Origin of the sequence: Tomitella cavernea (assembly GCF_016599145.1) — a bacterium.
Classification (GTDB): domain Bacteria; phylum Actinomycetota; class Actinomycetes; order Mycobacteriales; family Mycobacteriaceae; genus Tomitella; species Tomitella cavernae.
Genome location: NZ_JAENKO010000021.1, coordinates 1 through 57,671, shown reverse-complemented (window position 1 = coordinate 57,671; position 57,671 = coordinate 1). Strand labels below are relative to the sequence as shown.

General features: G+C 72.7%; 46 protein-coding genes and 3 riboswitches (1 of these 49 running past the window's edge). Of the genes, 19 read left to right on the top strand and 27 right to left on the bottom strand.

Annotated features, from left to right (window positions below; genetic code table 11):
- Positions 1-2,165, bottom strand: partial view of a phosphate acetyltransferase gene (pta, locus tag JJ683_RS09145; RefSeq protein ID WP_200173353.1) — the 5' portion only. 7 nt of this gene lie to the left of the window's left edge; the window shows 2,165 of its 2,172 coding nt (coding positions 1-2,165); it begins with the start codon at positions 2,163-2,165; its stop codon lies off the left edge, out of view.
- 80 nt (positions 2,166-2,245) lie between these two features.
- Positions 2,246-3,262: a glucose-6-phosphate dehydrogenase (coenzyme-F420) gene (gene fgd / locus JJ683_RS09140; protein WP_200173351.1), complete on the bottom strand. Its 1,017-nt coding sequence runs from the start codon at positions 3,260-3,262 to the stop codon at positions 2,246-2,248.
- Positions 3,263-3,431: 169 nt separating this feature from the next.
- Between fgd and JJ683_RS09135 the strand changes: the two genes are divergently transcribed.
- Positions 3,432-4,250, top strand: a complete 819-nt coding sequence (locus JJ683_RS09135) for an SDR family oxidoreductase (RefSeq protein ID WP_200173349.1) — start codon at positions 3,432-3,434, stop codon at positions 4,248-4,250.
- A gap of 103 nt (positions 4,251-4,353) precedes the next feature.
- On the opposite strand, the gene cobU is transcribed toward JJ683_RS09135, so the two are convergent.
- From cobU to JJ683_RS09105, 6 genes are all read right to left on the bottom strand, one after another.
- The gene (gene cobU, locus JJ683_RS09130; RefSeq protein ID WP_200173347.1) at positions 4,354-5,823 is read right to left on the bottom strand and encodes a bifunctional adenosylcobinamide kinase/adenosylcobinamide-phosphate guanylyltransferase; all 1,470 of its coding nucleotides are present in this window, start codon (positions 5,821-5,823) and stop codon (positions 4,354-4,356) included.
- Positions 5,820-6,689, bottom strand: a complete 870-nt coding sequence (locus tag JJ683_RS09125) for an ABC transporter ATP-binding protein (protein ID WP_372435278.1) — start codon at positions 6,687-6,689, stop codon at positions 5,820-5,822. The genes cobU and JJ683_RS09125 overlap by 4 nt, the downstream gene beginning before the upstream one ends.
- Positions 6,686-7,693, bottom strand: a complete 1,008-nt coding sequence (locus tag JJ683_RS09120; protein ID WP_200173373.1) for a FecCD family ABC transporter permease — start codon at positions 7,691-7,693, stop codon at positions 6,686-6,688. Before JJ683_RS09120 ends, JJ683_RS09125 begins: the two co-directional genes overlap by 4 nt.
- Positions 7,694-7,755: 62 nt before the next feature.
- A complete protein-coding gene (locus tag JJ683_RS09115; protein ID WP_200173345.1) occupies positions 7,756-8,709 on the bottom strand; it encodes an ABC transporter substrate-binding protein in 954 nt (317 codons plus the stop codon).
- Positions 8,710-8,731: 22 nt separating this feature from the next.
- Positions 8,732-8,870, bottom strand: a riboswitch (cobalamin riboswitch).
- A 230-nt stretch (positions 8,871-9,100) separates the two neighbouring features.
- Positions 9,101-10,324 carry an O-succinylhomoserine sulfhydrylase gene (locus JJ683_RS09110; protein WP_200173343.1) on the bottom strand — a complete coding sequence of 408 codons (1,224 nt, stop codon included), beginning with the start codon at positions 10,322-10,324 and terminating at the stop codon, positions 9,101-9,103.
- A gap of 123 nt (positions 10,325-10,447) precedes the next feature.
- Positions 10,448-10,924, bottom strand: a complete 477-nt coding sequence (locus JJ683_RS09105; RefSeq protein ID WP_200173340.1) for a rhodanese-like domain-containing protein — start codon at positions 10,922-10,924, stop codon at positions 10,448-10,450.
- Positions 10,925-11,193: 269 nt separating this feature from the next.
- Here JJ683_RS09105 and JJ683_RS09100 point away from each other — a divergent pair, with 269 nt between their 5' ends.
- Positions 11,194-12,564 carry an FAD-dependent oxidoreductase gene (locus JJ683_RS09100; RefSeq protein ID WP_200173337.1) on the top strand — a complete coding sequence of 457 codons (1,371 nt, stop codon included), beginning with the start codon at positions 11,194-11,196 and terminating at the stop codon, positions 12,562-12,564.
- Between the two features lie 149 nt (positions 12,565-12,713).
- Here JJ683_RS09100 and JJ683_RS09095 read toward each other — a convergent pair whose 3' ends face one another.
- A complete protein-coding gene (locus JJ683_RS09095; RefSeq protein ID WP_200173335.1) occupies positions 12,714-14,237 on the bottom strand; it encodes a SulP family inorganic anion transporter in 1,524 nt (507 codons plus the stop codon).
- Positions 14,238-14,499: 262 nt separating this feature from the next.
- Between JJ683_RS09095 and JJ683_RS09090 the strand changes: the two genes are divergently transcribed.
- The 5 genes from JJ683_RS09090 (at position 14,500) to JJ683_RS09070 (ending at position 19,434) form a co-directional block, all read left to right on the top strand.
- The gene (locus JJ683_RS09090) at positions 14,500-14,859 is read left to right on the top strand and encodes a MerR family transcriptional regulator (protein WP_200173332.1); all 360 of its coding nucleotides are present in this window, start codon (positions 14,500-14,502) and stop codon (positions 14,857-14,859) included.
- 191 nt (positions 14,860-15,050) lie between these two features.
- A complete protein-coding gene (locus JJ683_RS09085) occupies positions 15,051-16,403 on the top strand; it encodes a lipase family protein (protein WP_200173330.1) in 1,353 nt (450 codons plus the stop codon).
- 51 nt (positions 16,404-16,454) lie between these two features.
- Positions 16,455-17,663, top strand: a complete 1,209-nt coding sequence (locus JJ683_RS09080; RefSeq protein WP_200173328.1) for a CaiB/BaiF CoA transferase family protein — start codon at positions 16,455-16,457, stop codon at positions 17,661-17,663.
- Positions 17,663-18,640: a hydroxymethylglutaryl-CoA lyase gene (locus tag JJ683_RS09075; protein WP_200173325.1), complete on the top strand. Its 978-nt coding sequence runs from the start codon at positions 17,663-17,665 to the stop codon at positions 18,638-18,640. Before JJ683_RS09080 ends, JJ683_RS09075 begins: the two co-directional genes overlap by 1 nt.
- Positions 18,637-19,434 (top strand): sulfite exporter TauE/SafE family protein, encoded by a 798-nt coding sequence (locus JJ683_RS09070; RefSeq protein ID WP_200173371.1) that lies wholly within the window; start codon positions 18,637-18,639, stop codon positions 19,432-19,434. Before JJ683_RS09075 ends, JJ683_RS09070 begins: the two co-directional genes overlap by 4 nt.
- Before the next feature lie 96 nt (positions 19,435-19,530).
- On the opposite strand, the gene JJ683_RS09065 is transcribed toward JJ683_RS09070, so the two are convergent.
- The 8 genes from JJ683_RS09065 to JJ683_RS09030 form a co-directional block, all read right to left on the bottom strand.
- Positions 19,531-20,595 (bottom strand): YncE family protein, encoded by a 1,065-nt coding sequence (locus tag JJ683_RS09065; RefSeq protein WP_200173323.1) that lies wholly within the window; start codon positions 20,593-20,595, stop codon positions 19,531-19,533.
- Between the two features lie 85 nt (positions 20,596-20,680).
- Positions 20,681-21,328, bottom strand: coding sequence for an isochorismatase family protein (locus tag JJ683_RS09060; protein ID WP_200173321.1), 648 nt, complete (start codon positions 21,326-21,328; stop codon positions 20,681-20,683).
- Between the two features lie 65 nt (positions 21,329-21,393).
- Positions 21,394-22,647 (bottom strand): isochorismate synthase, encoded by a 1,254-nt coding sequence (locus tag JJ683_RS09055; protein WP_200173319.1) that lies wholly within the window; start codon positions 22,645-22,647, stop codon positions 21,394-21,396.
- A 104-nt stretch (positions 22,648-22,751) separates the two neighbouring features.
- Positions 22,752-23,507 carry a 2,3-dihydro-2,3-dihydroxybenzoate dehydrogenase gene (gene dhbA / locus JJ683_RS09050; protein WP_200173317.1) on the bottom strand — a complete coding sequence of 252 codons (756 nt, stop codon included), beginning with the start codon at positions 23,505-23,507 and terminating at the stop codon, positions 22,752-22,754.
- A gap of 81 nt (positions 23,508-23,588) precedes the next feature.
- Positions 23,589-24,875: an alpha/beta hydrolase-fold protein gene (locus tag JJ683_RS09045; RefSeq protein ID WP_200173315.1), complete on the bottom strand. Its 1,287-nt coding sequence runs from the start codon at positions 24,873-24,875 to the stop codon at positions 23,589-23,591.
- Positions 24,872-25,762, bottom strand: a complete 891-nt coding sequence (locus JJ683_RS09040; protein ID WP_200173313.1) for an ABC transporter ATP-binding protein — start codon at positions 25,760-25,762, stop codon at positions 24,872-24,874. The genes JJ683_RS09045 and JJ683_RS09040 overlap by 4 nt, the downstream gene beginning before the upstream one ends.
- Complete coding sequence (locus JJ683_RS09035) at positions 25,759-26,874, bottom strand: FecCD family ABC transporter permease (protein WP_200173311.1); 1,116 nt, start codon at positions 26,872-26,874, stop codon at positions 25,759-25,761. Before JJ683_RS09035 ends, JJ683_RS09040 begins: the two co-directional genes overlap by 4 nt.
- Complete coding sequence (locus JJ683_RS09030; RefSeq protein ID WP_200173309.1) at positions 26,871-27,884, bottom strand: FecCD family ABC transporter permease; 1,014 nt, start codon at positions 27,882-27,884, stop codon at positions 26,871-26,873. The genes JJ683_RS09035 and JJ683_RS09030 overlap by 4 nt, the downstream gene beginning before the upstream one ends.
- A 261-nt stretch (positions 27,885-28,145) precedes the next feature.
- Between JJ683_RS09030 and JJ683_RS09025 the strand changes: the two genes are divergently transcribed.
- The 4 genes from JJ683_RS09025 to JJ683_RS09010 are packed head-to-tail and all read left to right on the top strand — an operon-like array spanning position 28,146 to position 35,312.
- On the top strand, positions 28,146-29,180 hold the full coding sequence (locus JJ683_RS09025) for an ABC transporter substrate-binding protein (RefSeq protein ID WP_200173307.1): 1,035 nt from the start codon (positions 28,146-28,148) through the stop codon (positions 29,178-29,180).
- Complete coding sequence (locus tag JJ683_RS09020) at positions 29,180-30,949, top strand: (2,3-dihydroxybenzoyl)adenylate synthase (RefSeq protein WP_200173304.1); 1,770 nt, start codon at positions 29,180-29,182, stop codon at positions 30,947-30,949. The genes JJ683_RS09025 and JJ683_RS09020 overlap by 1 nt, the downstream gene beginning before the upstream one ends.
- A gap of 59 nt (positions 30,950-31,008) precedes the next feature.
- Positions 31,009-31,263, top strand: coding sequence for a phosphopantetheine-binding protein (locus tag JJ683_RS09015; protein WP_200173302.1), 255 nt, complete (start codon positions 31,009-31,011; stop codon positions 31,261-31,263).
- Entirely contained in the window at positions 31,260-35,312 is a 4,053-nt protein-coding gene (locus tag JJ683_RS09010; protein ID WP_200173300.1) for a non-ribosomal peptide synthetase, read from the top strand. The genes JJ683_RS09015 and JJ683_RS09010 overlap by 4 nt, the downstream gene beginning before the upstream one ends.
- Positions 35,313-35,342: 30 nt before the next feature.
- Here JJ683_RS09010 and JJ683_RS09005 read toward each other — a convergent pair whose 3' ends face one another.
- Positions 35,343-36,632 (bottom strand): adenylosuccinate synthase, encoded by a 1,290-nt coding sequence (locus JJ683_RS09005; RefSeq protein WP_200173298.1) that lies wholly within the window; start codon positions 36,630-36,632, stop codon positions 35,343-35,345.
- A 264-nt stretch (positions 36,633-36,896) separates the two neighbouring features.
- On the opposite strand from JJ683_RS09005, the gene JJ683_RS09000 reads away from it, so the two are divergent.
- The 3 genes from JJ683_RS09000 to JJ683_RS08990 are packed head-to-tail and all read left to right on the top strand — an operon-like array spanning position 36,897 to position 39,623.
- Complete coding sequence (locus JJ683_RS09000; RefSeq protein WP_425584502.1) at positions 36,897-37,547, top strand: hypothetical protein; 651 nt, start codon at positions 36,897-36,899, stop codon at positions 37,545-37,547.
- Entirely contained in the window at positions 37,548-38,345 is a 798-nt protein-coding gene (locus JJ683_RS08995) for a site-2 protease family protein (protein WP_307810792.1), read from the top strand.
- A gap of 45 nt (positions 38,346-38,390) precedes the next feature.
- Complete coding sequence (locus tag JJ683_RS08990) at positions 38,391-39,623, top strand: S1C family serine protease (RefSeq protein WP_200173296.1); 1,233 nt, start codon at positions 38,391-38,393, stop codon at positions 39,621-39,623.
- 78 nt (positions 39,624-39,701) lie between these two features.
- Here the strand turns inward: JJ683_RS08990 and JJ683_RS08985 are convergent, their stop codons facing one another.
- Positions 39,702-40,664 carry a cation diffusion facilitator family transporter gene (locus JJ683_RS08985; RefSeq protein ID WP_372435277.1) on the bottom strand — a complete coding sequence of 321 codons (963 nt, stop codon included), beginning with the start codon at positions 40,662-40,664 and terminating at the stop codon, positions 39,702-39,704.
- Positions 40,665-41,017: 353 nt separating this feature from the next.
- Here JJ683_RS08985 and JJ683_RS08980 point away from each other — a divergent pair, with 353 nt between their 5' ends.
- Positions 41,018-41,581, top strand: a complete 564-nt coding sequence (locus JJ683_RS08980) for a C40 family peptidase (protein ID WP_207280101.1) — start codon at positions 41,018-41,020, stop codon at positions 41,579-41,581.
- On the opposite strand, the gene JJ683_RS08975 is transcribed toward JJ683_RS08980, so the two are convergent.
- The 4 genes from JJ683_RS08975 to cobN all read right to left on the bottom strand — a co-directional run bounded on the left by JJ683_RS08975 (position 41,575) and on the right by cobN (position 48,361).
- Positions 41,575-42,204: a TetR/AcrR family transcriptional regulator gene (locus JJ683_RS08975; protein WP_307810790.1), complete on the bottom strand. Its 630-nt coding sequence runs from the start codon at positions 42,202-42,204 to the stop codon at positions 41,575-41,577. The genes JJ683_RS08980 and JJ683_RS08975 overlap by 7 nt on opposite strands.
- A 5-nt stretch (positions 42,205-42,209) precedes the next feature.
- Positions 42,210-43,664, bottom strand: coding sequence for a DHA2 family efflux MFS transporter permease subunit (locus JJ683_RS08970; protein ID WP_200173292.1), 1,455 nt, complete (start codon positions 43,662-43,664; stop codon positions 42,210-42,212).
- Positions 43,665-43,883: 219 nt separating this feature from the next.
- The gene (gene cobF / locus JJ683_RS08965; protein WP_200173290.1) at positions 43,884-44,678 is read right to left on the bottom strand and encodes a precorrin-6A synthase (deacetylating); all 795 of its coding nucleotides are present in this window, start codon (positions 44,676-44,678) and stop codon (positions 43,884-43,886) included.
- Positions 44,675-48,361, bottom strand: coding sequence for a cobaltochelatase subunit CobN (cobN, locus tag JJ683_RS08960; protein ID WP_200173288.1), 3,687 nt, complete (start codon positions 48,359-48,361; stop codon positions 44,675-44,677). The genes cobF and cobN overlap by 4 nt, the downstream gene beginning before the upstream one ends.
- Positions 48,362-48,400: 39 nt before the next feature.
- Positions 48,401-48,606, bottom strand: a riboswitch (cobalamin riboswitch).
- On the opposite strand from cobN, the gene JJ683_RS08955 reads away from it, so the two are divergent.
- From JJ683_RS08955 to JJ683_RS08945, 3 genes are all read left to right on the top strand, one after another.
- The gene (locus tag JJ683_RS08955; protein WP_372435276.1) at positions 48,589-49,767 is read left to right on the top strand and encodes a ferredoxin-like domain-containing protein; all 1,179 of its coding nucleotides are present in this window, start codon (positions 48,589-48,591) and stop codon (positions 49,765-49,767) included. Its footprint overlaps the riboswitch before it by 18 nt.
- Positions 49,764-50,426: a precorrin-8X methylmutase gene (locus JJ683_RS08950; RefSeq protein WP_307810789.1), complete on the top strand. Its 663-nt coding sequence runs from the start codon at positions 49,764-49,766 to the stop codon at positions 50,424-50,426. The genes JJ683_RS08955 and JJ683_RS08950 overlap by 4 nt, the downstream gene beginning before the upstream one ends.
- The gene (locus JJ683_RS08945) at positions 50,423-51,985 is read left to right on the top strand and encodes a precorrin-2 C(20)-methyltransferase (RefSeq protein WP_200173282.1); all 1,563 of its coding nucleotides are present in this window, start codon (positions 50,423-50,425) and stop codon (positions 51,983-51,985) included. Before JJ683_RS08950 ends, JJ683_RS08945 begins: the two co-directional genes overlap by 4 nt.
- 85 nt (positions 51,986-52,070) lie before the next feature.
- Here JJ683_RS08945 and JJ683_RS08940 read toward each other — a convergent pair whose 3' ends face one another.
- The 4 genes from JJ683_RS08940 to cbiE form a co-directional block, all read right to left on the bottom strand.
- On the bottom strand, positions 52,071-53,306 hold the full coding sequence (locus tag JJ683_RS08940) for a polysaccharide pyruvyl transferase family protein (RefSeq protein ID WP_200173279.1): 1,236 nt from the start codon (positions 53,304-53,306) through the stop codon (positions 52,071-52,073).
- A gap of 65 nt (positions 53,307-53,371) precedes the next feature.
- The gene (locus tag JJ683_RS08935; protein WP_200173277.1) at positions 53,372-53,977 is read right to left on the bottom strand and encodes a methyltransferase domain-containing protein; all 606 of its coding nucleotides are present in this window, start codon (positions 53,975-53,977) and stop codon (positions 53,372-53,374) included.
- 33 nt (positions 53,978-54,010) lie between these two features.
- Positions 54,011-54,766: a cobalt-precorrin-4/precorrin-4 C(11)-methyltransferase gene (locus tag JJ683_RS08930; RefSeq protein WP_200173275.1), complete on the bottom strand. Its 756-nt coding sequence runs from the start codon at positions 54,764-54,766 to the stop codon at positions 54,011-54,013.
- Positions 54,763-56,031 carry a precorrin-6y C5,15-methyltransferase (decarboxylating) subunit CbiE gene (gene cbiE / locus JJ683_RS08925; protein ID WP_200173273.1) on the bottom strand — a complete coding sequence of 423 codons (1,269 nt, stop codon included), beginning with the start codon at positions 56,029-56,031 and terminating at the stop codon, positions 54,763-54,765. The genes JJ683_RS08930 and cbiE overlap by 4 nt, the downstream gene beginning before the upstream one ends.
- Before the next feature lie 57 nt (positions 56,032-56,088).
- Positions 56,089-56,295: riboswitch (cobalamin riboswitch) on the top strand.
- A 61-nt stretch (positions 56,296-56,356) separates the two neighbouring features.
- Here cbiE and JJ683_RS08920 point away from each other — a divergent pair.
- Positions 56,357-57,671 (top strand): magnesium chelatase ATPase subunit I (locus JJ683_RS08920; protein ID WP_200173271.1); only part of this gene is annotated, 1,315 nt, incomplete at its 3' end.

Genomic DNA, 57,671 nt, shown 5'->3' with positions numbered 1-57,671 from the left:
CGCGCCCCTTCCGTCGAGTCGGAGGCGCGGCCCGACACCTGCGCCTGGATCGCGGTGATCGCCACGGTGTTGACGATGTCCTCCACCAGCGCCCCGCGCGAGAGATCGTTGACGGGCTTGCGCAGCCCCTGCAGCACCGGCCCGATGGCAACGGCGCCCGCCGTCCTCTGCACCGCCTTGTAGGTGTTGTTGCCCGTGTTGAGGTCCGGGAACACGAGCACCGTGGCCCGGCCGGCCACCGCCGAGTCCGGCATCTTGGCCGCCGCCACCGACGGTTCGACGGCCGCGTCGAACTGGATTGGCCCCTCCACGGGCAGCCCGGTGCCGCGGTCGCGCACCAACGTGGTGGCGGCACGCACTTTGTCGACGTCGGCGCCCGAGCCCGATTCGCCCGTCGAGTACGACAGCATCGCCACGCGCGGGTCGATTCCGAACTGCGCCGCGGTGCGCGCCGACGACACGGCGATGTCCGCGAGCTCCTCGGCGGTGGGGTCGGGCACCACTGCGCAGTCGCCGAATGCGAGCACCCTGTCCGCCAGGCACATCAGGAAGATCGACGAAACCGTGGACACGTCCGGCAGGGTCTTGATGATCTCGAAGGCGGGGCGGATCGTATGGGCGGTGGTGTGCGCGGCGCCGGAGACCATGCCGTCGGCCGCGCCCATGTGCACCATCATCGTGCCGAAGTACGACGGGTCGCGCATCACCTCCACGGCCACGTCCTCGGTGACGCCCCGGTGCGCGCGCAGACGCGCGTACTCCTCGATGAACCCGTGCCGCATCGTGGAGGACGTCGGGTCGATCACCTGCGCACCGTCGAGCTCCAATCCGAGCTCCGCGGCGCGCTGGCGCACGCGGGTCTCGTCGCCGAGGATCGACAGGTCGACGATGCCGCGCCGGATCAGCCTGCCGGCCGCGCGCAGGATGCGGTCGTCATCACCTTCGGGCAGCACGATGCGGCGGCGGTCGGCGCGGGCCCGCGCCAGCAGCCGGAACTCGAACATCTGCGGCGTCACGATCTCCGGGATCTCCACCCGCATGAGGTCACGCAGCGCCTCGCCGTCGACATGCCGCTCCATCAGGTCCAACGCGGTATCCACCTTGCGCAGCGACGACGGGGTCATCTGGCCGCGGGTCTGCGACGCGATGGCCGCGGTGGCGAACGTGCCCTGCTCGCAGCGGATCAGCGGCAGCCGCGGCTTGGTGCCCTTGACCAGAGCGTCGATCGCAGGGTGGGGCTGCAGCCCGCCGTTGAGCACGATGCCCGCCAGCGACGGGAAGCCCTCGGCCTCGTGGGCGGCCACCAACGCCAGCAGCGCGTCCGAGCGGTCGGCGGGCACGATCACCACCTGCCCCTCGGTGATGCGTTCGAGGATGTGCTCGGCCGTCATGCCGCCCACCATCACGCTGGTGGCCTCCCGGGCGAGCAGCGCCGGGTCGCCCGCGTAGACGATTCCGCCGACCGCGGTGCACAGCTCGGCCATCGTCGGCGCGAACAGCACCGGCACCTCCGGCAGCGCCCAGGCCGGCAACCCCGTTCCGCGCAGCGCCTCCACCACCGCGTCGAGTCCGTCGGGCTCGCACCGGTTGGCCACCACGCCCGCCACGTGCGCCTGCGCCGAGCGGATCTCGGCGATGCTGTGCGACGCGAGTTCCGCCGTCTCCCACGGCGCGCGGTCGTGTCCGCTCACCGCCAGCAGCACCCGCGCACCCAGGTTGACGGAGATACGCGCGTTGTAGGCGAGCTCCGACTGGTTGACGACGTCGGTGTGGTCGCTGCCCACGATAACGACGGCGTCGGAACTCGTCTGGACCTCGTGATAGCGGGCCACGATCTCGCTCAGCGCCGCCTCCGGGTCGGCGTGCACCTGGTCGTAGGTGACGCCGACGCAGTCGGCGTAGTCGAGGCTGGCCGTAGCGTGCCGCACGAGCAGCTCGAGGATGGGGTCGGGGCCGTCCGCGCTGCGAGTGATCGGCCGGAACACGCCCACACGCGCACCGGACTCGGCGAGCATGTGCAGCAGGCCCAGCGCGATAGCCGACTTTCCGGTGTTCCCCTCGGCCGAGGCGAGGAAGATACTCGGCGCCGGGGACCCGGAGGCCGTTCGCGGCGCGGTGGCCGGGGGAGACTCGGAGGGCGACGCGGAGGGCGACTCAGAGGGCATTGCCCCAGACTAGTGGCGCGCGCCATCCGACCGGTCCCCCGATCCGGGGGGTGCCGCGACCGGCGGGGTGACGCCCGGCGTCACCCCAGCGCGCGCAGGCGCGGGGCCAGGTCACGCTCGAACAGCTCGAGGAACCGGCGCTGGTCGTGGCCCGGCGCGTGGAACACAAGGTGGTTCAGGCCGGCGTCGATGTACTGGCGCACCTGCTCCACCGCGTCGTCCGGGTCGGACGCGACGATCCAGCGCTTGGCGATCTGCTCGATGGGCAGCGCGTCGGCGGCCCTTTCCATCTCGATCGGGTCGTCGATGGAGTGCTTCTGCTCGGCGGTGAGCGACAACGGCGCCCAGAAGCGGGTGTTCTCCAGCGCCTTGTCCGGGTCGGTGTCGTAGGAGATCTTGATTTCGATCATCTTGTCGATCTCGTCGGCGTCGCGCTCCTTCTTGGCGGCCCCCTCGGAGACGGCGGGCAAGAGCTTGTCGGTGTAGAGCTCCATGCCCTTGCCGGAGGTGCAGATGAAGCCGTCGCCCGCGCGCCCGGCGTACCGCGCGACGACGGGTCCGCCCGCCGCGATGTAGACGGGGATGCCGCCCTCGGGCACGTCGTAGATGGAGGCACCCGACGTCGAGTAGTACTCGCCGTCGAAGTCCACGCGGTCGCCGGTCCACAACTCGCGCATCAGCCGCACCGACTCGCGCAGCCGGGCGAAGCGCTCCTTGAACGCCGGCCACTCGCCCTGATAGCCGGTGGCGATCTCGTTGAGCGCCTCACCGGTGCCCACGCCGAGCATCACACGGTCCGGGAACAGGCAGCCCATGGTGGCGAACGCCTGCGCCACCACGGCAGGGTTGTAGCGGAAGGTCGGCGTCATCACCGAGGTGCCCAGCTGCAGGCGCTCGGTCCGCTCGCCCACCGCGGCCATCCACGCCAGCGAGAACGGCGCGTGCCCGCCCTCGTGCCGCCACGGCTGGAAGTGGTCGGACACCGTCGCCGAATCCATCCCGTGACGCTCGGCGGCCACCGCGATCTCCACGAGCTCACGCGGATCGAACTGCTCCGCAGACGCCTTGTAGCCGAGCTTGAGCGGGCGCTTCGCCATGTCCAGATCCTCCTCGCCGATGACAGTCAGCCTCGATTCAACCATCGACGCCCGCCGACGACACGCCGCCACTTGCTCACCGGAATGCGCGACGGCGCGCGGCGGCCGGCCCGCTACTGCCAGAATCCCTCTGACGGCCCCCCGGAACCGCCTGCAGGAAGGACCACCCATGACCGCACCGCACAGGCAGCGCACCGCCCTGGTGACCGGAGCCTCGTCGGGCATCGGCCTGGCGACGGCACGCGCCCTCGTCGCCGGCGGCCACACCGTGTACGGCACCGGCCGCAATCCGGACGGCATGCCCGACGACGTCCGTGTGCCCGGGGTGTACTACCTGCCGCTCGACCTCGCCGACCCCGCATCCATCGAACGCTGCGCCGCGCAGGCCGGCCCCGTCGACGTGCTCGTCAACAACGCGGGCGAAAGCCAGTCGGGCCCGTTCGAGGAGCTGCCGCCGGACGATCTCGAGCGGCTGTTCCGGATCAACGTGCTCGGGGCGGTGCTCCTGAGCCAACTGGTGCTGCCCGGGATGCGCGAACGCGGGTACGGGCGCGTCGTCATGGTCGGGTCGATGCTCGGCAGCCTGCCGCTGGCCTACCGCTCGTCGTACTGCGCGTCCAAGGCGGCGCTGCGCACCTTCGCGTCCGCCGCCCGGGCCGAGTTCGCGCCGTACGGGGTGTGGCTGACCACCGTGGAGCCCGGCTCGATCAACACCGGCATCAGCGGGCGCCGCACCCACCTGGTGCGGTCCGGCTCGGTGTTCGAGGAGCAATACCGGCGGGTGATCTCGCGCCTGGACGCGCGCGAGGCCGCCGGCATCCCCGCAGAGGAGGTCGCCGCGCAGATCATGGACGCGATCCGTGCGCGGCGGCCCCGACCGATGTACGCGGTGGGCGGTGGCTCGCGGGTGGCGTTCGCGATGAAAAGGACGCTGCCGGAGTCGGTTACCGAGCGGATCCTCAACCGACAGTTCGGTGTGCGGTTCTAGGCGGCTGCCCTCCCCGCGACCCGCGACTCCCCGCCGCTCGGTACGTTCTTCGGTGGAAATCGCCGCGCGATCACCGAAAAACGTACCGACGGGCGAGGCGCCGTCACCGCAACCGCACGGGCAGCCCCGCCACCACCAGCAGCACCTCGTCGGACGCGGCGGCGATGCGCGCGTTGAGCCGGCCGAGCAGGTCCCGGAACAGCCGGCCCGAGGCGGTGGCCGGCACCACGCCGCTGCCCACCTCGTTACTCACTGCCACCACCGGCGCCGGGCACGCGCTCCAGGCCGCGACGAGCTCGTCCATGTCCGCCTCGACCCGTTCGAGGGGCCCGCCGTCCCACGCCGAGTGCAGGTCCAGGCGCGCGGTCAACCAGGTGCCCAGGCAATCGAGCAGCACCGGTCCCGTCGCAGTCCGCAGCAGCTCCGCCACGTCGGTCGTCTCGACGGTGCGCCACGTTTCCGGGCGCCTCTCGCGGTGCGCGGCCACCCGCGCCAGCCATTCGGCATCGTCGCGCCCGTGCCCGCCGGTGGCCAGGTAGGTGACGTCGGCGCGGTCGGCCAGCGCCTCCTCCGCCAGCGTGGACTTGCCCGAACGTGCGCCGCCCAGCACCAGTGTCCGACGGGGGCCCGCGCGTTCCGGCCCGCCTGCTGCGCCCGGCCCACGTTCCACGCCCGGCACCGGCACCACCATCCCGTCCTCCCCCGCTAGGGCCCCCCACGGCCGCAGCCGCCGGTCCAGCTCGTCCGGCGGCGGATTGTGGTGGCTCAAGTGCACGGCCACCACCTGTGTGCCCTCGACGAGGGCCCCGCATCGCCGCAGCCCCGCGAGCGCGCGGGGGAACGTCGTCAGGTTCAGATGCCCGCCGTCCAGGTCGGTCCGATCGCCGAAGGTCTCGTCCAGGAACACCGCGTCGAACCGCGCGCCCGCCACCGCCCGCACTGTCGGCTCCGGAAGCGGCCCGGTGTCGGTGGCCCACAGGATGCGGCCGGCCGCGCCCACACGTGCCACGTCGTAGAGCACCGCGTCGCCGGCACCCCGCACCGCGTGCGAAGCGTCCAGCACGCGCACCCGGTAGCGCGCACCGTCCGGTTCCCCCAGCACCACCTCGTCGCCGGCCGCCACCTCGATGAATCGCACCGGGTCGCCGGCCGCCACCCACTGCCGGCACTGTGCGACGACATCGGCCGGGCCCACCACGTCCAGGGGTTCGCGGCGGCCGGCCCAATGCCGGAACAGCAGGGCCGCCGGGCCCAGGTGATCGGGATGCGAGTGGGTCAGCAGCAGGTGCCGCACCCCCGCCAGCGAGCGGCCGGCCCGCATCGCGCTCCGAGGCGCCTCCGGGCCGCAGTCGAGCAGCAGCCGACCGTCGACCAGGGCCGAAGTCTGTCCGCGGATGCGCCCCGCCCCGGCTGCGGCCACGCACGACGCGCACTCGCAGAAGGGGTTGGGCCATCCGTCGGCGGCGCCGCTGCCCAAAAGCACGACTTCTCCGCCGTCCTGAACATCCCCGCCGTCCTGAACATCCCCGCCGTCCCGGACTTCCCCGCCCGGCCGGCCGTCGCTGCCGCTCATTCCGCCGCTCCCCTGGCCGCACACCCGACAGTCCCGGCGCCCAGACTCGTCGGCAGCACGACCACGGTGCCGCCTCTTCGCAGCACCTCGACCCGGGCGCCGTACACGCGGCCGATCCGCGCCGGTGCGAGCACGTCCTCGGGCGCGCCGTCGGCAATCACCCGGGCGTCGGCCATCATCACCATGCGTCGACCGTAGTGGGCGGCCAGAGTGAGGTCGTGCATCGCGGCGAGCACCGTGATCCCCTCGTCGGCCCGCAGCGATTCCACCATGTCCAGCACCTGCTGCTGGTGCCCGATGTCGAGGGCGCTGGTCGGCTCGTCGAGCAGCAGCACCTCCGGCTGCTGGGCCAGCGCCCGCCCCAGCACCACCCGCTGAAGCTCTCCGCCGGAGAGCTGCGCGGCCTGCCGGGACGCCAGTTCCTCGAGGTCGAGCCGCCGCAGAACCCGCGCCACCGCGTCCTTGTCCGTCGCCGATTCCACCCCGAACCGGGGCACATGCGGGGTGCGCCCCAGCGACACCAACTCCGCCACCGTGATCCCCTCGGGCACCACCGGGCGCTGCGGCATGAGCGCCACCTTGCGCGCCATCACGCGTCGCCGCGTCCTGCGCGGGTCGGCGCCCGCGACCGTCATCTCCCCTGTCACCGTCCCACCCGCCGAGGTGCCGCCCGCGGGGCTGAGCAGCCCGGCGAACGCGTGCAGCAGCGTCGTCTTGCCGGCGCCATTGGGGCCCACCACCGAGACCCACTCGCCCCGGCCGATCGTCAGCGTCACGTCGTCCACCACCGTCGCGCCGCCGCGCGCCACGGTCAGCCCCGCGCAGGCGATAGCCGCATCTCCGATCACAGCGTCCCCCACCGTCACTGCATCCCCCTGCCGCGCCGCAGCACCACGAGGAAGAACGGCGCGCCGATCGCCGCCGTCACCACGCCGATCGGCAGCTCTGCGGGCGACATCACTGTGCGCGCCACGACGTCGGCGAGCACCAGGAACGCCGCGCCCGCCAGTACCGACAGCGGCAGCAGCAGCCGGTGCCCGGGCCCCACCACCAAGCGCACCGCGTGCGGCACCACGATCCCGACGAACCCGATGAGCCCGCTCACGCTCACCACCGCGGCCGTGCCGAGGGTGGCGACCGCCACCAGCAGCAGCCGCACCCGCGCCGGGCGGATGCCCAGGCTGGCCGCCTCGACGTCACCCACCGACATCACGTCGAGGGTGCGCCGGAACAACAGGATCGTCGCGATCGTCACCGCCACGTACGGCAGCACCAGGGTGACGTCGGACCAGCCGTCGGTGCTCAGCCGACCGAGCAGCCACGCGTACACGCTCTGCAGCGAATCCTGATAGCGCTGCTGCACGAACGTCTGCGCGGCGTTGGCGAACGCCGCGACGGCCACCCCGGCGAGGATGATCACCACCTCGCCTCGGCCCCCGCCCACGCTGCGGCCCAGCAGATAGGTGGCGGCGACGGCGACGATGCCGCCCGCGAACGCCGCCACCGGCACGCCCAGCGAGCCCATGCCCGCGCCTGCGGCTCCGGCGACGATCATCACCGTCGCACCCAGTCCGGCACCGCTGGAGACGCCCAACAGGTATGGGTCGGCCAGCGGATTGCGGAACACGCCCTGGTAGGCGGCCCCGGCCACGGCGAGGGTCGCCCCCACCAGCGCGCCGAGCACCACGCGCGGCAGCCGGATCTGCCACAGGATGGCGTGCTGCTGCGCGGTGAGGCCGGAATCGACGTGCACCAGCGGCAGCGCGTCGGCCAGCTCGGCCAGCACGGACGACGGCGACAGGCCCGACGCGCCGACGAGCGTGGCCGTCAGCAGCACCGCGACGGTCACCGCCGCCGCGGCCACGATGATGGCCGCGCCCCGTCCGCGCCCCCGGCGCGCGACGACTCCGCCGGGGCGGGCCGCCGTGGCAGTCACGTGCCCGGCCGGTCCGCGAGGATCTGCGCGATGCGCCGGGCCAGGTCGCCGATCCGCGGCCCCCAGCGACTGGTCATGTCGGCGTCCAGCGCATACACGTGCCCATCGCGCACCGCAGTGACGCCGGCCCACCCGGGTCGCTGCGCCACCGTTGCGGGCGACTCGCCGCCCTCCTGGGCGTCGGCCAGGAAGATCAGGTCCGGATTCGCCGAGACGACGAACTCCGGCTGCAGCTGCGGATACGCGCCCGCGCCGGATGCCGCGTCCGCGATGTTCTGCAGACCGAACAGCGAGTAGACCTGCCCGATGAACGACTCGGAGGTCACCGTGTAGAGGGTCGGGTCGAGTTCGTGGAAGTAGCTGAGGCCATCGCCCGCGCCGGCCGCGGTGTCGATCGCCGCGGAGATCTGCCCGCGCACGGTCCCCACGAGCTCGTGCGCCTGGTCGGCGTGCCCGGTGACGACGCCCACCTGGACGAACTGCTCGTACGCGCCTTCGATGCCGCTGGGCGCGGGCAGCTGCAGGTATGGCACGCCCACCCTGTCCAGGCCGGATGTCAGGTCGCCGTTGTCGTCGGAGAACACCACGAGGTCCGGCTGGTAGCCCAGGACGGCCTCGAGGTTGGGTGTATACCCGGACAGGTCGGTGGTGGGCACGCCCTGCGGGTAGTCCGACTGGTCGTCCACCGCCACCACCTGGCTCCCCGCGCCCACCGCGTAGAGGATCTCCGTGGCCGACGGGCTCAGCGAGACGATCCGCTGCGGCGCGTCTTCCGGGGACTCCGGCGCTGCCGCCGCGCCCGACGCCCCGCCGGAACCGCCGCCCGATTCTCCCGCGCTCGAGCCGCACGCCGCGAGCACCGCACCCAGCAGCAGCGCGACGACCAGGGCGAACAGGCGGAGTACTGCGCGACGGGCGCGGCCGGCACGGGCATGAGGGTGGTGGGGCACAGAGCCGTTCCTTCATCCGAGGGGCGTCGTGTGGCCGCGGGCCAGCTGGCCTGGCTCATCCGACTCGCCTCATGCGCATCCACGCGGCGTCGGCTTCACAGTTGCGGGACAGCGCCGGCATCGCACCGGACTTCACTGACACCCACGGCGACCGGCGGCGCCGGCCGGGTGGCAGTTTACCCGTCGATCATGCGCGCCCCGATCGCCGTTCCCGACCAGAATCCTCCTGGCTGCCACGGAAGCGGCGCGCAGCACTCGGAACAGGCCCGGGCGTGACACCTGCTCAACATTCTGTGGAGCTTCGACGGCGGAAACCCGCCATCGGAGGGTCACAGAATGTTGATTTCGTGCCACAAGCAGCGTGCGCCGGCGGTTCCGCCCCCGCCGGAGATCACCCCAGCGCCTGCGCGATGTCCTCGGTGAGGTCGCGCACGTCCTCGAGCCCCACCGACAGCCGCACCACGCCGTCGGTGATCCCGATGGCGGCGCGCCCCTCGGGCCCCATCGCGCGGTGCGTGGTGGTGGCGGGGTGGGTGGTCATCGATTTGGCGTCGCCCAGGTTGTTGGAGATGTCGAGGATGCGCAGCCGGTTGAGGAACTCGAAGGCGCGCGCCTTGCCCTGCCCCTCCGCCGCGGCCAGCTCGAAGGTGATGACCGACCCGCCGCCGGACATCTGCGAGCGGGCCAGCTCGTACTGCGGGTGCGACGGCAGGAACGGGTACTTGACCCACGCGACCGCCTCGTGCGCTTCGAGCAGCCCGGCGATCTCGAGCGCGCTCGCCGCCATGCGCTCCACGCGCATCGCCATGGTCTCGAGCCCCTTGACCAGGGTCCAGGCGTTGAACGGGCTCAGCGACGGGCCGGTGTGGCGGATCAGGTGCTTGACCGGCCCGCCGATGAACTCCGCGGAGCCCAGGATCGCCCCGCCCATCACGCGCCCCTGGCCGTCGATGTGCTTGGTGCCGGAGTACACCGTGACATCGGCGCCCAGTGCCAGGCTGTTCTGCAGCACGGGGGTGGCGAAGACGTTGTCGAGGACGACGGTGGCGCCGGCCGCGTGCGCCATTTCGGAGACCGCCGGGACGTCGACGATCTCCTGCATCGGGTTGGAAGGGGTCTCGAAGAAGACGGCCTTGGTGGGCTTCGAGAGCGCCTCGCGCCACTGGTCCAGGTCGGTGCCGTCGACGAACACCGTCTCCACGCCCCAGCGCGGCAGCAGCTCGTTGCAGATCACGAAGCACGAGCCGAACAGGCTGCGCGACGCGACGAGCCTGTCGCCGCTCCCGCACAGCGCGGCCAGGGCCGTGAACACCGCGGACATGCCCGTGGCGGTGGCATAGCAGGCCTCGGCGCCGTCGAGCAGACGCATACGCTCCTGGAACATCTCCACCGTGGGGTTGCCGTAGCGCGAGTACACGAAGCGCTGGTCCTCCCCGGTGAACGCGCGCTCGGCGGCCTCGGCGCTCTCGTAGACGTAGCCGGAGGTCAGGTACAAACCCTCGGCCGTCTCCTGGTACTGCGAGCGCATCACCCCGCCGCGGATGCCGACGGTGGCGGGGCGCACCCCCTCGGGGAGACGGGATGCGTGCTGGTCGTGCGCGGGCTGATCGGACATCGTCGCTGCCTCCGTGGGGCGGGTCGGCCCGGCCGTCTCGACGGGCCGGGAAGATCTGTGGGCGTCAGGAGCGCGACGTCGATGACAGCCGGAAAGCTGCAGCCGTCGCGGTGTGGGGAGCGGTCAGGACTGACACCAGGGCAGGCCTGCCGCGCGCCAGCCTGCGCTGCCGCGGTGCCCGTGGGCGTCCAGCCCGCCTTCGAACCCTTCAAGGACGTTGTAAGCGGGCCCCATGCCCGCGCCGGTGGCCGCGGTGGCGGCCCCGATGGACCGCTGCCCCGAGCGGCAGAGGAACAGGATCGGTGACGGCGAGCCGGACGCGTCGCCGTCCCTCGCGGCCCCCCGCTCCGCCGCGACCTCGGACTGCAGCTGCTCTCCGAACTGCGGGTTGGGCGCGCCCGACGGGTAGTCGATCCACTCGACGAACCGTGTGCGGCGCCCCAGCGCGGACAGGTCGGGAACCCCCACGAACTGCCATTCCGCACCGGTGCGCACGTCGACGAGGACGGCGCGCGGGTCGTCGCCGAGCATCTCCCAGGCGCGGGCGGGCGTCACATCGCCCGCATAGCCGGCCGCCTGCGGGTCCGTCCCATCCGCCATCGCCGGAGCCTCCCGCCCGTGAATTCCGTCCGCGACTCGCATCGCATATCCCGCCCCGCCGCACACCTCGGTGCGGGGCGGTTCCAGTGTGTCACCGCGCGCGGTGACCGCGCGTCGCAGGGTTGGGCCGCGACGCCGGCGAAACTCGTCGTGATGCCGATCACGCACCCGGAACCGGGAGACAAGTGTCACCTCCATCACAAAGGTAAGGCTTCGGTGCCCTAGACTGGAATGTCCATAGAACCGCCAATTCGACAAAAGGGTCTGAAGTGAATCGTCCACTGCGTGTCGCAATCATTGGAGCAGGGCCTGCCGGCATTTACGCCGCAGACGCCCTGATGAAATCCGATACCGCGACCTGTGGCTGTGGCGTGAGCATCGACCTCTTCGAGCGCATGCCCGCACCGTTCGGCCTCATCCGCTACGGCGTCGCCCCCGACCACCCGCGCATCAAGGGCATCGTCTCGGCGCTGCACAAGGTGCTCGACAAGCCGCAGGTCCGTCTGCTCGGCAACATCGACTACGGCAACGACGTCACCCTCGACGACCTGCACTCGATGTACGACGCGGTGATCTTCTCGACCGGCGCCAACGCCGACCGGCCGCTGAACATCCCGGGCATCGACCTCGACGGCAGCTACGGTGCCGCCGACTTCGTCTCCTGGTACGACGGGCACCCCGACGTGCCGCGCGAGTGGCCACTGGAGGCCGGGTCGGTGGCGGTGCTCGGCGTGGGCAACGTGGCCCTCGACGTGGCGCGCGTGCTGGCCAAGACCGGCGACGAGCTGCTGCGCACCGAGATCCCCGCCAACGTCTACGACGGGCTCAAGGCCAACAAGGCCACCGACGTGCACGTGTTCGGCCGCCGTGGTCCGGCGCAGGCCAAGTTCACCCCGCTCGAGCTCAAGGAGCTCAACCACTCGCCGAACCTCGAGGTCATAGTCGATCCCGAGGACATCGACTACGACGAGGCCTCCGAGGCGGCCCGGCGCAACTCGAAGATCGTCGACCAGGTCGCCAATATCATCCAGGACTACGCGTTGCGTGATCCGGGCGAGAGCCGGGGCCGCATCCACCTGCACTTCTTCGAGAACCCGGTGGAGGTGCTCGGCGAGGACGGCAAGGTCGTCGGCCTGCGCACCGAGCGCACCGAGCTCGACGGTACCGGCAACGTGCGCGGCACCGGCCGGTTCAACGAGTGGCCCGTGCAGGCGGTGTACCGGGCGGTGGGCTACCTGTCGCAGAACATCGCCAAGCTTCCGTTCGACGAGCAGGCGGGCACCATCCCCAACGAGGCCGGCCGCGTCACCGGCGACGACGGCGCGCACTTCAGCGCCACCTACGTCACCGGCTGGATCAAGCGCGGCCCCGTGGGGCTCATCGGCTCGACCAAGGGCGACGCCAACGAGACCGTCGCCTGCCTCATCGAGGACTTCGACGCGGGACGGCTTCCGCAGCCGGAGAACACCGGTGAGGACGCGATCATCGAGTTCCTCGACGCCAAGGGTCACCCGTACACCACCTGGGACGGCTGGTACAAGCTCGATGCGTACGAGCGTGGGCTGGGAGAGGACGAGGGCCGCGAGCGCGTCAAGGTGGTCGAGCGCGAGGACATGCTCCGCGCCTCGCACGGCGCCTGAGCTCCCCCCGTGCGGCACGCTCCGCCCCGGCATCCGATCGCGGTGCCGGGGCGGAACGGCTTCCGACGGGGCCCGGCCGCGCCGCCACGTCGCGTTGGAAGCCCGCACGCCACACGCGGCCGTCGGCGACCCACCCGGCCCGCCGACCTTCAGTTCTCTCCGGCGAGGTGCCCGCTGAGCCGGTCGTGCCGGTCGAGGCTGGCGCCGTCGAGTCCGATGATCGCGGCATATTTGCCCTTGGCCGCATACTTCCGGCGGACGGCGTCGAGGGCGGCGACGGTCGAGGCATCCCAGATGTCGGCGCCGGTCATGTCGATGACCACGTTCTGCGGGTCGTCCACGTAGTCGAACTGGTACACGAGGTCGTTGCTGGAAGCGAAGAACAGCTCGCCACGGACCTTGTACACGCGGGTGTCGACGGCTCCGTCGTGGTCGGCGTCCTCGTCGTGGACTTTTTCAACGCTCGTCAGGTGCGCGACGCGACGCGCGAACAGCACCATCGCCACGATCACTCCGACCGCCACCCCGTAGGCGAGGTTGTTCGTCGCCACCGTGACGATCACCGTCGACAGCATCACCGCGGTTTCGCTGCGCGGCATGCGGTGCAGCGTCTTGGGGTGCAGGCTGTGCCAGTCCATGGTGCCGACCGAAACCATGATCATCACCGCCACCAGCGCGGCCATGGGGATCTGCGCCACGAGGTCGCCGAGCCCCACCACGAGGATGAGCAGGAACACGCCCGCCAGGAAAGTGGAGATGCGGGTGCGCGCCCCGGAGCCCTTCACGTTGATCATCGTCTGGCCGATCATCGCGCAGCCGCCCATGCCGCCGAAGAATCCGGTCACCAGGTTGGCGATGCCCTGGCCGATCGACTCCCGCGATTTGTCCGAGTGCGTATCGGTGATGTCGTCGACGAATTTGGCGGTCATGAGAGATTCGAGCAGCCCGACGAGCGCCATGGTGAACGCGAACGGGGCGATGATGGTGAGCGTCTCCCAGGTCAGCGGCACGCCGGGGAGGAGCAGCGAAGGCAGGCTGCGGGGAAGCTCGCCCTCGTCGCCGACGTCCGGCAGCGACAGGCCGAACACCATCGTCGCGGCCGTGAGCAGCACGATCGCCACCAATGGCGCGGGGACGACGCTGGTGATCCGCGGCAGCGCGATGATCAGCACTATCCCCACGGCGACCATCGGATAGACCAGCCAGGGGACGTCGATGAGATGCGGGAGCTGGGCGAGGAAAATAAGGATCGCCAGCGCGTTGACGAACCCGATCATGACGCTGCGGGGGATGAAGCGCATCAGCTTGGCCACCCCGAGCCCGCCGAGGAGGATCTGGATCACTCCTCCGAGGATCACAGTGGCGATGAGGTAGTCGAGCCCGTACTCCTTCGACAAGGGGGCGACGACGAGTGCGACCGACCCGGTGGCCGCCGAGATCATCGCCGGGCGCCCACCGGTGAACGCGATGGTCACGGCCATGGTGAACGACGCGAACAGCCCTATGCGCGGGTCGACGCCGGCGATGATCGAGAACGAGATCGCCTCGGGGATCAACGCCAGCGCGACTACGAGCCCGCCGAGCACTTCGATGCGCATGCGGCGGGGGGAACGCAGTGCGGCCAACCAGGACTGGGTTTCCAGGGGCGACGCCGCGGCGGTGGCAGCGGACATGGGGTGAGCTCCGTTCTCGCGCCGCCGAAGCATATGGCGCAGGCCGGTTCCAGAGAGGCCAGCAGGGACGCGGCCACGCATACACCGACGTCCGTTCAACGGTACCCTTACGTAAGGTTAGGGTTGCGCGGGGGTATGCCGGGCGCCGCCGCGGGATCGTAGGGTCGATGATCGTAGGGTCGGCGGCCCGGGAACCGGCAGTCCGGCGCGCGCAAGATCCGAGTGCACTACAGGAACGTGGAGGTCGTCGGTGGACGGGCGGATGCAGATCGGCGAGGTGGCCGAACGCACCGGCCTGTCCCTGCGGACTATCCGGTACTACGAGGAAGTCGGCCTGGCAGTGCCGAGCTCCCGCAGTCAGGGGGGGTTTCGGTTGTACTCCGCCGATGACCTCGACCGCCTGCTGCTGCTGAAGTCGATGAAGCCCGCCGGCCTGCAGCTGGCCGAAATCCGCGAACTCCTCACGATCCTCGGCAGGCCCGCCGTCGACCGCACCGACGAAGACCGGTCGCGGCTCGGGCAATTCGCCGCGCAGGCCGATGCGCAGCGCGAAAAGCTACGGAGGCGCATCGACACGGTGACCGGTCTCGTCGAAACACTCACCGCGGAGGCCGGCGCCTGACGGCCCTGCCGGATCCAGATGCACCCGCGCCCGAAGTACGAACGCCCGCGGCGCGCCCGCCCCGGCGACTCCACTGATTTCACAAACGCGTGTCCAGAATTCCGATACCGTGACATGCGGCACGTCATCGACGGTCCATTCCGGCGGATCGCCGCAGCACATGCACCACGTGCCCGGCGGAAGGATCCCGGATGCGCACCCGATTCCCACGCACACTCCCCCGTGTCGCGGCACCGTTGACAAGACTCGGCGCCGCCACCGCGACCGTCATCACGACCGCCGCAGCCGCGGCAGCGCTGGCCGCCCCCGCGCTGGCCGCCCCCGCGGCCGGCCCGGAGACCATGCTCAACGACATGCTCGCCGGGTCGCGCACGGACGCCCCGGCGCAGGCGGCGCCCGACGCCTTCTACGACGCTCCCGCCGACCTGGCCGGCACCCGCCCCGGCGACGTCCTGCGCGCGCGGCCCACCGCCATCGACTTCGCGGGCCTCGACCTGCCCGTGCACGCCACCACCGTCCTCTACCACTCGACGGACACGCACGGCGACCCCATCGCCGTCAGCGGCACCGTGATGGCGCCCGACATGCCGTGGACGAGGCCCGGCCCGCGCCCGCTCGTCGTCCTCGCGCCGGGCACTCAGGGCCAGGGCGACCAGTGCGCGCCGTCACGGCGGATGCCCGGCGGCGGCTCCGTCGACAACCTGGCCCAGGCGGGCGTGTTCCTCATGCAGGGCTACGCGGTGGCGGTCACCGACTACGAAGGCCTGGGCACCCCCGGCATCCACACCTATATGAACCGGCTCTCCCAGGCTCACACGGTGCTGGACATGGGCCGTGCCGCCAAGAACCTCCATGACCCCGAGATCCGGGTCGGCGCACCGGTAGGCCTGTGGGGCTATTCGCAGGGCGGCGGCGCGGTCGCCTCGGCGGCCGAGCAGGTGGACGCCTACGCACCCGATCTGGGCGTGCGCGGCGCGTTCGCGGGCGCTCCGCCGGCGAACCTCGCCGTCACCACCGCCCGGGTCGACGGCAGCCGCCTGGCCGGGGCCATCGGCTACGCGATCAACGGCCTCGAGGCCGACTACCCGCAGATCGTCCCGTCGGTGGACGCGCAACTCAACGACCGCGGCCGCGCGATGCTCCGCGACGTGGCCACCCAGTGCACCTCGGCCACCGAGGACGAGTTCGGCGGCGCGCAGAGCACGGAGTTCACCGTCTCCGGGCAGCCGATCGAGTCGCTGCTGGGCTCCGAGCCGATCAAGTCGGTCGTCGCCGCACAGACCATCGGCACGATCCGGCCCGGCGTGCCGGTCTTCGTGGTCACCGGCGACGGCGACGACATCGTCCCCGCGCGCACTGTGCGCACCATGGTCGATCGTTGGTGCTCCCTCGGCGGGACGGTGACGTTCCGCGACTATCCGACGCCGGACATCGCCCCGCTGGTCAACCATGTGGCGGCCATGCCGATCGCGGCACCCGAGGCGCTGACGTGGATGAACGACCGTCTCGCCGGGGATCCCGACGCGGGGGACTGCGCCTCCTGACCGGGTCCGCTCGCCGGTATCGTCGAGGCGGCGACAACGGAAGGCGGACAGGTGACCGACACCCCCGGGGCCCTCGACGGCTACCGCGTCATCGAGCTCGGCACGCTCATCTCCGGCCCCTTCGCCGGACGGCTGCTGGGCGACATGGGCGCCGACGTCATCAAGGTCGAGGCGCCCGACCGCCCCGATCCGCTGCGCACGTGGGGCAACGCCGAGCAGGACGGTCACCGGTTCTTCTGGACCGTGCACGCGCGCAACAAGCGGTCGATCACGCTCGACCTGCGCGGCGACGCCGGCCGCGCGGTGCTGCTGGACCTTGTGGAGCACGCCGACGTGGTGCTGGAGAACTTCCGTCCGGGCACACTCGAACGCTGGGGGCTGGGTTACGACGTGCTCAGCGGGCGCAATCCGGGGATCGTGCTCGCCCGCGTGTCCGGCTACGGACAGACGGGCCCGCTCGCCGGCCGCCCCGGGTATGCCTCCGTGGCCGAGGCGGTGAGCGGCCTGCGGCACCTCAACGGCTACCCGGACCAGCCACCGCCCCGGCTGTCGCTGTCGATCGGCGACACGCTCGCGGGCATGTTCGCCGCCCAGGGCATCCTCGCGGCACTGCTGGCCCGGCAGTCCACCGGCCGCGGCCAGGTGGTGGACGTGGCGCTCACCGAGGCCTGCCTTGCGGTGCAGGAGTCGACGATCCCCGACTACGACCGCGGCGGCGTGGTGCGCGGACCGTCGGGCACGCGGCTCGACGGGATCGCGCCGTCGAACATCTACCGCTCGTCCGACGGCAAGTGGGTGGTGATCGCCGCCAACCAGGACACGCTGTTCCGGCGGTTGTGCGCGGCCCTGGGCAGCCCGGAGCTGGCAGACGACCCGCGCTTCCGGGACCACCTGGCGCGCGGCCGCAATCAGGATGAGCTCGACGGGCTCATCGGCGCGTGGGCCGCGCGCCGCTCCGCACGGAAGATCATCGACGAGCTCACCGGTGCGCAGGTGGTCGTCGGGCCCGTGAACACCGTGGCCGAGGTGGTCGAAGACCCCCAGTTGCGCGCCCGCGGCATGTTCGTCGAGCACGACGACGCACGTGTCGGCGAGGCGGTGCTGGGCCCGGGCGTGGTGCCCCGCCTGTCCGGCACCCCGGGGTCCGTGCGCACCGCTGGATCCGCGGAGCCGGGCGGCGACAACGACGCGGTGTACGCCGGGCTGCTGGGATACTCGGAGGAGCGGCGGGCGGCGCTGCGTGAGGAGGGCGCGATCTGATGGACGGACTGCCGCAGCGCGTGAGCATCCGCGAGGTGGGCCTGCGCGACGGCCTGCAGAATGAGGCGCCGCTCCCCACCGAGGCGAAGGTGCGGCTGCTCGAGGCGCTCGCGTCGACGGGCGTTCCACGCATCGAGCTCACCGCTTTCGTCTCGCCCCGCGCGGTCCCAGCGATGGCGGACGCCGCCGCGATGGCCGCGGCAGCCGGCACGTTCCGCGACGACGGACCGGAGTTCTCGGCGCTGGTGGCGAGCCCGGGCGGGGCGCGCCGCGCTGTCGACGCGGGCATCACCACCGTCGAGTACGTCGTCTCCGCCTCCGACGGGCACAGCCGCGCCAACGTCAAGGCCACCACCGACGAGGCGCTCGCGCGCACATCCGGGGTGGCGGACATCGTGCACGGTGCGGGCGGTCGGCTCGAGGTGATCATCGCCACCGCCTGGGACTGCCCGTTCGACGGCCCCACCGACCCGGACCGTACCGTGCGGGTGGCGGCCGGGGCGCTGGCGCTCGGGGCCGACTCGCTGGCAGTGGCGGACACGATCGGTACCGCGACGCCGGGCCGCGTGACGGCCCTCATCAGTCGGATCCGCGTCGAGCTCTCTCCGTCTGCTGCGCAGCCGATCACGCTCGGCGCACACTTCCACAACACGCGCGGCGCCGGACTCGCATGCGCGTGGGCGGCGGTGCAGGCGGGCGTCACGCAGCTGGACGCGGCCGTCGGCGGCTTCGGCGGCTGCCCGTTCGCTCCCGGGGCCAGCGGCAACATCGCCACCGAGGAGCTCGTCTACCTGCTGGACGATTCAGGCATCGCCACCGGCATCGACCTCGAGGCCGCGCTCGCCGCCGCGGCGCTCGTGGAGGAGATCGTCGGCAGGCCCGGCGCGAGCAACCTGCTGCGCGCCGGGGACCGGAAGCGCGGCCGCACGCCCGTTTCCACCGACCTGAACACCATCGCCTCGGACGCCGCGTCCTGATCGCCGGCCTGTCCCCGGCCGTTCTCGTCGGGCTGGCGCTGATCAGCCTGGCCGGCGGCATCGGTATCACCGCTCTGGGCCCCGGCGGCGTGCTCCCCACCATCGGACTGTTCGCGCTGACCGGCTTGTCCGCACCGGCCGTGGCCGGAACCGCCCTGGTCACGCACGTCGCCACCGGCATCGCCGGCACGGCGGCGTTCGCACGCTCGGGTCAATTGCGCCAGGCGCACACCCGCCGCACGGCGCTCACCCTCGCCGGTGCCGCCGTCATCGGCACCCCCGTAGGGGTCCTGGTCAACGCGCAGTTGTCCCAGCGCGCGTTCGGCTATGTGCTCGCCGCCGTCGTCGCCGTCGTCGCGCTGCTGCTGTGGTACCGGGAGCGGCGTGGCGCCGGACGGGAGACGGCTGTGGTCACCGGAGCCGTCGCGCCCCGCAGGCATCCGGACCCCGTGACTGTTGCGGGAATCGGGGCGGCCGTCTCCGTGACGGGCGGGATCGTGGGCATCGGCGGCCCCATGCTCGCCGTGCCGCTGCTGATCGCATGCGGTGTGCCCGTACTCGAATCCCTTGCGGCGGCACAGGCGCAGTCGATCGTCATCGCCGCCATCGGTTCGGTCGGCTATGCGGCGCAGGGCGCGATCGACTGGCCGCTCGCGCTGCTGGTCGGGGTGCCGGAGTTGGCCGGGGTGTTCCTCGGCTGGCGGATCGCGCACGCCATCCCCACCCGCACGCTCAAGCGTGCCCTCATCGTCGCCCTGCTGGCGCTGGCGCCGTATCTGGCCTTCACAGCCTGACACGAGCGTCGGCCGCGAGCCTGTCGCCCCGTGGAAAGGCTCCGGCGCCGAGGGGAGTCCCCTCGGCGCCGGAGCGTCGGTGCGGCCGGGACGGGGTCAGGCGCCGATCACCGCGACTTCCGCGCTGCCGCGATCGGTGACCAGTGCCGTCGAGGTCAACGGGTTGTAGCCGACGCCCAGCGGCACGCCGCCGATGTGCAGTTCGGCGATCTTGGTGCCGGCGTCCGCGTCGATCACCGACACGCGGCCGGGGTCGTCCGGGTCGGTGCTGCCCTTGCCGCCGTCGCCCTTGGCGGTCAGGTGCGGAACCACGCACACGGCGCTCACCGGGTTGCAGTCGATGCCGATGGGCTGCGCGCCCACGTCGATGCTGTCGACCACCGCGTCGGTGTTCACGTCCACCACGTCGACGGTGCCGGCCTTGAATGCGTCGACGTAGAGCTTGCCGCGCAAGGTGTCCAAGTACATGTTCTGCGGGCCTTCGCCGGTGGTCACCGACGCGATCTTCTCGTTGGTGGCCGACGAGTATTCGGTCACCGTGGCGTCGCCGGTGGTGGACACCCAATAGCTGCCGCGCGCCTCGTCCACCTCGATCTGCACCGGAGTCTCGCCCGTCGGCACCGTCGCGGCGACAGCGTTGGTCGCGCCGTTGATCACCTGCACCGCGGAGTCGCCGGGCACGGCCAGGTAGACCAGATTGCGCACCGGATCCACCTCGATACCGTGGCCCTTGCCCGTGTCGATCGTGCCGGTGACCTTACCGGTCACGGCGTCGATCACGGCGACCGTCTTGTCGCGCGTGTTCGAGGTGTACACGATCTGCGTGATCGGGTTGACCGCCACTCCGTAGGGTGCATGTTCGAGTTCGATCGTCTGCAGCGTCGCGTTGGTGGTGGCGTCGACGACGGTGATCGCCTTCGCGCCGGGACTCGCGAAGTAGGCGCGGTTGTGGATCGGGTCCACGGCCACCTCATAGTTGCCGTCGCCCACCTGCAGCGTGTCGAGCACGGCCGGTTCCGGCGACGGTGCCAGCGAGCCGAGCACACCCGCGGGCCCGGGTGCGGCCAGCGCCGGGGCGGCGGTGGCGGTGACGAGGCCGGCGGCGGCCGCGAGGGTGAGCATCCGGCGCACCCGCGCCGTCGACTTACGAGTGGTGTCCATCAGTGTGTTCTCTTCTTTCGTTGTGTTGTCGAACAGGCTGTGTAATCGAACAGTTCGGTCCGGCTGCACCGCTTGTGCGTGCGCGTCAGTGCTGCAGCGCCGGGGTGAGCGCGTCGACCAGGCGCGCCGTGGTGGTCACCGCGGCGCAGCGGCGTGCCGCGTAGTCCACCGCCATCCGGTGCTCATCAGCGGTGAAGTCGGCCACCGCGTCGGCCACGAAGAACGGCCGGATGTCGCGCATGAACGCCTCCGTCGCGGTGGCCAGGCACCCCAGGTGCGCATACACGCCGGTGATGATCAACTGGTCGCGCCGCTGGAACCGCAGCACGTCCGCGAGTTCGGTGCGCTGGAACGCGCTGTAGCGCCACTTGGTGATCACAATGTCGTCCGGCCCGGGGGCCAGCGCGTCGACGATGCGGGTCTGTGCGGGATCGTCGGCCATCCCCTCTCCCCAGAAGTCGGCGAGCAGCCCGCGCCGTGCGAGGTCCTGCCCGCCCGGCTGTGCGGAATACAGCACCGGGATTCCCCGGTCCGCACACGCGGCGCGCAGCGCCGCGATGTTGCGGTAGAGCTCCGGGATCGGCTCTTGCGCAGGGTCGTACGCGTCCAGAAAGTATTGCTGCATGTCGTGGATGAGCAGAGCGCACCGGCCTGGTTCCGGGCGCCAGTCGGCGCGGTTGGCGTCCAGGTCCGCGGCGGGCGCGGTGTAAGGGTGGATCGCGGGGATCGACATGGCTGCTTCGGGCTCCGTCTCTGGCGTAGGGCGTGTGTCGGGTCTGTATGCGGGTCGATCGACCCTCAGCCGCGCACCGGGGCGGCCGCCACCGCCTCGTCGATGGCGTCGGTCATGGTGCGGAACTTGGCGGAGGTCTCCGCCAGCTCGGCCGCGGGATCGGAGCCGGCGACGATGCCACCGCCGGCGAACAGCCGTGCCCCGCCGGCGTCCACCTCGGCACAGCGGATCGAGATGGCCCATTCGCCGTCGCCGTCCGCGTCGCACCAGCCGACGAAGCCGCTGTAGAACCCGCGGTCGAAGGTTTCGATCCGGCCGATCTCCGCGCGGGCGGCCGCCGTGGGTGCCCCGCAGATCGCCGGGGTGGGATGCAGCGCCAGGGCGAGATCGAGCGCGGTGACGGCGCGGTCTGCGACCGTCCCGACAATGGGGGTTGCCAGGTGCCACATCGTCGGCGTCGCGACCAGCCGAGGCCGCACCGGGACGTCGAGGCTGCCGCACAGCGGGCGCAGCGCCTCGGCGATCGCGTCGACGACGATGGCGTGCTCCACCTGGTCCTTCGCCGATGCCTGCAGCGCCTCCGCGCGCCGCCGGTCTTCTGCGGGATCGTCGCTGCGCGCGGCGGATCCGGCAAGCGGGCACGAGCGCACCGCGTCGCCGTGCCGCGATGCGAGCAGCTCGGGGCTGGCGCCCACCATCGCGCGCGGCCCCGCCCCGGGGGCCGCCGGGATGTCCGCGGCGAACGTGTAGGCCCCGGGATGCCGGCGGGCCAGGACCCGCAGCACGCGCCCGGGCTCCAGGGCGCCCTCAGGCCGTAGGTGCAGCGTCCGGGCGAGGACGAGCTTGTGCAGCTCGGGGGCCCGGTGCATCACGCTGAGCGCCTCGTCGACGGCCGCCATGTGGTCCTCCGGGCTCGGACACGCGGTGACCGCGCATGAGGCCGGTGCGACGCCCGCCGATGCGCCGCGGTCAACACGATCGCCGCCAGCACCAACGCCGCCGATATCACCGCCGCTGCCGTCGGTCACCTGGAGCTGCTCCGGGACCATGAGGCGGGCAGGGCGTTCCGTGTCGAACGGGACCGCCCCGACGACGCGCGCCGGCCGGCCCCCGTTCCGGGGAGCAGCGCGGAGCGCGGCGCGCACGGCCTCTGTGCACGCGACGGCCGGAACGTCCGAAGCCACCACTGCCCCGCCCCTGCCCAGCACCGCCCGGCGCCCGCTCGAGAAGTAGAAGTCGCCGGGCGTGTACGCGTCCAGCGGCGTAGCCGCGCCGGATCCGGCCGGCGCGGCGGTGTGCATCGCAGTCGAGAGGGTCATCGCGTCTCCTGTCGTCGCGCGCCGGGTTCCGGCGGCGGTGTCGTCAGCAGTGCAGTGTCACGTTTCCGGTGCCGGTTCCACCCGGCCGCCGGCGGCGGGAGCGCTCACGCCCTGAGCGTCGCGCCGCCGTCCACGTAGAGGTCGTGCATGGTGATGTGCCGCGCGCGGTCCGACAGCAGGAACAGCACGGAATCGGCCACGTCGACCGGATCGGCGATGCGGCCCAGCGGGATTCCCACCTTGAACAACTCAGGTGCACCCGCGATCACCGCGTCCAAGCCTGTGCCGTCGCTCCACATTCCCCGCTGCATGGGCGTATCGGTGGAGCCCGGCGAGACCACGTTGCACCGGATGCCGTGCGCCGCCAGCTCCAGTCCGAGGCACTTGGTGAACATCGTCGCCGCGGCTTTCGACGCCGCGTAGGCCGCCATCGATGCGCGCGGGACGCCCGCCGCGTTGGAGCCGACCGTGACGATGGCGCCGGCCCCGCGCGGGACCATCACCCGGGCGACCGCCCGGGACACGGTGAACACGCCGGTGGCGTTGACGTCGAACGGGCGCGACCACTGCGCGTCGGACGTGTCGACGACGTCGCCCGTGGCCAGGACCCCGGCCACGTTCGCGAGCATCGCCACCGGCCCCAGCTCCGCCTCGACCCGCGCGATCACCTCGTCAACTGCGGCGGAATCGGCGACGTCGCAGGCGTATCCGCGGCCGCCGGCGGGAGCCGTGGCGCCGTCGAGGTCGAGCGCCGCGACGACGGCGCCACGCGCGGCGAGCCCCGACGCGACGGCCGCGCCGATCCCGCCCGCGGCCCCGGTCACCACGGCCACCCGGCCGGTGAACTCGGCAGCATCCACGATGCACCCTCCGATCAATGATTTGGTTAGCCTAACCTAACAGATGATTGGTCGGGTTGCCAAGCGGCCCAACGGTCCCGGCTACCATCCATGCGTCAGCGATGCGAGGCCGCCGGCGATGCCGACACGCCAGCAGGCGACATCGTGCCCACCGCCGAACTCGCGGTACCCCAGCGGATACCCCTTGTACTCGAGAACATCCCGGAATCGTCGGGCCGGCATCAGGTTCACCCACTCGTCGCACCCGACCTCCAGGTGGAAACGCACCGGAAGCCGCTCACGCCGCGCATACCAGTCGGTCAGCCATTCGCGCCCGTCCTGCGACGACTCCCCGCCAGGACCGCGCCCCCGCCACCACAGCGACGGAGACTGGGCCAGGACGCATCCGACGCGCTCCGGCGCCGAGCCCGCGATGAACGCCGCCGCCAGTCCGCCCAGGCTCTGACCGGCGATGACGGTGCGTGCCGGATCCCGGGTGACCGGCAGGCGCCGCTCCACCCACGGCAGCAGCTCGTCGGTGACGAAACGGACGAACGGCGCGTGACAGGTCAGTTCCTCGTTGCGCACCGACGGCCCCAGGGTGTCGACGCCCACCGTCACCATCGCGGGCAGCTCCCCCCGCGCGTAAAGGTGGTCGAGCGTCGGCCCGATCGGTGCGGTCTCGAACCAGGTGGCGCCGTCGAGGAGCACCAGAACCGGATATCCGCCCGCCGGCGCGCCGGCCCCGGAGAAGCCGTGCGGGGTGTGCACCCACACCCGCCGGGTGTTGCCCAGCGCCGCACTGGTCACCTCGTGCGTCTCCACCGCACCGGCCGGCGTGCCCGGCGGCGGGGCCAGATGGTCGTCCGCAGGGGCCTGGGGCATCGCCGCCACGCTCTTGTCCGCGCCGCCCGGCTGCGCGAGCCGGCGCGGATTGTGCGGGTCGGGGACGGCTGCGGCGGGTTCGGCAGACTCGTCGCCCGGCACCAAGTGATAGCTGCCGCGCCAGCCGACCGGGAGCCGGTAGGCGAGCCACCACACGTCGGTGCCCTCGACGTTCCGCATTCGCGAGGCGGCCGGGTCGGCGCGGTCGTGCAACTTGTTCACCATGGCGGCGGCCGGCCCGCCGCGATGGACGAAGGTGGCGATCACCTCGTCTGCCGGGGCCGCGCCGGCGCCCGCGTCGCCAGCGCCCGGGACCGCCTCGATCAGCGGCGTCCCCTCTGCGGCGACCTCCCGCCAAAAGGCTTCCACCGCGCCCGGAATCCCCCGCCCCACTTGATCCTCGAGGCACCCGATCCGCGGGCTGTCCGCCAGCGGCGCCGACGCGGGTCTGGGCGTCTGCGGCGGGGTCGCGTGGTGCGGTGCCGCGGCGCCCCGCGCAGTCACGCGTGCACCGTCGCCACCGGCGGGGAGCCGGGCACCGCACCGGGCGCTGGGCAGGCATCGAGGGCGGCCGGATGCTCCCTGGTGACCACCACCGGCGCTCCGTCGCTGGGCGCGGTGAGGATGTCCGCGTCGATGTCGAACAGAGTCCGCACCAGCGCGGCGTCCACGACCTCGCCGGGCGGACCCCACGCGACCATCTCGCCGTCACGCATGGCCAGCACGTCGTCCGCGTAGCGCGCGGCGGCTCCGATGTCGTGCACCACCATCACCACGGTGCGACCTGCTCGGGCGACGCCCCTGGCGAGACCCAGCACGCTCGCCGCGTGCCCCAGGTCGAGGGCGCTCGTCGGCTCGTCCAACAGCAGTACCGGCGATTCCTGGGCCATGACCATGGCGAACCAGCAGCGTTGCCGCTGGCCGCCGGAGAGTTCGTCCAGGCGTCGCCCCGCCAGCGACGTCGTGCCGGTGGCTTCCAGTGCGGCGGCCACCGCCTGCTCGTCGCGGTACGACCACTGGCGGAACAGGCCCTGGTGGGGATGCCGTCCGTAGCCCACAAGGCCCGCCACGGTGAGCGCCTCGGGGGCCTGCGGAGACTGCGGCAACAACGCCACCCGGTGCGCGGCCTGGCGCGGACGCATCCGCCACAGGTCCTCGCCGCCCACCGTCACCGCGCCCGAGGTCGGCTTGTGCAGACGGGCGATCGACCGGAGCAAAGTGGACTTGCCGCAGCCGTTGGGCCCGACGATGGCCACGACACGCCCCGCCCCCGCGGTGAACGACACGTGGCGCACCGCGGGGGCGCCCGAATAGCCCGCGCTGAGCCCGGAGACCTCCAGGCTCCAGCCCACGGCGCCGCCGGCCGGCGCGGCGGCAGTCGCTTCGGTCATCGGCCTCCTCCTTCTCGCGACAACAGCACCCACAGCAGGAACGGCCCGCCGAGGACGGCGGTGACCACGCCGGCGGGGATCTCGACGGGTGCGAGAGTGCGGGCGGCGAGGTCGGCGGCGACCACCAGTACCGCGCCCACCACTGCGGACGAGAGCACCGGGACCCGCGCCGGCCCGGCCAGCCGCGAAGCGATCACCGGCGCGGCCAACGCGACGAACCCGATGGGCCCGCCGACGCCGACGGCCAGACCCGCCATTCCGACGGCCACCGCCAGCACCGCCAGCCGGGTGCGATCCGGACGCAGCCCCAGCGTCGCGGCTGTGGCGTCGTCGAGACGCAGCACCCCCAGCCTCCTCGCCATCAGCAGCGCGAGCGGGAACAGCACGGCCAGGCCGACGGCCACCGGCACCGCGGTCTCGTAGCCGCGGCCGTTGAGGCTGCCCATGGTCCACAGGAATGATCCGCCCGCGGAGTTGATGTTCTGGGTGGCCAGCACCAGCTGGGTGACCGACGAGAGCATGGTGGTCAGCGCGACCCCCACGATGAGCACCCGGTACCCGGCCCGCCCCATCCCGCCGGCCAACAGCACCACGACGAGTCCGGCCGCCGCCGCGCCCACGGGCCCCGCCCACCACGCGCCCACCAGCCCGGTGACGCTGGCACCCGCGACGGCGAGCATCGCGGTGGTGGCACCCTCGCTGACGCCGAGCATGTCGGGGGTCGCCAGACGGTTACGGGCGAGGGTCTGCGACAGGCAACCGGCAGCGCCCAGGCCCGCGCCAGCCAGCAGCGCGCACACCACCCGGGGCAGGAATATCTGCTGCACAAGCAGGTTCACGCCGTTGCCGGCGCGGCCGAACAGCCCGGCAAACAGCTCTCCGGTGCCGAACCCCGCCGAGTCGGTGAGCAGTGATGCCACCACCAGCGCTGCCGCACACACCGCCATCACGGCGACGACGAGACTCCCCCGCCGCGCGAGCACTACGGAGTAGCCGCCGGCGCGGACCACGAACCCGTCCGGGGGCCGTGCCGCCGCTGCGGCGCCGCCCTTCACGCGGTCGCCTTCCGGCACCGGGGTTTCCGTCGGCACCGGGGTTTTCGCCGCCGTCACAGCGCCCCCTGCTTCGACGCGCCCAGTGTGAGCAGCCGGGACGAGCGGGCGAGCATGATGAGCAGCGGCGCGCCGATGAGTGCGAGCAGCACCGCCACCGGCGCCTCGTACGGGGCGATCACCAGCCGGGCGGCCACGTCCGCGACCAGCACCGCGAGCGCGCCGGCGAGCCCCGCGAACAGCAGTTGCGGCCCCATCGCCGTGCCGACCACCGCGCGGGCGATGTACGGCGCGAGCAGCCCGACGAAGGCCACCGGCCCCGCCACCGCCACCGACGCCGCCGTCAGCAGCGTCACCGCGACGACCACGACCGACCGGATCAGCTTGGGCCGGTGCCCCAGCGACCGCGCGGTCTCATCGCCCAGCGACAGCGCCGACAGCGGACGGGAGGAGGCGAGCGCGATGACGACGCCCACGATCACGAACGGCAGTACGTCGATGACCGACTCGGCCGACACACCGGACAGCGAACCGAGGATCCACCACCGGTATTCGTCGTAGCTCGCCTGTTTGCCCAGCAGCAGGTAGGCGGTGACGCCGCGGACTGTGGCTCCGATCGCTGCGCCGGCGAGCACCAGTCGCAGCGGCGACGCCCCGCCGGACCCCTTGGCTGCGATGAGCAGTACCACGGCACTGACGATGAGGGCGCCGGCGAATGCCCAGCCCAGCCGCGCGGTCCCGGTGCCCGCGGCGCCGAGCATGATGCCGGAGACGACCCCCAGCGCGCCGCCCGCGTTGACGCCGAGGAGCCCGGTCTCCGCGAGGGGGTTGCGCGTGACCGCCTGCAACAGTGCGCCTGCCACGCCCAGCGCCACGCCGATCAACAGCGCGGCGAACGTCCGTGGCAGGCGCAGGTCCATCACGACGATGCGGAGGTGCTCGTCGGCGCGCGCGTCGCCGCCGCCCACCAGGAACTGCACCGCACGCCACACGCCCGTATCGCCCGATCCGAACAGCAGCGACGCCACGGCGGCCAGCAGCACCGCCAGCACAAGGAGCGCGGCCGACACGACATGACGTCGTGCCCCGACGCGGCTCCGTTTGCCGCCCAACCCGATAGGAGACACCCCCCTGGCGCCGGGGCGGCGGTCCGTGGCAGCATGATCGACGACCATGAAGTTAGCCTAAGCTAACCGACGGGGCGGGGTCGAACGGGCCCCGCCGAGTGGGACGACGCGGCCCGCCCGCGTACAGCGGCCCCCCGGCACCCCGGATCCGGTCGTACGTCCACGACAACACTGACGCAACCGCAACAACACTACGGAGCATTCATGCCGCAATCAACGATCCCCGGCGCCCGCCCCGCGCCCCGAGGCCGTGCCGGTGCGGGCCGCGGTCCGCGCCGCCGGTCCGGCCTCGCCGCGCTGTTCACCGTTCTCATGGCGCTGATGCTCGCGCTCACCGCATGCGGTAGCGGATCCGGCGAGTCGGGCGAGGCCGATGCGGCATCGGCGGCGTCGGCCGACACCGTCACCATCACCGATGCCACCGGCACCGAGGTCGAGGTGCCCGCGGACCCGCAGCGTGTCGTGACGCTGAGCGAGATGGACCTCGATGCGGCGCTCGCACTCGGCGTGACGCCCGTGGGCGCGACCGCCGGCCGCGGCCAGGACGGCGCCCCGCGCTACCTCGGCGACAAGGCGGATGGCATCACCATGGTCGGCACCGTCACCGGCCCCGAGCTGGACAAGGTGATCAAGGCCGACCCGGACGTCATCCTCGCGGGCCAGGTGCGCGACCAGCAGGTGCTCGCCCGCCTGCGCCAGATCGCGCCCACAGTCGTCACCTTCCAGCTCGGCGAGAACTGGAAGGACGCGTTCGCCACCATCGGCGAGACGCTCGGCCGCACCGACCAGCAGCAGGCCTTCATGGACGAGTACCAGGCCAAGGTGGCGTCGGTGCAGCAGGACCTGGGCCCGGCCGCAGACTCGGTCGTCAGCGTGGTGCGCTGGAACCCCAAGGGGCCCAGCACCATCAACAAGGGGACGTTCGCAGGCAGCGTGCTCAACGACGTCGGCTTCCAGCGCCCCGAGGCACAGCAGGAGACCGCGCAGCACAGCATGCCGCTGAGCATGGAGAACCTCGACGCCATCGACGGCGACTGGATCTTCGTGGGCACCCTCTCCGGGCAGGGCAACGACGTCGACGCGCTCGACGCCGCGATGGCCAGCCCGTCGTTCGCCGCGCTCTCCGCCGTCCAGGAGGGCCACGTCAGCACCGTCGACGGCTCGCAGTGGATGAGCCTGGGCGGCCCGCTGGCCGCGATGTCGATGCTCGACGACGTCGACGAGGCGATGGCGAACTGATGGCCGGCACCACCACGCGGTCCCGCTACCCCGACTGGCCCGAGGACTACGCCCGCAGTTACCGCGCGCAGGGTCTCTGGCGCGACGAGACCCTGTGCGACGTGCTCAGCACGCGGGCCGCCGCGCACGGCGACCGGCTCGCGCTCGTCGCCGGCGGAACCCGCCTGACCTACGACGAGCTCGCCGCTCGCGTCGACGGCCTGGCGGCGGGCCTGCATCGGACGGGCATCCGGCGCGGCGACCACGTGGTGGTGCACCTGCCCAACGGCGCGGCGTTCGTCGAAACCTTCTTCGCGCTGCTGCGCCTCGGCGCCGTGGCGGTGCTGGCGCTCCCCGCACACCGGCGCACCGAGATCGTGCAGTTCTGCGGGCACACCGGCGCCGTCGCCTACATCGTCGCCGACAAGCACCTCGGATTCGACTACCGCGCCCTCGCCGCCGAGGTCTCGGCGGACCTGCCCGCGTTGCGGCACGTCATCGTCGCAGGAGAACCGGGCGAGGTCGGCGGGTCGCACGGCTTCCACCGGCTCGGCGACCTCTACGACCGTCCCGGCGACAGCACCGACGCGGACCCGCTCCCGGAGCCCCCCGTCGCCTCCGACGTGGCGCTGCTGCAGCTGTCCGGCGGCAGCACGGGCGTGCCCAAGCTCATCCCGCGCCGCCACGAGGACTACCTGTGCGCGATCCGCGAGAGCCTCGACGCCTGCCCGCTGGACGCGCGCTCGGTGTTCCTCGGGGCGCTGCCCGTGGCGCACAACTTCCCGTTCGTCTCCCCCGGCATCCTCGGCGCGTTCCACGCCGGTGCCACCGTCGTCCTCGCGCACGTGCCGAGCCCCGACGTGGTGTTCGCGCTCATCGAGTCGGAACGCGTCACCATCACCTCGGCCGTCCCGCCGCTGGCGTTGTCGTGGCTGGCGGCCGCGGCGTCCACGCGCCACGACCTGTCGAGCCTCGAGGTCCTGCAGATCGGCGGCGCCGCGTGCGGCACCGACCTGGCGCGGCGGGTCGGCCCCGAACTCGACGCCACCCTGCAGCAGGTCTTCGGCATGGCCGAGGGGCTCATCAACTACACCCGCCTGGACGACCCGCACGAGGTGATCGTCGCGACGCAGGGCCGCCCGTGCTCCGCCGCCGACGAGATCCGCATCGTCGACGACGCCGGCGACCCGGTGCCCGACGGCACCCCCGGGCACCTGCTCACCCGCGGCCCCTACACCATCCGCGGATACTTCGAACCCGCTCACGGGGACGGCGGCGCCGGGGACCCGTCCGTTCCCGGCTCCGGCTCCCCCACCGACCCCAACCGCACCGCCTTCACCGACGACGGGTTCTACCGCACCGGCGACCTGGCCGTGCTGCGGCCCGACGGCAACCTCGCCGTGGTCGGCCGCATCAAGGAGCAGATCAACCGCGGTGGGGAGAAGATCTCGCCCGACGAGGTCGAGGGACGCCTTCTCGCCCACCCTGGCATCCACGATGCGGCCGTCGTCGCCGTACCGGATGACGCGCTGGGCGAGCGCACCTGCGCATTCGTCATCCCTCGCCGCACGCAGGCGGGCCCGGAGCAAGGGGGTCCGGAGCGGGGGGACGGCGCGCCTCCGCTCGGCCCCCGGGACGTCACCCGTTACCTGAGGCGGGACGGCCTGGCGGCGTACAAGATCCCCGATCTCGTGAAGATCGTCGACGAGTTCCCGGTGATCGGGATCGGCAAGATCAGCAGGGTGCAGCTGCGGCGCGCACTCGCCGAATCCCGCTGCGCCGGAGAGTGATTTTCTCGTCACCCCCACCATCCCCACCCGATTCCGATGCTGAAAGGCGGCGCATCCGCATGACCACCCCACTGCCGGCGACCCTGGACGACCTCCGACGCGACGTCAGCGAAATCCTCGAAGACCCGGAGGTGCTCAGCCTCTCCGGCGACGACGACCTGCTCGAGCTCGGCATCGACTCGATGCGGATGATGACGCTGGTGACCCGGTGGAACGAGCGTGGCGTGGAGGTCGGCTTCGTCGAACTCATCGAGGAACCCTCCCTGGACGCCTGGCTGGCACTGATGTCCCGCGGCGACCGCCGGGGCGCATGAGCACCCTGCCGCTGACCCGCGCGCAGTCGGGGATCTGGTTCGCTCAGCAGCGCGATCCGGGCAGCCCCGCCTTCCACTGCGCCGAGTACGTGCGCATCAGCGGACCGATGGACGCCGCCGCGCTGGAACTGCTCCGGCGTGCTCTGCGCCACGTCGTCGCGGAGACCGGCACGCTCACCGCACGATTCGACACCCACGGGCCGGGCGGCGCCGGGGACGGCGAGCCCCGCCAGGTACTGGGGGCCGCGTTCGACGATCCGATCCGCATCCTCGACCTGTCCGGCGAGCCGGACCCGGAGGCGGCCGCGCAACGCGTGATGCGCGACGCGACGGCGGAGACGCCGGACCTCGAACGCGGCGGGCTGTTCACGGCCATGATCCTGACGCTGGGCCCGGCCGACGGCGGCAACTGCTGCGACGTACTGCTCTACCTGCGCGCCCACCACATCGTGCTCGACGGGTTCGGCTTCTCCTCGGTGATCCGGCGCACCGCGCGGGTGTTCACGGCGTACGAACGCGGAGAAGAACAGACCGCGAGCCCCTTCGCGCCCCTCGACGCGCTCATCGCCGAGGAACAGGACTACCGCGCATCGCCGGACTTCGCTGCGGACCGCGTGTTCTGGGCGGACCGCCTCGCCGGCCGCGGAAGCGCGCGCAGCCTGGCCGACCGTGCACAGCCCGCAGCCCGAGACGTGCTGCGCCACGGCGGCACGCTCCCCCGCGAGACTGCGCGCGCCCTGGACACGACGGCGCGAGCGCACGGCGTGGCTTGGCCCGAGCTGACACTCGCCGCGGCCGCCGCCTACGTCGGCCGCATCACCGGGTCCGCGGACGTCGTGCTGGGGCTCCCCGTCCTCGCCCGCACCGGCTCCGCCGCCGCGAAGGTCCCCACCACCACGGTCAACGTGCTGCCGCTGCCGCTCACCATCGGCGAGGACGACGACCTGTCCGCGCTCGCCCGCTCCGTGCACGACGGGATCGCCGCGGCCCGCGCGCACCAGCACTACCGGCACGAGGACCTGCGCCGCGACCTCGGCCTGGTCGGCGGGAACCGGCGGCTCTCCGGGCCCCAGATCAACATCAAGCCGTTCGGGTATCCGCTCCGGTTCGGCAGCCGACCGGCGGCCGTGCACTACCTGGCGGCCGGGCCGGTCGAGGACATCGAGCTGACCGTGCACACCGCCGCCCCCGGCGGCGCGCTGGGCTTCGATATGTCCGCCAACCCGCGCCTCTACGGGCCCGACGAGTTGGCCGCGCACCACGCCCGGCTGCACGAGCTCGTCACCCGCGCCGCCACGGGCACGGCCCCCGGGCCCGTGCAGACGCTCGACGTCGCCACCCGCGCCGAGCTGCGGATGATCGACGCCTGCAACGACACCGGGCACGACGTCGACCCCGCCACCCTGATCGACCGCATCGAGGCCGCCGCGCGGCGCACCCCCGGCGCGCCCGCACTGCGCTTCCACGGCGAGACGCTCACCTACGCGGAGCTCGACGCGCGCGCCGACCGGCTCGCCGCCCTGCTGCGCCGCGAGCACGGGATCGGCGGCGGGGACACGCCCGCCGGCCCGCCCTGCGACATCGTCGCCGTCGCCCTCCCCCGCTCGTTCGAGCTGGTCGTGGCGCTGCTGGCGACGCTCAAGTGCGGGGCCGCCTATCTGCCGGTGGACCCCGACTACCCCGACGGCCGGATCGCCTACCTCCTCGATCACGCGCGGCCCGGATGCGTGGTCACGACCGGCGCCGAGGCGGCCCGGCTCCCCGACACGCCCGCCGCGCCCGTCGTCCGGCTCGACGACCCCGCCGTCGCCGCCGCCCTCGCCGCGCCCGCTGAACCCGTCACCCGCCCCGGGGACCTGCTCGACAGGCCCGCCTACGTCATCTACACCTCCGGCTCCACCGGCGCGCCCAAGGGCGTCGTGGTGGGCCACCGGGCCATCGTCAACCGGCTCGCCTGGATGCAGCATGCCTTCGGCCTCGGCGCCGACGACCGCGTGCTGCAGAAGACCCCGTCCGGCTTCGACGTGTCGGTCTGGGAGTTCTTCTGGCCGCTGATGACCGGGGCCGTGCTCGTCCTCGCCGAACCCGGCGGGCACCGCGACCCGGCCTACCTTGCGGACCTCATCGCGACCGAGGGCGTCACGACGATCCACTTCGTGCCGTCGATGCTCGAGGCGTTCTGCGGCGAGCCCTCCCTGAAGCGCCGGCCCGGCACGACGCCGCTGCGCCGGATCGTGTGCAGCGGAGAGGCACTCGACGCGGGCCTGGCCGACACCGCGGAATCGCAGTTGGGCGCGCCCGTGTTCAACCTGTACGGTCCCACCGAGGCCGCGGTGGACGTGAGCTGGTGGCGGCACGCCGCGGGATCGGCGACGGTCCCCATCGGGCACCCCGTGTGGAACACGAGGCTGCACGTGCTGGATTCGGCCATGCGCCCCGCCCCGCCCGGCGTGGCCGGCGACTTGTACCTCGCGGGCGTGCAGCTGGCGGACGGCTACCTGCACCGGCCGGACCTCACCCGGCAGCGGTTCATCCCCGACCCGTTCGGTCGCGCGGGAGAACGCCTGTACCGCACGGGCGATCAGGCGCGCAGGCGGCACGACGGCGCGCTCGAGTATCTGGGGCGCGACGACGACCAGGTGAAGATCCGCGGCGTGCGCATCGAACCAGCCGAGATCGCCGCGGCCCTGCGCGAGCTCGGCCCGGTGGCGCAGGCCGCCGTCGTCGCGACCCGGGCCGGCGGGGACGGCCCGATGATGCTCGTCGGCTACGCGGTGCCGGAGGCCGGAACGGAGATCGACCCGGCCGCCGTCCGCCGCAGCCTCGCCGATCGGCTGCCCGCGGCGATGGTGCCCGCGCACATCTTGCCTCTCGCCGCGCTTCCGGTGACCGCCAACGGAAAACTCGACCGGTCCGCGCTGCCGGCTCCCGAGGCCGACGGCCGCGCGATGCGCACCGCCTCCGAGGCACCGTGTTCGCCGCGCGAGCAGGCACTGTGCGAGCTCATGGCCGACGTGCTGGGGCTCGGGTCCGTCTCGCCCACAGAGGATTTCTTCGACCTCGGCGGGCACTCACTCGCAGCCGTCGCCCTGGTGCGCCGGATCCGCGACGCGCTGGGCGTCGAAGTCGGCGTCGGCACCGTCTTCGCCGCGCCCGACGCCCGCTCACTCGCCGCGGAACTCGACGCCGGGGCGCTGGACCGTTCGCTCGACGTGCTGTTCCCGTTGCGTTCGGGCGCGGGATCCGATGCCGGCACAGCAGAGGCGGACCCGGCGCTGTACTGCGTGCACCCGGCGGGCGGGCTCGGCTGGTGCTACGCGGGTCTCGCACGCCGGCTTCCGTCAGGGCGGCCGGTGATCGCCGTGCAGGCGCGGGGGCTCGACGGGCGCAGCGCACTGCCCGCCGGCATCGAGGCGATGGCCGCCGAGTACGTGGACGCGATCCGCGACTCCGGCGACGAGGGCCCCTACCACCTGCTGGGCTGGTCCGTCGGCGGGGTGGTCGCGCAGGAGATGGCGGTGCAGATCCAGGAGTCCGGCGGCACCGTCGCGTCGCTGACCCTGCTCGACGCTTACCCGAGCGACCAGTGGCGCGGGCTCGAGGCGCCCACCGAGGACGAGGCGCTCCGTGCGCTGCTGCACATGGCCGGCCAGGATCCGGACGAGGAGCCCGACGCCGACGCCGACGGAGCGGCCGGGACGTCCGGCCGGGCCGCCGTCATGGACCGGCTGCGCCGCGGCGGGAGTGCGCTGGGCAGCCTCGGCGAGGAGACGCTGTCCGCGGTGGTCGACATAGTCACCAACAACGCGCGGCTCATGCGGGAACACGAGCACCGGGTGTTCAAGGGCGACGTGCTGTTCTTCACCGCGGCCGCCCCGCGCGCGGAGTCCTGGCTGCACCGCGACGCCTGGAAACCGCACCTGTCCGGCGGCATCGAGGGCCACGATCTGCCCCTGACGCACCCCGAGATGATCCGGGACGCCGCACTGGACACCGTGGGCCCCGTGCTGGCCGAGCGGCTGAGGCTGGCGGACCCCCAGGGCGGGTAGCGCCGCCCGCCCGGCCTGCCGCCGCGCGCCTCAGTGGATGACGTCGCGGCGGACGATCGTCTCGTCGCGCCCGGGCCCCACACCGATGCAGGAGACAGGCGCGCCGGCGAGCTCTTCGATGCGCTCGACGTACCGGCGCGCGTTGGCGGGGAGCTCCTCGAACGAGCGGATGTGCGTGATGTCCTCGAACCATCCGGGCAGCTCTTCGTAGACGGGGACCGCGTGATGGATGTCGGTCTGCGTCATCGGCCACTCGTCGACGCGCTTGCCGTCGATCTCGTAGCCCACGCAGATCGGCACCGTCTCGAGGCCCGAGAGCACGTCGAGCTTGGTGAGGAAGTAGTCGGTGATGCCGTTGATGCGGGTGGCGTACCGGGCGATGACCGCGTCGAACCATCCGCAGCGGCGCGAGCGGCCGGTGGTCACCCCCACCTCGCCGCCGTGCTTGGCCAGGTACTCGCCCCACTCGTCGAACAGCTCGGTGGGGAACGGCCCGGAGCCCACGCGCGTGGTGTAGGCCTTGAGGATGCCGAGCACCGTGGTGATCCGCGTGGGCCCGATGCCCGAGCCCACGGCGGCGCCGCCGGCCGTCGGATTGGACGACGTCACGTACGGGTAGGTGCCGTGGTCGACGTCCAGCAGCGTGCCCTGCGAGCCCTCGAGCAGCACGTTGTCGCCGCGTTCGAGAGCCGCGCCGAGGGTCATCTGGGTGTCCGCGATGCGGTGGCGGAAGCGCTCGGCCTGCTCGAGCACGTCTTCGACCACCTGCTGCGGGTCGAGGGCGCGGCGGTTGTACACCTTGACGAGGATCTGGTTCTTCAGCTCCAGGGCCGCCTCGACCTTCTGGGTGAGGATCTTCTCGTCCAGCACGTCGGCCGCGCGCACACCGACGCGCGCGATCTTGTCCTGATAGCAGGGCCCGATGCCGCGACCGGTGGTGCCGATCTTCCTGTTGCCCAGGAACCGCTCGGTGACCTTGTCTATGGCCACGTGGTACGGCATGAGCAGGTGGGCGTCGGCGCTGAGCAGCAGCGACGAGGTGTCGACGCCGCGGTCCTCCAGGCCCGCCAGCTCGTCGAGCAGCACCGCCGGGTCCACCACGACGCCGTTGCCGATGACGTTGCCGACGCCCGGGGTGAGGATGCCCGACGGGATCAGGTGCAGGGCGAAGTTGTCCCCGTTGGGGAGGACGACGGTGTGCCCGGCGTTGTTGCCGCCCTGGTATCGCACCACCCACTGGACCCGCCCGCCGAGCAGGTCGGTGGCCTTGCCCTTGCCCTCGTCGCCCCATTGGGCACCGATCAGAACGATCGCCGGCATCGTGTCTCCTACTACGTTCGGTCCCGGGCGTTGCGGCCGGGACCGGGGTGTTCGGTTTGCGGATGCCGGGGACCCGATCGGGCGCCGACGTGCGGCGCCATGATCCAACGTGCAGGTCCCCGAACACAGCCGGTGCTTCACTTTATCCCAGCGTCCTGCGGCCGCCCCTTCCAGCACCGCCGGGCGTGGCGGGCGGCCGCGCCCGGCCGCGATCGCCTTCGGCCGGTACGGCTGCCGACGTCCGCCGCCCGCACTGCCGATACGATGAGTTACGTGCTGTTGCGATGCGGAGACGCCCCGATCCCGGTCACGCTGCCCGCCGAGGGTGCCGTGACCGTGTCGGAGGTGCCCGCACGCGAGGAGCTGGCCGAGCACCTCCCGCGCACCGAGATGCCGGAGCGCGTCATCGTCGCCGGGCAGGACGCCGCCCTCGCTGCGGTGCTCACCCATCTGCTGCGGTCCGAACGCCTCGACGTGGAGGTGGCCTTCGTCCCCGCCACCCGCACCGACGCCACCCGCGTCTACAGCCTGGAGAAAGGGGCCAAGGCCGGCCGCGCGGCGATGGAGGGCGCCGCCCACAGCACCCCCCTGATCCGCGACGACCTCGGCGTGGTCCTCGTGGGCTGCGCGCAGCTCACCGGCCCGGACGGCGGACGGCTCACCGGCGAGACCTACGTGGACCACCGCCCGCTGTTCACCGGCGAGGCCGCCGGCATCGAAATCCAACCGACAGGGCACGCGCCGGGCCTGCGCGCCGCCCGGCTGGGCCGGATGCGCCGCAAATGGATCGAGGGCCGGGCCGCACAGACGGGCGGCGAGGCCATCGCGGTGACGCGCGACGGCATGCCCGAGCCGAAGCGGCTCAAGCGCTCCACGTTCTACCGTCACAACGTCGACTGGCTGTCGGTGCGCTGAGTGCACGTCCGGTCCAGATCCCTGCACGGCCCGGGCGTCCGCCCCAGCCCGCTGTTCCTCGCCATCGCCGCGGCCACCGCGGCGGCCGGCGTCGCGGCGTGGAATCTGGAGGGCAACCTCACCGCCATGCGCGTGGCCGTGTTCTTCATGGTCGTCGGCGGCTGGGTGGTCTCGCTGTGCCTGCACGAGTTCGCGCACGCCTACACCGCGTACCGGCACGGCGACGTGGACGCGGCCGCCCGCGGCTATCTCACGCTGAACCCGCTGCGCTACACGCATCCCGTGCTCTCGCTGCTACTGCCGGTGCTGTTCATCGCGCTCGGCGGCATCGGGCTGCCGGGCGGCGCGGTGTACCTGCAGACGGGGCACCTGTCGCCCGCCGTGCGGCGCCGCATATCCCTGGCCGGACCGCTGACCAACGCCCTGCTGGCGATCGTGCTGCTGGTGTCCGTGCACTTCCTGGCGGGCACCGACGCGGGCGCCCCCGGCGGCGCGACCCGCGGCATGGTCTACGGCCTCGCGTTCCTGGGCTTCCTGCAGGCGATGGCGGCCGTGCTGAACCTGCTGCCCATCCCCGGCCTCGACGGCTACGCGCTTGTGGAGCCGCACCTGTCGCCGTCGACTCGCCGGTCGTTCGCGCAATTCGCGCCGTTCGGCATCATCGCCGTGTTCGCACTGCTCACGATCCGCCAGGTCAACACGGTCTTCTTCGACGCCATCTACCGGATCGTCGAGATCTTCGGCGTTCCCCGCGGGTACTCGGCCATCGGATACATGCTGTTCCGGTTCTGGGCGTGACGATTCCCGGCGTGCCCGTCGGAGGACCACCGTAGTGTTGGCGGCATGAGCCCGACGCGCGGGCCGCGCCGCCACGGGACACTGCGCATGGTGGCGGCGGCGATCATCACGGCGGTCGTCGTGGGCGGTGCCGTGGGCTTCGGCCTCGAGCAGTGGGACACCGTGCGGCAGTCCGCGCAGTCGCCCACGGCCACCGCACCCGCTTCCCCCACTACCACGGTCCTCGGTGACGCGGGATCGCCTCTGGGCGCGTCGATTGCGCTCGGCGGCCCCGCGCCGGCTCTTCCCCCGGCCCCGACGGTGGACCAGGTCGCCGCCGCCGTCATCCCCACCACGGTCACCGTGTGGACCGACATCCCCGACGCCGTGGCCGGGCTGCGCACGCGCGGGGCGGGCACCGGGATCATCCTCACCGCCGACGGCGTGGTGCTCACCAACAACCACGTCGTGTCCGGTTCCCGCTCGATCTCCGTCACCGTCCCGTCCACCGGCGCCGATTTCGACGCCGAGGTCCTCGGATACGACCGCACGCGCGACGTCGCGATCCTCCAGCTGACCGGCTCCGACGGTGCGGCCGCCTCAGGCCTGCCCGCCGCCGCACTCGGCGACGCCGGCGCTCTGCACCTGGGACAGCCCGTCATCGCGCTCGGCAACGCCGGCGGCACCGGCTCGCTCATCACCTCTCCGGGCACCGTCACCGCGTTCGACCAGTCGATCCGCGCCACCGACAGCAACGGCACCACCGAGAGCCTGGACGGCGTCATCCAGATCGCCGCCGACATCAATCCCGGCGACTCGGGCGGCCCGCTGGTGGACATGAGCGGGCGCGTGGTGGGCATCAACACCGCGAAGTCGGAGTCGGCCCAGGCCGAGGCGGCGGGCGGCCGCGGTTATGCGGTGCCGATCGGCGACGCGCTGGGCGTCGCGCGCGTGGTCCTGGGCGCGGTGGCCGCGGGCCCCGGCGGCACCGCGCAACACGGCACTGTGCACGTGGGTCCCACCGCACAGCTCGGGGTGCGCGTGCGCAGCCGCACCGCCGATCCCCCGCGCGGCGCGGTGGTCGTGGAGATCGTGCCGGGCAGCGCCGCGTCGTCGACTCCCCTTCGCGCGGGCGACGTCATCACCGCGCTCGACGGCGAACGCGTCGCCGTGGCCGACGACCTGACCTCGGCGATCGACCGCCACCGGCCGGGCGAGGAGGTGGTGCTGGAGTGGGTCGACGCAGCCGGCGCCGTCCGCCAGGCCCCCGTCACGCTCGACGAGGGCCTGCCAGGCTGACGACGTCGCTTTGCCGGACGCCCGCCCACCAAGCGTTTACTGCACATCCTGGCGGCTGGAGTGGAAGTTTTCGCTTGGTCAGCGCGTGTCCGCCCCGCTCACCGGTTCGGGGCAGTCGGTGCCGTGGTGGCCGGCGTGGTCGTCGCGCGATGCCGCGTGATCGACCTGCAGCGTGGTGTGCGTGATGCCGAAGTCGTCGTGCAGGAGCCGCTCGAGCTCCGCGCGCACCGCGTGGCACGGGGCGATGTCGGCGACGATCACGTGCGCAGACAGCGACGGGAACCCCGAGGTCACCTCCCACACATGCAGGTCGTGCACCTCGTCGATGTCGGGATGCGCGGCCATGCGCCGGCCGATCTCGTCCGGGTCGACGCCGCGCGGGGCGGCCTCGAGCACCACCCGTCCGCCGTCGCGCAGCAGCCCGTACCCGGCCTTGAGCATGAGCGCGGCGACGAACAGCGAGGCCAGCGCGTCGGCCTGTACCCAACCGGTGAAGTAGATCACCGTCCCGGCCACCGCCGTGCCGATGAACGCGTAGAGGTCGGTGAGGATGTGCTGGAACGAGCCCTCGACGTTGAGGCTCTGCCGGTTGGCCTTGCTCAGCGACCACGTGGCCAGCAGGTTCACGACGATGCCGATGAGCGCGACGATCACCACGGCCCCGCCCTCGACCTCCGGCGGGTCGATCAGCCGCAGCACCGACATCACCGTGAAGAAGACCGCGAGCAGCAGCAGTGTGACCCCGTTGATGAGGGCGGAGACGATCTCGACGCGCTTGAGACCGAAAGTGTAGGAGCCCCAGGCGGGGCGGGCCGCGAGCGCCATCGCGCCGAGCGATAGGGCGATGGCCGCGGCGTCGGAGACCATGTGCCCCGCGTCCGCGAGCAGCGCCAGCGATCCGGTGAGGAACCCGACGACCACCTCGCCGGCCATCAGCCCCAGGATCAGCAGCAGCGCGATCCACAGGTACCGCCGGTCCGCGTCCGCGGTGATGCCGTGCGCGTGGCCGCTGTGCTCGTGCGTGTCTCCCATACCGCTCATCATATGCATGGTTGTGCATATGTCAATCGGCGGTCCGCTCCGGGCTCGAAGCCTCCAGTCACGATTTCCGGATTCCCCCTGCGCGACGGTCCAACGTGTTATAGGTTCGTGACCGTGACCGGCGCCGCGTGTGCGCCGGCCGCCGCCGTAGTCGGGGACGGCACGCACTGCTCACCTTCCGGAATCGTCCAGGCCGGCCGAGTCAGCACGGCCTCGCCACAGATGGGAGCACCTCTGTGTCCCGAACCAACCCTGTGTCCCGAACCAACCCTGCGTCCCGCGAGACGCCGGGGCCCCTCCGTCGACGCACGCCCCGCCACCGTGCACCCCGCAGGCCCGTCGTCGTCCCCGCCCTGCGCCGTGCCGCCATCGGCGCGGCGGTGACGGCCGTCGCCGTCGTCACCCCGGCCACCACGGCCCTCGCCGCGCCCTCGTCCAGCCTCGGATCGGAGAGCCTCGGGTCCGGAAGCGCGGGCTCCTCCGGCAGCACCGGGTCGCTGGGATCGCTCGGATCGGCCGGCTCCGGCAGCATCGGCGCGGGTGCGGGCGCGCTGCCCATCCCCAGCCCCCGCGGGCTCGTCGCACTGGGCGCCGCCATGACGCAGGTGGGCAAGCCCTACGCGTGGGGCGCCGAGGGGCCCAACAGCTACGACTGCTCCGGCCTGGTGTGGTGGGCCTACCGGCAGCTGGGCATCGACATCGGCCGCACCACCTACGACCAGATCTACGACGGCGTCAACGTGCCGCTGAACAACATCCAGCCGGGCGACCTCATCATCTTCCGCGAGGACAACTCGCACATCGGCATCTACGCGGGCTTCGGTCAGGTGTGGAACGCCTACGACTACGGCGTGCCCATCGGCCTCACCCCGCTCGCCGACGAACCGCCGATCCACATCGTGCGCCGGATCTACTGAGCCTCGTCCGGCACGACCAGGGGCAGGAAGATCTCGTCGACGATCTCCGTGAGCACCTCCTCGGGCACCGGCCGGAACGTCATGAAGAACTCGTGGCGGAGCAGCGCGAAGGGCAGGTCGGCGATGCGCGGCGTCAGCTTCGCGGCGTCGACCTCCCCGCGCTTCCGCGCCCGGTCCAGGATGAGGTCCACCGACGTCGCCCGGTCTCCGATCAGCTCCGCCCGGAGCTCGGAAGGCGACATCCCGATGTCCTCGAAATTACTGGTCACCAGCACCGACAGTAGAGCGGTGACATTGCTGCGGCCGGAGTTCGCGCCGCGCAGCACGGCGAGCAGATCCCCGCGGACGCCGCCGGTGTCCGGCACCGGCTGCACGTGCGCCGCGCCGCGGTGCCGGATCGTCGCGCGGAAGAGCTCCTCGCGGGTCCGCCACCGCCTGTAGAGCACCGGCTTGCTGGTGCGTGCCCGCGCCGCGACCGCCTCGATGGTGAACCTGCCGTAGCCTTCGGCCACGAGCTGGTCCCACGCCGCGTCGAGGATCGCGCGCTCGAGCTCGGCTCCGCGCCGCCTCGACGGACCGCTGCCGCCCATCGTCTCCCCTTCACTGTCGCAGATGCCCGTCACCACGGTTATCGCCCGTCGGCGCGATCGGGTTCCCCTGCTGGTGCGAGCGTTGCACGGCGGAATGCCAACGCGGGGATCAGCGCCAGGACGGTGAGGGCGGTCGTCCACCAGAATACGTAGTGGAACGCCGCCTCGGCCCCGAGATCCGAGCGGGACTGCAGGAGCACGGCGATGAGGGCGGCCCCGAACGATGCCCCGACCTGCTGCGTGATGCGGGTGAGCATCGTGGCGTGCGGCATCTGCTCGTGCGGGACGTCCGCGTAGGCGGCCATGATCGGGGCCATGACCACCGCGCCCACCCCGAGCCCGCGGACGAACAGCACCACGCCGAGCCACCACTGGCCGGTGTGCGCGCCGGCGAAGGCGAACGGCACCGTCCCCGCCGCCGTCACCAGGAACGCGCCGACCGTCACCCACCGTGGCCCGATGCGCGCGGCCAACCGTGCGGCGATGACGCGGGCGAACAGCGCACCGACGCCCATGGGGATCAGCAGGAACGCGGTCTCCAGGACCGTCGCCCCGCGCAACTGCTGCCAGTACAACGGCAGGAGCACCATCCCCGCGTAGAGCACCGCCCCCGCTGCGAACAACACGATCGAGGCGATCGACAGGGAGCGGCGGGCCAGCAGGGTGACGTCCACCAGCGCGCCCCCACGGCGCCGGATCGACCACCATGCGAACGCGGCGAGCAATGCGAGTGAGCCGAACAGCGGCAACGATGTGTCGATGCGCACGAACTGCGCGCCCGAAGCGAGGTGGGACAGTCCCAGCAGCAGGCCGGCCAGGCCGGGCCCCAGCAGGCACAGCCCGAGGAGATCCAGCTTGTCCGCCGGGTGCGCTCGCACCGGCCGGTCCGGTGCGAGCATCCGCCACGCCAGGACCACCCCGACTGCGACCACCGGCACGTTGATCAGGAAGATCCATCGCCAGCTCAGCCCACTGAGGATGATTCCGCCGAGCACGGGGCCCAGGATCGGCCCGACCGCGAGCGGCACGGTCACCGTCGCCACCGCCTTGCCCATGATCCTGCCGCCCGCATTGCCCACCGACTGCATGGCCAGCGTCTGCATCAGCGGCATGATCAGCCCGGCACCGAACCCTTGGAAGGCGCGGAAGGCGATCAGGCTGCCTACGTTCCACGACGCAGCGCACGCCGCCGAGGCCACGACGAACACCAGCAGCGCGGTGATCCAGGCCCGCTTCCCGCCCAGGCGGGCCTGCGCCCAGCCGGTCAGCGGCACCGCAACCGCCAGCGCCAGCAGATACGCGGTCACCACCCACTGGATCGTGCCGGTCGACGCCCCCAGCGCCGAGGTCAGCCGGTCCAGCGCGATCGTGACCACCGTGGAGTCGAGTATCGCCGCGGCACCGCCGAACACCAGCACGGACAGCGTCTTGCGGGTCGACGGCGACAAGCGCTCATCGGAGGCCGGCGGCGCCGGCACAGTACGGGTGGCCATTACTGCACCCCGTTCCTCAATAGGATACTGATTCGTACCTTATTGAGAGTATGCGGACGCGATAGGAAACGCAACGAGTATCTTGAAATGCATCGCCACCTCGGTGGAGACCGCACCCGCGGCGGCGATGTCGGCCGCTGCGGCGTCGGCGATCAGACCGTCCTGCGACTGCACATCCAGGTCCTGTCGTCGGCCGGGCAGCACCGCAGGTAGGCCCGGCTAAATGCGGCGCAGGAGGTAGACGTCCATCACCCAACCGCGGGCGGCCTTCGCGCGGGTGCGGGCAGCACGGATCGCGGGAAGCACCTCCGCCAGCGGCCCCGCCACCAGCTCCTCGTCGTCCGTGCCCAGGTTGGCGCCCCAGTGGATCTCCCACTCACCGGGCAGGTCCGCACAGGCGAGTCCGCCGTCGAGCATGACCGCCAGGTCGTCCGTGCCGCCCGCCGCGTCGGCCGCCAGCCGACGGCCCGTGGTGACGAGCACGGCGCCGCCGATCCTGTTGAGCACCAGTCGGTGCCGCGCGGCCAGCAGGGTCAGACTGCTGACCCCCGGGATCACCTCGTACTCCAGATCTGCGCCGAGGCCGCGTGCCTGCTCGAGCACGCGCACCGCCGAGTCGTACAGCGCCGGATCGCCCCACACCGGCACCACCGCGGTCCCTCCGTCCGGCAGCGCCTCAGTCAGGGCGTCCGCCCAGGCGCGTGCGCGCGCGGCGTGCCAGTCCCGCACCGCCGCCGCGTATTCGGCGTCGTCGCGCGGCGCACGGTTCCGCGGCGGATCCGCCACCCGCACAATCCGGCGTTCCGGGTCCGTGCGATGCCGTGCGATGACCGCCTCACGCAGGCGCACCAGATCTCCGGCTCCCGCGGCGCCACCGCTGCCGTCCTTGTCCGTCACCAGGAAGACGTCCGCCGCGTTCAGGGCACGGACCGCCTCGACCGTCACCTGATCGAGCCCGCCCGCCCCGATGCCCACGACCAGGGCGCGGCGCCGGCCGTGTGCGTGGCCGGTCACCCCCGGTCCTCCAGGTCCCCTTCGACCTCCAGGTACGCCCGACGCATCGCGTCGAGCGTGTCCGGGTCCGGCTCGGCCCACAGTCCGCGGTCGGCGGCCTCGGTGAGCCGCTCGATGATGCCCTGCAGCGCCCACGGGTTCGCCTCGCGCAGAAAGTCCTGGTTCACCTCGTCCAACGCGTAGTTCTGCGCCAGCGACTCGTACATCCAGTCATGCACCACGGACGCGGTGGCGTCGTAGCCGAAGAGGTAGTCGACGGTGGCCGCCATCTCGAAGGCCCCCTTGTAGCCGTGCCGGCGCATCGCCGCCATCCACCGCGGGTTGACCACCCTGGCCCGGAACACACGCGCGGTCTCCTCGCCGAGCGAACGCGTGCGCACAGCGTCGGGACTGGTCGAATCGCCGATGTAGGAGCGAGGTGCGCTGCCCGTCAGCGCGCGGACCGTCGCGATCATGCCGCCGTGGTACTGGAAGTAGTCGTCCGAGTCGGCGATGTCGTGCTCGCGGGTGTCGGTGTTCTTGGCCGCCACCGCGATCCGCGCGTAGTTGGTGCGCATGTCCTCGGCCGCCGGCTCGCCGTGCAGACCGCGGCCGTAGGCGAATCCGCCCCACGCGGTGTACACCTCGGCGAGGTCGCGATCGTCGCGCCAGTTGCCCGACTCGATCAGCTGGAGGATCCCCGCCCCGTATGCCCCCGGCTTGGATCCGAAGATGCGGGTGCGTGCGCGGCGCTCGTCGCCGTGCGCTGCGGCGTCCGCCCGCACGTGGGCGCGAACATAGTTGTCCTCGTCCGACTCGTCCAACGCCGCGACGAGCGCGAACGCGTCGTCGAGCAGGTCGATCACGTGGGGGAACGCGTCCCGGAAGAACCCTGAGATGCGCACCGTGACGTCGATACGCGGGCGGCCCAGTTCGCCGAGACCCACCACGTCCAGGCCCATTATCCGCCGGGACTCCGCGTCCCAGCGGGGCCGCACTCCCAGCAGCGCGAGCACCTCGGCGATGTCGTCGCCGGCGGTGCGCATGGCCGAGGTGCCCCAGGCGGACAGTCCGACCGAGGCAGGATAGCCGCCGGTCTCCGCCAGGTACCTCTGCACCAGCGACTCGGCCATCGCCTGCCCGGTTTCCCACGACAGCCGCGACGGGATCGCCTTGGGATCGACGGTGTAGAAGTTGCGCCCCGTCGGCAGCACGTTGACGAGCCCACGCAGCGGCGAACCCGACGGCCCCGCCGGGACATAGCCGCCGGCGAGGGCGCGGAGCACCGCGCCGATCTCGTCGGTGGTCCGGGCCAGCCGCGGCACGATCTGCTCCGCCGCGAACTCCAGCACCCGCGCGACCTCCGCCGCGTCGGCGCCCGGCGCGCCGGCGACCTCCTTGTCCGCAACTATTTCCGGTGCCGCCGACGGATCCCAGCCGGCGTCCTCCATCGCCTGCACCAGCGCGCGGGCCCGGGTCTCCGCGGCGTCGACGGCGGCCAGGTCGGCACCCTCGACCAGCCCAAGAGAGGCGCGCAGCCCCGGCAGCGCGTGCGACGTGCCGCCCCACACCTGCGCGGCGCGCAGCATCGACAGGACCAGGTCCACCCGCTGGCGCGGATCCGGCGCCTGACCGAGCACGTGCAGACCGTCGCGGATCTGCGCGTCCTTGATCTCGCACAGCCAGCCGTCGACGTGCAGCAACATGTCGTCGAACGCCTCGCCCTCGAGCTCCTCGTCGATGCCCAGGTCCTGGTCCATCTTCGCCGCGCGCAGCAGCGTCCAGATCTCCTGGCGGATCGCCGGCAGCTTGCCCGGGTCCATCGCCGAGATGTTCTGGTGCTCGTCCAGCAACTGCTCCAGGCGGGCGATGTCGCCGTAGGATTCGGCGCGCGCCATCGGGGGGATGAGGTGATCGACGATGGTGGCGTGCGCGCGGCGCTTCGCCTGTGCGCCCTCGCCCGGATCGTTCACCAGGAACGGGTAGATCATCGGCAGGTCCGCCAGCGCCGCGTCGGTGGCGCATGCGGCGGACGGCGCCGCGTTCTTGCCGGGCAGCCACTCGAGGGAGCCGTGCTTGCCCAGGTGCACCACCGCGTGCGCGCCGAACCCGCGCTCGACCCACTTGTACGCCGCCAGGTAATGGTGGCTGGGCGGCAGGTCCGGGTCGTGGTAGATCGCCACCGGGTTCTCGCCGAACCCGCGCGGCGGCTGGATCATCAACACCACGTTGCCGGCACGCAGGGTGGCCAGCACGATGTCGCCGCCGCCCGCGGCGTCACCGGACTCGTCGACGAACAGCGCGCCCGGCGCCTCGCCCCACGCCGCGCGCATCGCGCCGGTGAGCTCTCCCGGAAGTTCGGCCGTCCACTCGCGGTACTGCCGCGCCGACACGCGCACCGGGTTGCCTGCCAGTTGCGCGGCGGTGAGCCAGTCCTCGTCCTGGCCGCCGGCGTCGATGAGCGCGTGGATGAGCCGGTTGCCGGCGGCCGCATCGTCGCCGTCCGGGCCGTCGGCGCTGCCGGGGCCGTCCAGTGTGAGCCACGGGCGCTCGGATTCCTCGCCCAGGTCGTACCCGGCCGCCGCCAGCGCGCGCAGCAGCCGCACCGCGGACACCGGGGTGTCCATGCCGACGGCGTTGCCCACCCGCGAGTGCTTCGTCGGGTAGGCCGAGAGCATCAGCGCGATCCGCCGCTCGCCCACCGGCACGTGCCGCAGCCGGGCATGGGCGGCCGCGATCCCCGCGACCCGCCGGCACCGCTCCGGGTCGGTGACGTACCGGGGCAGGCCGTCGTCGTCGAACTCCTTGAACGAGAAGGCGGTGGTGATGATGCGGCCGTCGAACTCCGGCACCGCGATCTGCGAGGCCGCGTCCATCGGCGAGACGCCCTCGCCGGACCCGGCCCAGGTCTCGCGGTCCCACGTCAGGCACAGCCCCTGCAGGATCGGGATGTCCAGGGCCGCGAGTGCGCCGACATCCCACGCCTCGTCGTCGCCGCCGGCCTGCGCGTGCGCGGGGCGCGTGCCACCCGCCGCCAGCACCGTGACCACCAGCGCGTCCAGCGTGGACAGCGCCTCGAGCAGGTCGGAGGGCGGGGTGCGCAGCGACGAGCAGAACACGGGCACCGGCTCGGCGCCCTGCTCCGCGACGGCCTCGGCCAGGTCGGTCACGAACCGCCGGTTGCCGCTGACGTGGTGGGCCCGGTAGTACAGGATCCCGACCCGCGGGCGGTCCCCTGGCACCCCGGCGCCGGGAGACTGCCACTCACCCAGTCCCCACTCGGGCAGCTCCCGCGGCGGCGCGAACCCCTCGCCGGTCAGCAGCACCGTGTCGGTGAGAAAGGCGTGCAGCTGGGCGAGGTTCTCCGGCCCGCCATAGGCCAGATACCGGTGCGCCTCGGCCGCCGTGCCGACGGGCACGGTCGAGTGCGCCATCAGCTCCGCGTCCGGCGCCTGCTCGCCGCCGAGCACCACCACCGGGACGCCCCGCGCCCGCACCGCGTCGAGCCCGTCCTGCCAGGACCGGGCCGAGCCGAGGATGCGCACCACCACCAGCGCGGCACCGTCGAGCAACCTGTCGAGGGAGCCGGGCCCGACGCCGGAAACGTCGGTGCGCGCGGGGTTTCCCAATGCGAAACCGGCGCCGGAGGCGCGCGCGGACAGCAAATCGGTATCGGACGTGGACAGCAGCGCGATCCGCGTCATGGCAGCCGCCAGGACATGTCGATTCTCCAAAACCCTCGTGGACACAATCAGGCCACGGTCGGTCTCCTGGCTTACGGATCGACGCCCCGCGCACGACCTTCCCAGGCGCTGCGCGCCCAGTGGTCCCCGCCGACGCGGGCAGGCACCCGGCCGACGGGGGAGTCCGCGGAACTCCCCGATGACAGTGGCGAGGGCCGCGCCGGATTCACACCGGCTTCCCGTTCACCATGGCTGCAATGAGCGTAAACCACGCCGTCCGAGCGCCTGCAGGCCTGTGCCACTATGTGCCGGTGCCCCCTCCCCCTCCCCGGTCCTGCGCAGCCGATCGCTGCCCCGGACTACTGCGCCCGCACCACGCCGACGACGGCGCACTGGTGCGGCTCCGCGTGCCCGGAGGCGTCCTCACCTCCGCGATGTTCGCAGCGTTGCGAAGCGTATCGGACGAATTCGGCGACGGGCGGATTCACCTCACTTCGCGTGCTAATGCGCAGTTGAGGTCCCTGCCGACCGGGATGGACAGCCACCTGCCCGGTCGGCTGTTCGAGGTTCTGCGAACTGCGGGATTCCTGCCCTCGCCGAGCCACGAGCGGGTGCGGAACATCGTCTGCTCGCCCCTGTCCGGGATCGCCGGCGGCCGTGCGGACGTGCGCGGACTCGCGGGTGCACTCGACCGCGCGCTGTGCGCCGCCCCCGAACTGGCCGATCTGCCGGGGCGCTTCCTGTTCGGCATCGACGACGGCCGCGGCGACGTCGCGAAGATGGGCTGCGACGTTCTCGCGCTCGCCGAAGCGCCCGGGTGCGCGCGCATCATCGTCGGCGACCTGGCGGGCCCCGCCGTGCCGTTGCACGCGGCGCCCGGCGCACTCGTCGCACTCGCACGGAGATTCGCCGCCGCCGCCGACGGGCACTGGCGGGCACGCGAACTGCCCCTCCGCGGGGGGGAACTCCTCGACGGGCCGGTCACGGCAACACTGCCGGACACACCCGCGCCCACGATGGTGTACGGCGCGCTTCCCGGCGGGGCGCTGTCAGTACTGGCACCGATGGGTGTGCTCACCCCGGAGCACGGCGACGCGCTCGCCGCGGCGGCCGGCACGGACGGAACGCTCATCATCACGCCATGGCGCGGAGTCGTCGTCGTGCCGCAACCGGCCCCGCCGCGCGGCGCGCTCGCCCGGCTCGCCGGCACCGGCCTGGTGACCACGAACGATTCCCCGTGGACCCGGATCACCGCGTGCATCGGCGCTCCGGGCTGCGCCAAGTCCGCCGGCGACACCCACGCGGCCGCCCGCGCCGCGGCTAGTGGTCCCGGCCCTCCCGGCCACGTCCACGTCGTCGGCTGCTCCCGCGCATGCGGCGCACCGCACAGCCCCCACACACTCCTCGAGTTAGGCAGCAAAAGGTGACCCAGCCCCACGGGATCCGGCGTCCCACCCGCAGATACGACTACGTCGCCGACGGCGCCGGAATCTACACGCGTTCGTTCGCCACCATCCGCGCGGAGACGGACCTGCGCCGCATCCCCGCCGACGCCGAAAAGGTGGCGGTGCGTATGGTGCACGCCGCCGGACAGACCGACCTGACGCGCGACCTCGACATCGCGCCCGCACTCGCCGCCGCCGCGCGGGGAGCGCTACAGAACGGCGCGCCGATCCTGTGCGACGCGCACATGGTGGCCTCCGGCATCACCCGCAAGCGCCTGCCCGCCGGGAACGACGTCGTGTGCACACTGCGCGACGAGCGGGTGCCCGCGCTCGCGGCCGAGTGGGGCACCACGCGTTCCGCCGCCGCCGTGTCGCTGTGGGCGGACCGGCTCGGTGGCGCCGTCGTCGCCGTCGGCAACGCCCCCACCGCCCTGTTCCACCTGCTCGAGCTGCTCGACGACGGCGCCCCGCCGCCCGCCGCGATCGTCGGCATCCCCGTCGGCTTCATCGGCGCGGCCGAGTCCAAGCGGGCCCTCGCCGGCCACCACGCCGGGGTCCCCTACCTGACGGTGCACGGCCGGCGCGGCGGCTCCGCGATGGCCGCGTCCGCGATCAACGCACTCGCGCAGGAGGAAGAATGAGCCGCCCCGGCAACGCAGGCCTCCTCTTCGGGGTGGGAGTGGGCCCCGGCGACCCCGAACTCATCACCCGCAAAGCAGCCCGGATCATCACCGGCGCGGACGTGGTCGCCTACTACTCCGGCACACACGGCCGGTCCATCGCTCGCGCCATCGCCGGCGACCTGGTGCCCGCCGGCGCGCTGGAAGAGAAGTTGGTCTACCCGGTGACCACCGGCACCGCCGCACACCCCGGCGGGTACGAGGCGGCGATCGCCGAGTTCTACGACGCCGCGGCCGACAGGCTCGCCCGGCATCTGGTGGCCGGCCGCACGGTTGCCGTGCTCTGCGAGGGCGATCCGATGTTCTACGGCTCCTACATGTACCTGCATGACAGGCTGGCGGGCCGGTTCACCGCCGATGTGGTCCCGGGCGTGACCAGTGTGTCCGCCGCCTCCGCCGCGGCCGCGCAGCCGCTGGTGCGCCGTGACGACGTGCTCACGGTCCTGCCCGGCACCCTGCCCGCGCCCGAGCTGGCCAGGCGGTTGGCCGACACCCAAGGCGCCGCGATCATGAAGCTGGGGCGTACGTTCCCCGCGGTGCGCTCCGCACTCGAACAGGCCGGACGGCTCGACGGTGCGGTGTACGTGGAGCGGGCGTCGACGGGCGAGCAGCGCATCGCGCCCGTGCGGGAGGTGGACCCTGAGCGGGTGCCGTACTTCTCCGTGGTCCTCGCCGGCGGCGACGACGTGCGCGGGGCCGGGGGCAAGGGGGCGTTGACTTCCGGCGTCGCAGGCTCCCTCCAGGCCCGTGAGGTCCAGGCCGCCGGGCCCGCCGAACTGCTCGTCATCGGCCTGGGGCCCGCCGGTGACGAGTGGCTGACCCCCGAGGCCGCCGGCGCCCTCGCCTCGGTGCGGCACGTCGTCGGATACGGGCCGTACGTCGACCGCGTCCCGGTGCGCCCCGGCCAGCAGCGGCACGCCAGCGGCAACACCGTCGAACTCGACCGGTCGCGCCTGGCCCTCGACCTGGCGCTGGCGGGCGAACCGGTCGCGGTGGTCTCCGGCGGGGACGCCGGCGTGTTCGGCATGGCGTCCGCGGTGTTCGAGGCCGCCGCCGACCCCGCCTACCGCACCGTCCCCGTCCGCGTACTCCCCGGCGTGTCCGCCTTCCAGGCCGTGGCCGCGCGCGCCGGCGCACCGATGGGCGGCGACTTCGCGGTGATGAGCCTCTCCGACCGGCTCAAACCCTGGGAGGTCATCGAGCGCCGGCTGCGTGCTGTGAGCGCCGCCGACATGGCGCTGGCGATCTACAACCCGGCGTCCCGCTCGCGCACCGGGCAGATCGCGCGCGCCCGCACGGTGCTCGTCGACGAGCGCGGCGCCGACACCCCCGTGGTGGTGGGCCGCTCTGTGGGCCGTGCCGGGGAATCGCTGGAGGTCACGACGCTCGGCGAGCTCGATCCGGCCGCGATCGACATGCGGTGCCTGCTCATCGTGGGCTCGTCGGCCACCACGGTGACGCCCGGGGGCCGGGTGTGGACGGCACGGTCGGTGGATGCAGGTGACTGCCCGCGTGTGTGACGCAAGATCCGGATTCTGTGGCCCCCGGGCGGTGGTTTTCCACCATCCACCAGCATCAGAACGTTGAGTTCGCGTCACCACCCGCCTACCGCGGTGGGTAGAGCCGGTCCGCCAGCGCCGTCTTCCCCGCCACCGCGGCCCGGCGGCGCTCGGCGGTGAATCCGCCGGCGGCCGGCCGGGCCGGGATGGTGGCGCCGTCCGTCACCAGCGTCCAGCGGGAGCCGGCGTCCAGTAACGAGCGGTGTTTGACCTCGTAGTACCCGGGTTCGGTCGCGACCGCCACGCCCGCGGCGCCGGCCGCTGCCGCCACCAGATGCAGGTGGAAGCGCGTGCTCAGCCACGTCTGCCCCGGCCCCGCCGGGACCCCGTGGTGCCACAGGTCTCGGAACGGCACGAACCGCGCACCGGCCAGACGCTCCCCCAGCCGCTCGTACACCAGACGATCCTTGCCGGGGATGCCTTCGATCACGGTGACCTCCGCGCCGGAGACCTCCCAGGAGTCGAGCACCCGCCGCACCCAATGGGCCACCGCGTCCACCCCCGAACGCCCGTCGCAGGCGAAGTGCTCGGTCAGGTCGGACTGCAAACACAGCACCACACCGGTGTCCGGCCCCGCCCCCAACGCTCGGTCCGCCCCCAACGCTCGGTCCGCCCCCAACGCTCGGTCCGCCCCCAACCATGCATCGTCGCCGGTACGCGATGCCCCCGGCACGCCGGCCAGCGCCTCGAACGATTCGCGGTCACGCAAGTCGAACACCGTGAACGCCCGGGCCGCGGTGCACAGTGCCTCCTCCGCGTCCCCGCCCGCCGTGGGCATCAGCCCCTGCCCCGAGGCGTGGGCCCGGATCCCGAACCGCCGCGCCAGCGCCGCGAGAGCCGTCACGAGCGCCGTGTGGTGCGGCCACACCGCGTTGAGGTACCCGCCGCCGAGCAGGTGCAGCGAGTCGGCCCGGTGCAGCAGGGCCACGCCTTCGTCGATGCGCGGCTCGGCGCCGAGGGTGACCACTGCGTGCGCGCACCATTCCCACACCGGCCCCGGGCGCTCGTTCTCGGCGGCCAGCGCGATCATCCGCCACAGCGTGTCCACGTAGGTCACACGCGGGTGGGCGCCGCGCAGCAGCAGCGCCGCCTGGCCGGGGGTGTGGCAGTCGAGCACGACCTCGTCGTCGGGGCGCACCCGCGCCAGGTGCTCGAGCCACGTGCGCGCGATGAACTCGTCCCCGTAGTTGGGGTGCCCGGCGGGCGAGACCAGGTAGAGGACCCGCCCCGACGGGCCGCCGCGAAGCATCCGGGCCGCCCGTGCCCGCCACTGTGTGCGCATCTGCCCGACCGTACCGGGAGTCCGCGCGCCACGGTCTTGTGAAGTCGGACCTATCGTGCGGGAAGTCAGGCCTCGCCGCGGTGCAGCACGCTGACTACGAAGTCCGAGGCCGGCGTCCACGGCTGCAGGTCCCAGGTGCCGAACCGCTGCCGCACGCGTAGCCCCGCCGCCGCCACGTGCCCGTCGAACTCCTCCACCGTGAGCGTACGGCCCAGGCCGAAGCCGACGACGAGCACGCCTTCGGGCTTCAGGTGCCGGCCCACCGCCGCCAGCACGTCCGACTCCGACCCGGGAGCGACGAAGCAGATGACGTTGCCCGCCATGACGGCAGCGTCGAACTCGCCGGTGACGCCGCGCGCGGGCAGGTCCAGTTCGGACAGGTCGCCGACGAGCCACGTGGGCCCCGGGTGGTCGTGTTCGGCCGCCGCGATGAGCGCCGGGTCAACGTCCACCCCCACCACCTGGTGGCCGCGCGAGTGGAGCTCGCCGCCGAGGCGGCCCGGGCCGCAGCCGGCGTCGAGGACGCGGGCGCCGCGGGGCACCATGGCGTCGATCAGGCGCGCCTCGCCGGCGAGGTCGGCGCCCTGGGCCGCCATGATGCGGAAGCGTTCGATGTACCACTGCGAGTGGCCGTCGGAGGTCTCGCTGAACCAGCGGGTGGGTCGTGCCATGCTCCGGAGCCTAACGCCTGGCGCGGGACCGGTTCAGCCCCGCGCCCGCCGCGGGTCGTAGAGGTGCGAGTCCAGCCCGCAGGCGACCGCCGCGCCCCGGTCCATCGCCCGGCCGACCATGATGACGGCGGTGCGTCGCAGCCCCTCGGCTTCCACCATGCCGGCGATGGTCGCGAGCGTCCCGCGCAGCACCACCTGGCCCGGCCGCGAGGCGTGGGCGACCACCACGGCCGGGCAATCGGCGCCGTATTCGGCGGCGAGCTCGGCGGCGAGTTCCCGCACCCGCGTGATGGCCAGGTGCAGCACCAGCGATGCCCGCAGGCCCGCCACACGCTGCAGGGATTCCGTCTCCGGCATGGGGGTGGACCGCGCACGGGTGCGGGTGAGCACCACCGTCTGCACCTCGCCGGGCACCGTGAGTTCGGTACCGAGGGCGGCGGCGGCCGCGGCGTAGGCGGGGACCCCCGGGGTGATGTCCCAGGGCACCCCCGCCGCGTCGAGCCGCCGGGTCTGTTCAGTGAGGGCCGAGTACACCGACGGGTCGCCCGAGCACATCCGTACCGCGTCGAGCCCCCGCCGGTGTGCGTCGACGAGCCGGCCGATGATCGCGTCCAGGTCCAGGCCCTGGGTGTCGACCAGCTCAGCGCCGTCGCGGCAGTGCGCGAGCACCTCATCGTCGAGGTAGGTGCCCGCGTAGAGCACGACGGCCGCGGTGCGCAGCTGCTCCGCGGCCCGCACGGTGAGCAGGTCGGCGGCGCCGGGGCCCGCCCCCACGAAGTGCACTGTCATTCCGGGGCCCCTTCTGACGTTTCCTGTTTCGATTCCGACGCCGTTGTTTTCACGCCGCACCATTGCACCACCGGGCGCATCGGCTCCCACCCGGTGAACGATCCGATGGGGCCGGCCGCGTCCACCGCGTACCGGAGCAGTTCGCCGCCGTGCACGCGGTGCCACTCGGCCAGCACCGCCTGCGTCTCGAGGGTCACCGCGTGCGCGACCAGCCGCCCGCCCGCCGGCAGCGCCGACCAGCACTTGTCGAGAACGCCGGGCCTGCTGCCGCCCCCGCCGACGAACACCGCGTCGGGCCGCTCCAGCCCGCCGAGCGCGTCCGGCGCAGCACCCTCCACGACGGTGACAAGATCCGGCACTCCCAGCCGCGCGGCGTTGCGGCGGACCGTCTCCGCCCTGCCCGCATCGCGCTCGATCGCGAGGACCCGGCACCCGGGGGCTCCGCGCGCCCACTCGATGCCCACCGAGCCGGCCCCGGCGCCCACGTCCCACAGCAGTTCGCCGGGCCTCGGGGCGAGGGCACTCACCGCCGCGGCGCGGATCGGCCGGCGGCTCAGCTGCCCGTCGTTCTCGAAGGCGTCGTCGGGCAGCCCAGGTACGCGCGAACGCCCCGGCCCGCCACGGCATTCGACGCATACCAGCCCCAGCGCGGCGCCCTCGACGCCGAGCATGCCGTCCGCGGCCCCGTCGCGCCGCGATTCCGCCTGCCCGCCCAGCTCCGCCAGCAGCGTCATCGAGGAGGCGCCGAACCCCTCGCCGGCCAGCAACCGGGCCACGGTCGCCGGCCCCTCGACACCACCGGTGAGCACGATCAGCCGCCGCCCGGGCGCCAGGTACCGGCGCAGGCGGTCCGTGTCGCGGCCCACCAGCGTCACGACGTCGCAATCGTCGGCCGGCCAGCCCATCCGCGCGCGGGCCAGCGCCGCCGACGACACCGCCGGGATGACGCGCAAGGCCTTCGGCCCCAGCCGGCGCACCAAGGTGGACCCGATGCCGGACACCAGCGGATCGCCCGACGCGAGCGCAACGACGTTCCTGCCGTCGTGCCGCTCGAGCAGCGCGTCCAGCCCGTCGAGCAGCGGCGACGGCCAGGGTTCGCGGATCGCGGCAGGCGCGGCGCCGTCCGGCACCATCGCCAGGTGGCGCTGCCCACCAAGCAGCACGTCGGCGTCGTGCACGGCACCGCGTCCGGCGGGTTCGGCCGTCGCCCAGCCGCCCGCGCCGATGCCGACGACCGTCACGCGCACCCTCGCTTCCGGACCCATGGCGCAGAACCCTAGACCGCGGTGGGGCGCCGACGGCGCGGCGGGGTTATGGTCGTCGATGGCAGCTCGCCCGGAGGTGCCCCGTGGCCATCACGGCGTGCGGGGGTAAACGGGAAGCCGGTGGGAATCCGGCACAGGCCCGCTGCGGTGACCTGGGAGCCGACGACCACGCACGCCGTGCAGCCACTGGACCACCGGTCCGGGAAGGCGGTCCGAGGCGCTCGACCAGGAAGTCCGAATACCGGCCTTCGCGCGGCTGCCCGGCTGCAGCGCCCTGCCGCGGCCGCGACACCACGTCCCAGCGGAAGCCTGCGGAGGTCCCACAGTGCACGTCTATCCGTTCAGCGCCCTCGTCGGCGCCGACGATCTGCAGCTGGCGCTCACGCTCACCGCCGTCTCCCCGGCGATCGGCGGTGTGCTGGTGCGCGGCGAGAAGGGCACGGCCAAGTCGACGGCGGTGCGCGCCCAGGCGTCGCTGCTGCCCCCGGTCCTGACCGTCGACGGCTGCCGGTTCGCCTGCGCCCCGGACGCCCCGGATCCGCACTGCCCCGACGGCCCGCACGCCCCGGGCGCACCGGCCACGGCGGGCCCCGCACGCCTGGTGGAGCTTCCGGTGGGCGCCGCCGAGGACCGCGTCACCGGGGCGCTGCACCTGGGCAAGGCGCTTTCCGGCGAAGGCGCCGAATACGAGCCCGGCCTGCTCGCGCGCGCCCACCGCGGAGTGCTGTACGTCGACGAGGTCAACCTGCTGCACGACCACCTGGTGGACCTGTTGCTCGACGCGGCCGCGATGGGCCGCACCTCGGTGGAGCGCGACGGCGTCTCGATCAGCCACGCATCGCGGTTCGTGCTCGTGGGCACCATGAACCCCGAGGAGGGCGAGCTGCGGCCGCAGTTGCTGGACCGGTTCGGTCTGGCGGTGGATGTCGCCGCGCCACGCGATGCCGCAGTGCGCGCCGAGATCGTGCGCCGCCGCCTGGCCTTCGACGCCGACCCGGCCGGTTTCGCGGCCCGGTGGGCGGACGCCGAGTCGGCGCTGGCGCAGCGCATCGCCGAAGCCCGGGGGCGCGTCGCGTCGGTGGTGCTCAGCGACGCGGCGTTGACGGCGATCGCCGAGGTGTGCGCCGCATTCGACGTGGACGGGATGCGCGCGGACCTGGTGACGGCCAAGGCCGCCGCCGCCCACGCGGCCTGGTGCGGCCGCAGCGACGTCACCCGAGACGACATCGCCGCCGCGGCGCGCTTGACGCTGCCGCACCGTCGGCGCCGCGCCCCCTTCGACGAGCCTGGCGCGGACCGCGAAAGCCTGGACGAGTTGCTGGACGGCATGGGCGACGCGGACGGATCGGGTGGCTACGAGCCCGACCGCGACGGATCCGAGGGCGGCGGGCCCGACGGGGACCGGCCCGCCGGCGGCGGGCCTGATGACGACGGGCCGGGCGGCGGGCCTGATGACGACGGCCCTGATGACGACGGGCCGGGCGGCGGCGCGCCGGAACCGGCCGACAACGGTTCCGCGGAACACCGGCCCCATGCCGATGCTGATGCCGACCACGATCCGGGCATGCCTGCCGAGCGCGCGCCCACCCCCGCCGGCGAGCCGTTCCGCGCCCGGCTGCTGGCGGCGCAGCGCTCCGGCC

What these genes read in the sequence shown, in the direction of transcription:
- fgd (WP_200173351.1), bottom strand. Translation starts at nt 3,262, where the DNA reads ATGGCGAAGCGCCCGCTCAAGCTCGGCTACAAGGCGTCTGCGGAGCAG.
- JJ683_RS09135 (WP_200173349.1), top strand. Translation starts at nt 3,432, where the DNA reads ATGACCGCACCGCACAGGCAGCGCACCGCCCTGGTGACCGGAGCCTCG.
- cobU (WP_200173347.1), bottom strand. Translation starts at nt 5,823, where the DNA reads ATGAGCGGCAGCGACGGCCGGCCGGGCGGGGAAGTCCGGGACGGCGGG.
- JJ683_RS09110 (WP_200173343.1), bottom strand. Translation starts at nt 10,324, where the DNA reads ATGTCCGATCAGCCCGCGCACGACCAGCACGCATCCCGTCTCCCCGAG.
- JJ683_RS09105 (WP_200173340.1), bottom strand. Translation starts at nt 10,924, where the DNA reads ATGGCGGATGGGACGGACCCGCAGGCGGCCGGCTATGCGGGCGATGTG.
- JJ683_RS09095 (WP_200173335.1), bottom strand. Translation starts at nt 14,237, where the DNA reads ATGTCCGCTGCCACCGCCGCGGCGTCGCCCCTGGAAACCCAGTCCTGG.
- JJ683_RS09090 (WP_200173332.1), top strand. Translation starts at nt 14,500, where the DNA reads ATGCAGATCGGCGAGGTGGCCGAACGCACCGGCCTGTCCCTGCGGACT.
- JJ683_RS09085 (WP_200173330.1), top strand. Translation starts at nt 15,051, where the DNA reads ATGCGCACCCGATTCCCACGCACACTCCCCCGTGTCGCGGCACCGTTG.
- JJ683_RS09075 (WP_200173325.1), top strand. Translation starts at nt 17,663, where the DNA reads ATGGACGGACTGCCGCAGCGCGTGAGCATCCGCGAGGTGGGCCTGCGC.
- JJ683_RS09065 (WP_200173323.1), bottom strand. Translation starts at nt 20,595, where the DNA reads ATGGACACCACTCGTAAGTCGACGGCGCGGGTGCGCCGGATGCTCACC.
- JJ683_RS09060 (WP_200173321.1), bottom strand. Translation starts at nt 21,328, where the DNA reads ATGTCGATCCCCGCGATCCACCCTTACACCGCGCCCGCCGCGGACCTG.
- JJ683_RS09055 (WP_200173319.1), bottom strand. Translation starts at nt 22,647, where the DNA reads ATGACCCTCTCGACTGCGATGCACACCGCCGCGCCGGCCGGATCCGGC.
- JJ683_RS09040 (WP_200173313.1), bottom strand. Translation starts at nt 25,762, where the DNA reads ATGACCGAAGCGACTGCCGCCGCGCCGGCCGGCGGCGCCGTGGGCTGG.
- JJ683_RS09025 (WP_200173307.1), top strand. Translation starts at nt 28,146, where the DNA reads ATGCCGCAATCAACGATCCCCGGCGCCCGCCCCGCGCCCCGAGGCCGT.
- JJ683_RS09020 (WP_200173304.1), top strand. Translation starts at nt 29,180, where the DNA reads ATGGCCGGCACCACCACGCGGTCCCGCTACCCCGACTGGCCCGAGGAC.
- JJ683_RS09015 (WP_200173302.1), top strand. Translation starts at nt 31,009, where the DNA reads ATGACCACCCCACTGCCGGCGACCCTGGACGACCTCCGACGCGACGTC.
- JJ683_RS09010 (WP_200173300.1), top strand. Translation starts at nt 31,260, where the DNA reads ATGAGCACCCTGCCGCTGACCCGCGCGCAGTCGGGGATCTGGTTCGCT.
- JJ683_RS09005 (WP_200173298.1), bottom strand. Translation starts at nt 36,632, where the DNA reads ATGCCGGCGATCGTTCTGATCGGTGCCCAATGGGGCGACGAGGGCAAG.
- JJ683_RS09000 (WP_425584502.1), top strand. Translation starts at nt 36,897, where the DNA reads ATGAGTTACGTGCTGTTGCGATGCGGAGACGCCCCGATCCCGGTCACG.
- JJ683_RS08990 (WP_200173296.1), top strand. Translation starts at nt 38,391, where the DNA reads ATGAGCCCGACGCGCGGGCCGCGCCGCCACGGGACACTGCGCATGGTG.
- JJ683_RS08985 (WP_372435277.1), bottom strand. Translation starts at nt 40,664, where the DNA reads ATGAGCGGTATGGGAGACACGCACGAGCACAGCGGCCACGCGCACGGC.
- JJ683_RS08970 (WP_200173292.1), bottom strand. Translation starts at nt 43,664, where the DNA reads ATGGCCACCCGTACTGTGCCGGCGCCGCCGGCCTCCGATGAGCGCTTG.
- cobN (WP_200173288.1), bottom strand. Translation starts at nt 48,361, where the DNA reads ATGACGCGGATCGCGCTGCTGTCCACGTCCGATACCGATTTGCTGTCC.
- JJ683_RS08955 (WP_372435276.1), top strand. Translation starts at nt 48,589, where the DNA reads ATGGCTGCAATGAGCGTAAACCACGCCGTCCGAGCGCCTGCAGGCCTG.
- JJ683_RS08945 (WP_200173282.1), top strand. Translation starts at nt 50,423, where the DNA reads ATGAGCCGCCCCGGCAACGCAGGCCTCCTCTTCGGGGTGGGAGTGGGC.
- JJ683_RS08940 (WP_200173279.1), bottom strand. Translation starts at nt 53,306, where the DNA reads ATGCGCACACAGTGGCGGGCACGGGCGGCCCGGATGCTTCGCGGCGGC.
- JJ683_RS08935 (WP_200173277.1), bottom strand. Translation starts at nt 53,977, where the DNA reads ATGGCACGACCCACCCGCTGGTTCAGCGAGACCTCCGACGGCCACTCG.
- JJ683_RS08930 (WP_200173275.1), bottom strand. Translation starts at nt 54,766, where the DNA reads ATGACAGTGCACTTCGTGGGGGCGGGCCCCGGCGCCGCCGACCTGCTC.
- cbiE (WP_200173273.1), bottom strand. Translation starts at nt 56,031, where the DNA reads ATGGGTCCGGAAGCGAGGGTGCGCGTGACGGTCGTCGGCATCGGCGCG.